This is a genomic window from Albibacterium sp., assembly GCF_035514885.1.
In the GTDB taxonomy this organism is placed as follows: Bacteria; Bacteroidota; Bacteroidia; order Sphingobacteriales; family Sphingobacteriaceae; genus Albibacterium.
This window is the reverse complement of sequence record NZ_DATJCH010000024.1, coordinates 57,484-115,154: the sequence shown is the minus strand read 5'-3', so window position 1 is coordinate 115,154 and position 57,671 is coordinate 57,484. Positions and strand designations below refer to the sequence as shown.

The following is a 57,671-nucleotide window of genomic DNA, read 5'->3' as shown; positions in this document are numbered from 1 at the left end:
GTCCGTTATGAGTGATTGCAGAAAAAACCGGAATAAAATCTGCATTTAAGAAAGCAATAAGGCTTTCCGAATTTACTGAGTTCTCTAGCAGGTCACCAACCCATCCATAATCAACAGTTTTAACAGGTCTTTTTATTGCTTTTATGCAGTTCCCGTCTGCACCTGATAGTCCTATGGCATTATTTCCATAGCTTTGCAGGGCTGCAACAACGTTTTTATTAATTAAGCCGGCATAAACCATGGTTACAATATCTAACGTTTCCTTGTCAGTAACCCTGCGGCCATCAATTAATGTTGCTTTAATTCCTAAATCAGAAGCGAGTTTAGTTGCGATTTTACCACCACCATGAATTAATATTTTTGAACCATTAATCGCTGAAAAATTGTTTAAAAAGTTATTTAACTGATCGGGATTATCAATTATATTTCCTCCAATTTTGATAACGGTTAATTTTCTCATTTCTGTTTTAGCCTCTAAGATAGTTCTTCTAAAATGGTTTTTAAAACAGTTTGTGCTGCCCATAAACGATTTCCTGCTTCAGTTTGAACGAGCGATTGCGGTCCGTCTAATATTTCAGAGGCAAGTTCAACATCTCTTCTAACCGGTAGACAATGCATAACCTTAGTATTCTCACTTAATCTTTCGGAATTAAGCATCCAGTCTTCATCTGTTGCAATTATCTTTCCGTACTCTTGAAAGCCCGACCAGTTCTTTACATAAACGAAATCTGCATCCTTAATAGCTTCTGATTGGTTATGTGTAATTGTTACTCCTTCGGTGAATTCTTCTGAAAGTTCATAACCTGCAGGATGAGTAATCGTAAAATCAATCATGCCTTCTCTTTGAGCCCTGCTCATCCATTCCGCAAATGAATTTGGAACTGCTTGAGGTAAGGCCTTTACATGAGGAGCCCAAGTAAGAACAACTTTAGGTTTCTCTACCTTTTTTTCTTCTTCAATAGTTAAGAGGTCAGCAAAGCTTTGTAAAGGGTGTCGGGTTGCACTTTCTAAACTTATTACGGGTACTTTGCAGTATTCAATAAATTTATTGAAAAGTTCTTCTGTATAATCCGCTTCGCGATCTTTAAGAGATGGAAAGGAACGCAAACCAACAACATCACAATACTGTCCAATAACTGCAGCGGCTTCTCTAATGTGTTCTACAGAGGTCCCATCCATGACTACACCGTCCTTTGTTTCAAGTGCCCAGCCTTCTTGACCCATATTCATAACCATTACCTGCATTCCTAAATTAAGTCCAGCTTTTTGTGTGCTTAATCGGGTGCGAAGGCTAGGGTTGAGGAAGATGAGCCCCAATGTTTTATGTTTTCCTAAATTTTCTTGACCGAATGGGTTTGCCTTTACGTTTTTTGCTTCAGAAATAAATTTCCGAAGATCAGGTACATCCTTTACAGAGAAGAATTTTTTCATTTTACTTGGTTTATTATATATAATATTAGGTTAAGCTTCTTTAAGTCGTTTGTTTAAAGATTCTAAGAAGAAATTAGCATCCTTTTTGGAAACGGTTAATGAAGGTAGCAAACGGATGACATTAGGATTTGCTACTCCTGTAAATATATGATCTTTGAAAAGTAAGTCTTTCCTTATTTGATTTAGTTCCAGTGGCAGTTCAATACCTATCATTAAACCACGTCCTCTAACTACAGATATTTTATCGAAAGATTTTAATTCTTCTAGCAAATATGAACCTACTTCGGCAGCATTTTGTAATAAGTTTTCTTCTTTAATTATTTCTAATACAGCTAACGCTGCTGCACAAGCTAAATGACTTCCTCCGAAGGTAGTGCCCAGCATCCCATGCCATGGTTTAAATTTGGAAGAGATAGCAACTCCTCCGACTGGAAAACCATTGCCCATTCCTTTTGCCATGGTATAAAGATCTGCCAACTGGTTGGAATAGTCTTGTGCATAGAACTCTCCGGTTCGTCCATAGCCGCATTGAACTTCATCAGCAATAAATACTGCATTATATTGAGTGCATAGCTCCCTGATTTTTGATAAGAACTCTGGAGTCGCCACTTTAATTCCACCGACACCTTGAATGCTTTCAACAATGACAGAAGAAACATCGTTTCCATAACTTTCAAAAGCAGTCTCCAGAGCTTTCAAGTCATTAAAGGGTAGGAAATCAACATCATGAGCGTTTGCTGGGGATACTATTTTTGGATTATCTGTACAAGCAACAGCTAAAGAAGTACGTCCATGAAAAGATCCTTTAAATGCTATTATCTTTTTCCTGTTGTTATAAAAGGATGCAATCTTTAATGCATTCTCATTCGCTTCGGCTCCAGAAGAACAAAGAAATAAATCATATTCCTCTTTTCCAGAAATCTGACCCAGTAAATTGGATAATTGAATTTGTAATGGATTCTCAATAGAGTTAGAATAAAAGGCTACTTTGTTTAGTTGATCGGTAAGCCTTTTTACATAATGAGGATGGGTATGACCAATCGAAATTACTGCGTGACCACCATATAGGTCTAAATATTCTGTCCCTTTATTATCCCAAACTTTTAAACCTGATGCTTTGGTAATTTCGATTGGGTTAAGAGGGTATACATCGAAAGGTTTCATATGTTATAAATTAAAAAACGCTTGATTTTAAGTTGAGTCCTGTATGCTCATCCAGGTCAAACATAATATTCATATTTTGTACTGCCTGGCCGCTTGCTCCTTTGAGCAGGTTATCGGTCATGCTGATAATTAGTAATTTATCTTGATATTTCACTAGATGTAGCAAGCATTTGTTTGTATTTACAACTAATTTTAAATCAATGTTATTTCTGCTAACATGTGTAAATGGATGTGATCTATAGAACTCCTCATATATAGTATAAGCTTCTTCAATACTTAGGTCGCTCTTTATATAGCTTGTAGCAAAAATGCCTCTGGAAAATGCACCCCGTTGAGGGATGAAATTTATGATCGGATTTTCCTGAGAAGAATTGGAAAGTGTTTCTCCAATTTCCAGTAAATGTTGATGCTCAAATATTTTATAGGCAGAAAGGTTATCATTCCTCCAACTATAATGAGAAGTTGGACTTGGATTTTGACCAGCGCCTGTAGAGCCCGTCGTAGCATTAACATGAACCTCAGAATTTATTAGCCCCTTATTTGCAAGAGGTAATAGCGCGAGTTCAATAGTGGTCGCAAAGCAGCCAGCGTTTGCAATGTTGTGAGCAATTTTTATTTTATCACGTTGTAGTTCAGGCAGACCATATATAAAATCTCTTCCTTGAAAATGAGAGTTTGCAGCTAGTCTGAAGTCCTGACTCAGGTCTATTATCCGAATATGTTGAGGAATATTAGTTTCAGATAAGAATTTGCGAGCATTTCCATGACCAACACATAAAAATAGAACGTCTATATCATTACTGAAATTATTGGAAAAGAGAAGATCTGTTTCTCCAATTAAGTCAGTATGTACAGAGGAAATAGGATTACCTCCATTGCTTTCACTGTGTGCAAAAACAATATTTGCATCAGGATGATAGATAAGCAATCTGATTAACTCTCCACCAGTATATCCGGCGGAACCAACAATACCTATTCTTATTTTTTGTTGTGAATTCATTTAATTTTCTCCTTTGTTGATTTTATGCCAAATCATAACTTGATTTCCAAAGATCTTTGAAAAGCCTTTTACATCATCTGCTGTCCACAATTTGTTCATTTCTCCATAACTACCAAATTTATTTGACATCAAATCACTTCCTGATTCAATACCGATAATCTGGAAGCGATGAGGATTAAGCTCTACAATTACTTTTCCATTAACAAATTCTTGTGAATTAGCTAGAAACGCTTCAATATCCCGCATTATCGGATCATGAAACTGGCCTTCGTGCATCCAATTGCCATAGAAGGCAGATAACTGATCTTTCCAACTTAATTGCCACTTTGTAAGTGTATGTTTTTCAAGAGTATGGTGTGCCTTTATGATAATTAAAGGTGCGGCGGCTTCAAATCCTACTCTTCCTTTAATTCCAATAATTGTATCTCCAACGTGGATATCTCTACCGATTCCATAAGGTTGAGCGATCTTTTGTAGTTTTTGTATAACTTCAGTAGGTTTTAACTGCTCACCATTTAAAGCCACTGGCTCACCTTGTTTAAATTCGATTGTTATCTGTCGTGCTTCAGTTGAGGTGATAGGAGTAGGCCATGCCTCTTCTGGTAAGGTCTGATTAGAAGTTAGTGTTTCTTTTCCTCCTACAGAAGTTCCCCAAATTCCTTTATTAATTGAGTATTTAGCTTTTTCTGCATTGAATTGAACTCCATGCTTTTGCAAGTAGGCAATCTCTTCCTCCCTGCTTAATTGCATATCCCGGATGGGAGTTATGATAGCAACTTCAGGAATTAATATATTAAAGATCATATCAAAGCGAACCTGATCGTTTCCTGCACCTGTACTTCCATGAGCCACAAAATCAGCATCTATTTCCTTTGCATATTTTGCAATAGCAGTAGCTTGTGAAACGCGTTCTGCACTTACTGAAAGAGGGTAGGTTGCATTTTTTAAAACGTTTCCGAAAATTAAGTATTTAATGCTACTCTCATAATAGTTTTCAACCTCATCTACCGTTTTATGTGAAGTTACACCCATGTCATAGGCTCTTTTTTCTACTTGGTTAAGTTCTTCTTCAGAAAAACCACCGGTATTAACTAAAACTGAATGTACTTCTAGCCCTAGATCCCGAGTTAAGTAAATTACACAATATGATGTATCTAATCCGCCACTATAAGCTAATACTACTTTTTTCTTCATTTCTTTATTGATCTTATTTTAATTAATGCAGAATCATTGTTAAAACTATTTTGGTTGAACGTCTAAACTTCAGACTAAGTCTTTTCAAAAGAGAGGATTTTTTGGTGATCTGCTTTAGACGTTCTTTTGCACGAGCTTTATCCTCGATCTTTTGTCTGATCTCTTTCTCTTTCTCAACGGGATCCCAAAGCATTGCTGTACAGAGACAGTTCTTTTTACCCTTACTTAATAAAGTCTCGTAATTTACACAGCTTTGGCAACCTTTCCAAAATTCTTCGTCCTGTGTCAACTCAGAGTAGGTCACTGGTTCATAGCCTAGTTCTGAATTTATTTTCATGACTGCACGGCCTGTGGTTAACCCAAATATTTTAGCTGTTGGATACTTTTCTCTTGAAAGCAAGAAAACTCTTTTCTTTATTGCTTTGGCTAAACCACAGTTACGATATTCAGGATTAACGATTAAGCCTGAATTTGCAACATACTCACCGTGGCTGAAGGTTTCTATATAGCAAAAGCCTGCCCATAAGCCTTCTTCTTTAGTTAAAGCAATTACAGCTTTCCCTTCTTGCATTTTCTTTGCAACATATTCGGGTTTTCTGCGAGCTATTCCTGTACCGCGAGCTTTGGCTGATTCAGCCATTTCTATGCAGATCTGCTCTGCATATTTGGTGTGTACTTCTGTTGCAGGAATTACAATGAAATCTGAAAGGGTCATTTATACAAATTCATTATTGTTAAAACAATCGTTTTAATATAGGATAAAAATTTATTGAATAATTTTTGAAGAGGGACTTTCTTCAAAAACAACTGGGATATGCCAATATTAAGCCCTTGGCTTTAGGGGTCGTCGGACTCTTAAAGTGGGTGTACTGGCAAAACGAAAAATACAAATATCCAGTGATACAGCATTTTTAGCTGTTGAAGGAATAAGGTTTGTATCGTTTAGAAATGATTTCATTGTTGTAAAAAAATCTAGAAGCAAATGTAAAAAATATAATCTATAAATAAATAAAGTTTTGTTATTTTTTTAATTTTAATTAAAGTAAATTGACATTGATAGAGTTTTTCAACAGATTAAATGACAATTTTCATTGAAAAGCCTATTGAAATTTATAAATATTATAAAAGGATTAAATCATATGGGCTTTAAATGAATTACCATTAGTTAAGTATATTTGAACTGTAAATTATTTCCATGAAAAATATAGTTTTATTAATAATATTACTGTCTTTTGGTAATCAGCTAAAAGCTCAGGAAAAACGTGATTTCGTAACCTTCATTAACCGACAACACGGTTGGGTTGATTCAGTTTATAAGAAATTAAATAAACGGGAGAGAATTGCACAATTATTTATGGTGCGTACTCATACTAATTTGGGACAAAATTACATTGATTCTGTTGCAAAAGTTATTAAGAGGGAAAAATTAGGTGGAATAGTTCTTTTTCAAGGAGGTCCTGTCAGACATGCAAATCTTATAAATAGATATCAAAGTTTATCAGAAGTTCCATTATTAGTAGCGATAGATGGAGAGTGGGGGTTAGGTATGCGTTTACCAGATTCTACAATCTCTTATCCTTACCAGATGGCATTAGGTGCTATTCAGGATAATTCATTAATTTATACTATGGGGCAAAATGTGGCTAAGGACTTAAAACGATTAGGTGTAAATATAAACTTTGCACCGGTTGTTGATATTAATAATAATCCACGTAATCCGGTTATAAATTATCGCTCATTTGGTGAGAATAGGGAAAACGTCACCCAAAAGGGGATTTCCTATATGAAGGGAATGATGGATGAGGGGGTTATTGTCAGTTTAAAGCATTTCCCGGGACATGGGGATACGGATGTTGACTCACATCATGATTTACCTAAATTGGATTTCAGTAAGTCAAGACTTGATTCTTTGGAAATTTATCCATTTAAAAAATTGATTGAAGAAGGTGCTTCAGGAGTAATGGTTGCTCATTTGAATATTCCAAGTTTAGATAATACACCTAATCTGCCTTCATCATTATCTAAGAATGTGGTAACCGATATTTTAAAAAAGGAATTGAATTTTAATGGATTGGTTTTTACCGATGCCATGGATATGGACGGTGTGGTAAAGTACTTTAGAAATGGAGAAGCGGATGTACGTGCTATAATAGCAGGTAATGATGTATTAGAACTTTCTAAGAATAGTAAACGTGCAAATAAGATGATACGTAAGGCGATACGTACGGATAGAATTGATGAGGATGAGCTGACTAAAAGAGTGAAGAAAGTTTTGGCGGCAAAATATTGGTTGGGTTTGAACAATCTAAAACCTGTTCAAACACAGTCTCTTTACGCTGATTTAAATCGTGATTCTTCAAAGCTTTTTAATCAGCTATTGGCAGATAATTCTATTACCCTGTTAAAGGGTAAGGAGGAGCTGGCAGGAAATTCATTTTCGAAGAAAACTGCAGTTATTAGTATTGGTACTGAAAAAATATCTTTCTTTCAGAGTATATTGGGTAAATCTTTTGACAATCAACTAAATTTCATTTTAAGTTCAAATGCTACAACTGATGAAATTGTAAAAGTGAATTCAGCTTTAAGAAACTATGAACAGGTGATTATTGCTTTGCATGATGAAAACATACGGCCTGGTAGTGTTTTACGGTATAACGAAAATGTAAAACTATTTATCAGTGAACTGGCAAGTAGAAACGCTCAATTTATCGTTTTTGCTAATCCTTATACCATAGCTTCTCTCCCTGGAATTGAAGCATCTCGGGTAATAGTTGTCGCTTATCAAAATGATGAGACTATGCAGACTTCGGGAGCAAGGGTCTTTTTGAAACAGATTGAGGCCAAAGGCAAGCTTCCCGTAACAGTTAATAGCTTCTTTAAATATGGAGACGGACTTTAATAAAAGTCTTGTCCTTGTAAAATATATTAAAGAAATAAAAAGAAAAAATAAAAATATTGTAGTATTAGAATATTTTTACGCACTTTTGTACTTTATTAATATTATATTTTAAAATCATGCAAGAAGGAGTAGTAAAATTTTTTAATGAAACTAAAGGTTTCGGATTCATAATTCCTAACTCAGGAGAAAGTGAAATCTTTGTTCATTCAACAGGTCTAATTGACAACATTCGCGAGAACGACAACGTAAGTTTCGACGTAGAACAAGGCAAAAAAGGACTTAATGCGGTAAATGTTAAAGTTATCTAAAACTAATTCATAAATCGTGAAGAGGCCATCTGTAAAGATGGCCTCTTTTTTTTTACAATAGAAATATTAGAATTATGATTTTTTGGCAAACAGTTTGTGTTTGTATTTGTATATTTAAAGAGAGACTTTAAATGGTTATATTTTAAAATATAGATTTATGAATGATAACACAAAGATAGTAGCAGCGTTATTGGCAGGATTAGCTGCAGGGGCTGCATTAGGATTATTATTTGCACCTGAAAAAGGAGTAGATACTCGTGAAAAGTTAAATGAGTCTTTAAAGGATTTAGGAGAAGCGATTAAAGAACGTTCAGCGGAGCAGAAAGAACAGTTTAATGATTTAAAAGAAAAGGTTGTTTCTACTATTAAAACAAAGATGAATCGTGGAAAAGCAGAATTTGAAGATGCTATAGACGAACACGCTTGAATATAAACGAACAAAAGAAGGTTAGTGTATTTAATATACATAGCCTTCTTAAAATATAAAAAATGGAAGATCAGAAATTTTCTTTTCAAGGAGTACTACAAAAGATAAAAGAATATATAGATAATACAAAGGACCTGACAATTTTGAGAATTGTTAGTCGTGTTTCTGATATTATATCGAGTGTTATAACAGATGGGCTATTTATTATATTTAGTTTTTTTGTGTTATTATTTTTAAGTATCAGTTTAGGATTTTATTTCGGTGATTTATTTGATAGTAATTCTTTGGGATTCTTAACTGTAGGTGGTGTATATATCCTCTTTCTTCTTATTTTGAAAATTCTTAAAAGAAGAATAGAGAACAATTTAATTAATCTTTCTATTAGAAAGTTTTTTAAAAAATGGAACGAATCAGATGATAGCAAATAATAATAGAAATATTACAAATGTTGATGAGCTTAGGGCAGAAATCTCTAGATTGACACTTTTACAGAAAGAACAGGAAAACTACTTGAGTGATCAATTTATATTATTACAAGATAAGATAGAGTCTCCTATAAGGGTTTTTAATAAACTAACATCGTGGTTTCCTAAAATAAGCAATGATCTGAATTCGTTCTCTGGAGCAACGGATACGAATTCTGATTGGCTAACGAATTCATTGAGAGTAGGCTTGCCCTTTCTTTTTAATAAAGTATTATTTCGTAAAGCAGGGTTTCTTAAAAAGGCTTTATTATTAATTGCTACACAAAAAATGGCTGGCCGTGTAAATCAAGAGAAAATTACAAAGATAATTGATAAGGTAACCGATATTATACGGCCCAAATCTCAAAAATCTAATAAAAAGAGGAAAGATTATGGTATTCCACCGGATAGTGAATCCTATTAGTTCTTTTTAAGAAAGTCTTTATATGCGATTTCAATACCTTCTTTCAGTTCTGTACTATAACGCCATCCCAGCCCATTAAGTTTAGAAACATCTAATAATTTTCTTGGAGTACCATCGGGTTTACTAGAGTCATATACTATATTTCCTTTGTATCCTATGATTGTTTTTATTAGCTCTGCTAAGTTTTCGATACTAATCTCTTTGTTTGTCCCTATGTTCACAAACTCTTTTTTATCATAAGTTTCCATTAAAAACACAGATGCGTCTGCCATATCGTCGGCAAAAAGAAACTCTCTAAGAGGTGTCCCGCTTCCCCAGATTGTTACTTCTGCCAAATTATTAACCTTAGCTTCATGAAACCTTCTAATCAAAGCAGGTAAAACATGTGAATTTTCCGGATGGTAATTATCATTAATTCCGTATAAATTCGTCGGCATTACTGAAATAAAATTACAGGTATACTGATCCCTATAAGCTTCACAAAGTTTTATCCCTGCAATTTTTGCAATAGCGTAGGGCTCATTGGTAGGTTCAAGTTTACCACTTAAAATATATTCTTCTTTAAGAGGTTGGGGTGCTAATTTGGGGTAAATGCAGCTTGAACCTAAAAACAGCAGTTTTTTTGTTCCATATATATAGGAGCTGTGGATAACATTATTTTGTATACTTAAATTATCATATAGGAACTCAGCTCTATATACATTATTGGCGTTAATACCTCCTACTTTTGCAGCGGCCAGAAACACATAGTCTGGTTTTTCTTTTTTGAAAAATTCGATGACTGCTTGCTGATTTCTTAAGTCGAGCTCGGATGAGGTCTTCAATATGAAATTAGAATATCCCTTGTTTTTTAATTTCCTAAGAATAGCCGATCCAACCATTCCTCGATGTCCCGCAATGTATATTTTAGCTTCTTTCTCCACGTTTTTATAATGATATCCAAAGATAAAACTATTTTTGCCCCTATTAAAGTATAAAGCCAAGCAATAACTATATATGGGCAAAGATAAATTAAGGAAGTTTGCAGAAATTGGGACTTTTGAGAATGTATATCAATTGGAGGAGGGTTTAGTTAATAAAGGTAATTGGTCTAAGAGTCATTTTAAGAATGATAATCCCATCGTGCTTGAATTAGCTTGTGGTAAAGGCGAATATTCAGTAAATATGGCAAAAGCTTTTCCTGATAAGAATTTTATAGGTATTGATTATAAGGGTAATAGGATTTGGATGGGAGCAAAGGCAGCAATCAAAGAATCCATTAATAATGTAGCCTTTCTAAGAATCCAGATTGAAGATATATTAACGTACTTTTCAGAGTCGGAAGTTTCGGAAATATGGATAACATTCCCTGATCCACAGCCTCAGACAAGTAGGGAAAAGAAAAGGTTAACATACGATAGATTTCTTGATAATTATCGGGTTATACTTCAGAATGGCGGATATATGCATTTGAAAACGGACAATGATGGGCTGTATAAATATACCTTTGAAAAGCTTGAAGAACTTGGAGAGCAAATCGTAGCAAATACAACCGATCTTTATCATTCGAAACTCTTGGATGAGACTTTATCCATTAAGACTTATTATGAAAAGAAATACCTAGATGTAGGTAAGAATATAAATTATTTGAAGTGGCTTTTAAAAAAAGACAAATGTTTGATTTAGCTTGTTAGGTCAGACCCCAATTTATATTTCATAAATTTATTTTAGTTTTGATTATTCTCTTGATTAAGTTAAATTATATACTTACCGTTTAATACATACATTATGATAAATAAACCCACTTTTGGAATAGTTTTACTTTCTGTAATGGTATTCTTTTCCGCTTGCAGAAGTACTCCAGACGCTGATACATCTATATCAGAAACTGGTCAACTTGAATCTTTTGCAGATTTACAAATTCTTAAATATGAAGTTCCCGGGTGGGATGATTTAGACCCTAAGCAGAAAGAGCTTGCCTATTATTTATATGAGGCAGCACTATCTGGTAGAGATATTATTTATGATCAACGCGGAAAGTATAATCTTCTTATCCGTAAAACTATTGAAGCTATCTGGGATAACCCGGCAACTGAAAAGTCAGGTAAAGAATGGGAAGCTTTTAGAACTTATGCGGGTCAGGTTTGGTTCAGCAATGGAATTTATCATCATTATTCTAATGATAAGTTTACTCCCGGATTTAATGAAGAATATTTTGTGTCATTATTAATGGCCGTAAATGAAGAAAATCTGCCTTTAGGAGAAGGAGAAGATATAGATCAATTTCTAACACGTATAAAACCGGTCATCTTCGATCCTAATTTTGCTCCTAAAATGGTTAACTTAAAAGAAGGTATCGATAATGTTGCTGGATCAGCGAATAACTTTTATGAAAATGTAAGCCAAAAAGAGGTAGAAGCATTTTATGCCACATTCCCTCAAAGTGACCATGAACCCGAATGGGGATTAAACAGTAAACTAACCAAGAAAGATGGAGCTCTAGTTGAGGAGGTTTGGAAATCTGGAGGCATGTACGGGACTGCTATCGACAAAGTTATTTATTGGTTAAAGAAAGCAGCTACCGTTGCTGAGAATGATAATCAGAAAAAATCACTTGATCTGTTAATTGAATATTACAAAACTGGAGATCTTAAGAAATGGGATGAATACAATATCTCATGGGTACAAGACACAGCTAGTGTAATTGATTTTGCTAACGGTTTTATAGAAGTTTATAATGATGCTTTAGGCATCAAAGGAAGTTTCGAAGGGGTATTATCTCTTCGCGATTTTGAGACAACCAAGCGAATTAAGGCTATTGCAGATGAAGCTCAATGGTTCGAGGATAATTCTCCTTTGGAAGCTGAGCATAAAAAGAAGGAAGTAAAAGGGATCAGTGCAAAAGCTATTACTGTTATTGTAGAATCTGGAGATGCTGCTCCAAGTACTCCAATTGGAATAAACCTTCCGAACTCCGATTGGATCAGGAAGGATTATGGCTCTAAGTCAGTTTCTCTAAGCAATATAGTTCACGCTTATAACGAAAGTAGTGCAAACAGCGGCTTTCTGGAAGAATTCGTTAAGGACCCGGCGGTAATTCATCGTATGAAAACTTATGGTAATCTGGCTAGTGATTTACATACCGATATGCACGAATGTATTGGTCATGCTTCCGGGCAGATTAATCCTGGCGTTGGAACACCAGATAAAACCTTAAAAACTTATGCTTCTACTCTAGAAGAAGCCCGCGCAGATCTTGTAGCACTTTATTATTTAATGGATAAAAAGCTTATTGATTTGGGAGTTATGGAAAGTTTAGAAGTTGGAAAAGCTGAATACGATAGCTATATGATGAATGGTTTAATGACCCAATTGACTCGTTTAAAAGCAGGTGATGATATTGAAGAGGCTCATATGAGAAACCGTGCGTTAAATGCTTATTGGGTATACGAGAAAGGAAAGAAAGATAACGTTGTTGAGTTTGTAAAGGAGAATGGAAAAACATATGTTCAGATTAATGACTATGAGAAATTACGTGAACTTTTTGGATCTCTATTAAATGAAATTCAACGTATTAAATCGGAGGGAGATTACGAGGCTGGTAAGAATCTGGTAGAGACATATGGTGTTAAAGTAGATTCAGCACTGCATAAAGAAGTTTTGAGTCGTTATGCAGATTTAAATCTTAAAGCTTATAAGGGGTTTGTTCAACCAAAGTTAGTTCCTGTTATTAAAGACGGAAAAATTACCGATGTTAAACTCGAATATGCAACATCGTTCTTTGAGCAAATGATTGAATACGGAAAGAATTATTCTTTTCTGCCTGTGATCAATTAATATTGGATTCTCAACAAAAAAAGGCCTGCTTTAATTAAGCAGGCCTTTTTTTGTTTGCTTTTAGAATCTGTATCCAATAGTAGTAACAAATTGTGTTGGTGGAATTGGATTAACACTATAGTTCTCGTGAACGTAATAATTTAGTTCATTCGTTATGTTAGATACTTTAGCCAATAAGGAGATTTTTTTAAAGTTGTAACCGGCTGAAAGGTCAATGGTAGTAAACCCACCTACAGGAATTAAACGAGAACCTGGTTGAGATTGCTCAACTGTATTATTCCAGCCAGCCATGCGTTTACCAGTATAGAATATTGAAGTTCCTAACTTTAGTCCTCGAACCTTTCCTTCACTAAAGGTATAGAATAAAGTACCATTAGCTGTGTGTGCAGTATTACCAACTAGGCGTTCTCCTTCAATGTTGCTTCCTTTTGTGCCAGGGGTTTTGGTATAGCGCATGAAGTTATAACTATAACCAGCAAGGAAATTTAATCCTTGAGCGATCGTTCCGGAAAGATCGATTTCAAGACCATCACTTGTAGTTTCCCCTGCAAATTCTTTGGCACCTATAACTACCGGGTTCAAAACAGCTTGTGCAAAATCATGGTTGATGATTTTATATAAAGAAACATTAGCGGTAATTCTTCCATTAAGAAGATCATTCTTAACACCTATTTCGTATTGATCGATTATGGAAGCCTTTAAGTTATCTCCATTGATATCTACACCTCTATTTGGTGAGAAGTTATTGGAGTAGCTTGCAAATAAAGAGGTTGTTTTTATAGGTTGATAAACGATACCTACTCTTGGAGAGAAAGCACGTTCATATTTTCCACGATCCGTTTCAGATGACTTAGTTTCTCCGCTTGCATGTGTGTAAATTTCCGGAACACCAACACCTTGATAAGAGTAACGTACTCCGGCTAGCACTTTGAATTTCTCAGTTAATGAAACTAAATCTTGTATATAAAAACCAATTCTGTCTGTTGGTGTCCTAGTATTTCCTGTAATATGAGTAACAGGCATATCTACGCGGGCAGTATATTTAGTTGGATCCAACAGGTTGATCCTATCGTATATATCGCTGGTTGATAAGTCGAATGCGTTAGTTTGGTTCATGTACCTGTCTCCATCTATACCAACTAGTAAAGTATGTTCGATCGTTCCTGTATTGAAATTACCATTCAAATTAACCTGAGCTGTATAATAATCTTCGGCAGTTTTAGATCGATTTATTTTACGATCCCAGTCACCATTTTCTAATGCTTGAATTCTTTCCGTCGAGAAATAATCTCTGTTGAATGACTGAAATGAACCTATAAAGTTCAGTTTCCATGTGCTATTAAATTGATGGTTCAATTCAGCTGATGCTGTTGCTTGTTTCCCTTCATTAAAAGCCCAAGGAGTATTAAAGTAACTTGAGCGGGAAATATTAGTTGGTATTTTCCCAGCTAATGACCCAATTCCAAAATCTGGGTCCATTTTATAATCTAAATAGTCTCCTTGAATTAAAAGGCTTGTTCTTTCACTAATGTTATATAAAAGAGAAGGATTTACATAATATCTGTTTGAGTTAACAGTGCTTCTAAAATTACCAGCAGTTTCGTAGGTTCCTATAACCCTAAAAGCAATGTCTTCAGTGATTGGTCCATAGATGTCAGCGGTTGGTTTGTAAAGATCATAGCTTCCTGTTCTGAAGGTAATTTCCCCACCATTCTCGAACTTAGGTTTTTTAGTGATCATGTTAATGATAGCACCTCCACTAACGTTTCCATAGAGTAAAGCTGCACTCCCTTTTAATACTTCAATGCTTTCAAGCGTGCTCGCTTCGGGAAGCGATCCTGAGTTTGATCTTGAGCCATTTTTGATATAGTTATTGGCTCCTAAACTATATCCACGGGCAAAAAAGTTTTCACCGGTTGTACCTCTGGTCGTTCCTAAGGCGATACCATTTACGTTTTTTAATACGTCGCTTAAACGATTAGCCTGCTGGTCTCTAATCACTTCACTGCTAATAATTGCAACACTTTGAGGTAAATCAAGTGGATTGATTGCAATCTTTCCTGAGCTAACAGGTTTTAGATTGGCCGATCTGTATGTAGAGATTACTACTTCATCTAATTGAGCCGAATTCTCAGAAAGTGTAAACTGAACAACTGGAGCCTTTCCTGCGATGACTGAGACTTTTTGAGTCTGGATCTGAAGACCAACATACGAAGTCTTAAGTGTATATTCGCCATCTTCTAAATTGTTGAAAGTGAAAGAACCATCTTCGTCAGATATTGTTTTTTTGCTATTCTCAACTATTTGAATACTTACAAAAGGTGCAGGTTTACCATCATTTGCAGAGATTTTACCATTAATAGTTCCAGTAACTGCTATTTGAGCAATCGCATTTGAACATGAAAATGCCAATGCAATGAGGATAAAATATTGATATATTTTTTTCATTGTTTTTATTTAGATTGATTCTAGATTCGGGCAAATGTAATATCTTTAATTTGAGATTTGGTAATTTTTTTAGATTAATTTTGATATTATAATGAGCATTATATAGAAAACCAATATTTACTTTAAATAGCTCCTTAATGAATATCGTATATTTGAATAAGAATTAATCCGCATGTCAGAACCTTCAACAAAGAAAATATTTACACTTTCTCAAGTAGCTGGAAGTATTAAAAAAACTTTGTTTGAGAGATATACGAGCAGCTTCTGGGTAAAAGCAGAAATGAATAAGTTAAACCATTATTCACATTCAGGACATTGTTATCCGGATCTAGTCGAAAAGAATGGAGGAAAAATTATTGCTGAAATGCGTTCCGTTCTGTGGAAAGGCGATTTTCAATTTATCAACCAACGTTTTATAGATGTTCTTCAAGAACCTTTAAAGGATGGAATAGATGTATTAATGTTGGTGAGTATAACATTTGATGCTGTTTATGGCGTAAGTTTAAGAATTTTGGATATTGATCCTTCCTTTTCTCTGGGAGAGCTTACAAAGGAAAAGCAAGAATCAATTAATCGCTTGGTAAAAGAGAAAATTTTTGACCTTAATAAGGAGCTAATTTTTCCACTACTACCAAAAAGGTTGGCGATTATTTCTGTAGAAACTAGCAAAGGTTTGGCCGATTTTCTCAAGATTATAGAGAACAATATTTGGAATTATAAATTCGAATATCAATTGTTTCCAGCACTTCTTCAAGGAGATAAAGCCCCTGCTTCTATTCTTTCTCAATTAAAGAGTATTCGTGAGAACTACTCTAATTTTGATGCTGTTGCCTTGATTCGTGGTGGAGGTGGTGATATTGGGCTAACCTGTTATAATAATTATTTATTGGCAAGCGAATTGGCACAATTTCCATTACCCATTTTAACAGGAATAGGCCACGCCACGAACGAAACTGTAAGTGAAATGGTTGCATTTAAAAATGCTATTACTCCAAGTGAGTTAGCCGATTTCCTTATACAATGTTTCCATCAATTTGCTGTTCCGGTTTTAGAAGCGGAAGATTTCTTAGGCAAAAAAGTTCCATCTCTCATTCAAGAAAAAAAGAGAGACGTATATCAGCTTAGTCGCCAATTCCAACTAGCATCACAAAATGCGTTACGAACACAGAATGCAGAAATAACTATGCTCAAAAATGCGATTAAGATATTAGCCAGGCAGCATTTAAGTATTGAAGAAAATGCATTGAAATCTATAGAACAGCAAATAAATCTTTTACATCCTAATAATGTATTGAGGCGTGGTTTTAGTATTAGCTATCAGAATGGTAAATTGGTTAAAGATATTGGTAGTATTAATGAGGATGAGGAGTTGATCACTTTATTTTACGATGGTGAAGTAAAAAGCATAATAAAAGCAATAAAGAAAAATAATGATGGATAAAATTACTTATAATGATGCTTTCGAAGAACTTAAAGCTTTAATTTCAGATCTTGAGCATGGAGAAATTACAGTTGACGAGTTAGGGGCTAAAGTTAAGCGCGCTGCTATCTTGATAGAACTTTGCAAAAAGAAATTAACAGCCTCAGAGGAGGAAGTTAATAAAGTTATTGCATCTATGGAAGATTAGAGAATTGGTTGCTTACTAATAAACAAATTTTAGACATACCGGTCGGTCTATTTTGAGACTGATATCTGTTGGAGTTAATAGACCTGTTTTTTGATTGCGACTAAACACAATAATATTGTTTGTGTCTTGATTTGCAACTAAAAGAAAATTACCTGTTGGGTCGATCACAAAGTTTCTAGGTATTCTGCCCATGGACGACTGTCTTCCAACAAAAGTTAAATTTCCTGTATTTTCATCAATATTATAGATAACTATTTCGTTAATATCAATCCTATTAGATCCATAAAGGAATTTGCCATCAGGAGAAATATGAATATCTGCAGCTCCAAATTTTCCTTTAAAATCGGGAGGTAAAATTGATACGGTTTGTTTTGGACTGAGCTTTCCAGCATGATAGTCAAAACTGGTAATTCCTCCATCCAGTTCCTGAATTACATAAGCATATTTTCCATTAGGATGAAATACGAAATGTCTTGGACCACTACCTGGAGCTAAATTGACAAACTCAGGTTCTGCAGGAGTTAAAGGTTTTGAGCTTGCTTTTGAATCGAAATGGTATACACCAATCTTGTCGATACCAAGGTTCGGTGCAAATAAATAATTGTTATCCGGTGACATTACCACGGAATGCATTCTAGAAGCTCCTTCCTTACCGTCGATTATATTTCCTTTATTATATATTTCCTGAACAGAAGAACCCAAAGAACCATCTTTCATTAAAGGAACAGCTGCTAAACTTCCGCTACCATAGTTAGCAGTAAAAACGTAACTACCTGTTTTATCAACTGAAACATAACAGGGTCCCTGGCCACCTGCTGATTCTTTATTTGTAAATGTTAGTTTGCCTGTTGACGAATCATATTTGTAGGCATACACCTGACTTTCCCCTCCGGATTCAGATATAGCGTATATGTTTTTATGATCTGGAGAAATTGCTATATACGATGGATTATCAATGCCTTTTACCTCGTTTTTATATTCTAGCGTACCCGTCTCACTATCAAAAGTGTAAACATAAATACCTTCACTTGTGGATGTTCCATTTGTATAGGTCCCGATTAATAAATCAAATTTATCTTGGGCTTTACTTTTGCAAAATATACATAAGCAACAAATTAATAAAGAGGTCTTAAGAAAGTTCATATGATATCACTCAACGTTATCCAAATATAACATTTAAAATTTCTATTCTATTTCGAATTAAATTATTTTTTACTCCAGCAAATAGTTTATTTATAATTAGTTTAAATAAATATTGCATTTATATGATACGTTCTTTACATTTGCGGCACTTATTTATAATCATTATAAACAACATACTTATGTTCATATTTAACTTTAAATGTAAGGTTCTACTCGGTATGATAATGCTCACTTTGTTTTCAAGTCTATTAAAGGCTCAAATGATAATGGAAAGTGACAATTTACAAAGACCTGGATCCATTTCGGGGATTATTATTTCAGAGCTAGAAGAACCATTGAGCCGCATCAGCATTAGATTAGAAGAAACCCAAGCGGGTACAGTTACTGATAACGAAGGAAAGTTTGATATAAGAAACCTCCCCGCAGGTAATTACACAATCACTGCTAGTGGTATAGGCTATACCGCATCTAAAAAGAATGTTAGAGTTCATACTGGAGAAATTACTACGATTAATCTTCAGTTAAACAAGGAAACACAGTCCTTAAGTGAGGTGGTAATCATGGGAAATGCCAATAGGTTTTCTAAGAAGGAAAGCGATTACGTTTCTAAAATGCCTCTTCTAAATCTTGAGAATCCGCAGGTCTACAGTACGATTTCTAAAGAACTTATAACTGAACAACTGATATTCACAGTAGATGATGCTATACGGAATACCCCCGGTGTTCAGAAAATGTGGGAAGCAACTGGAAGAAGTGGCGATGGAGGAAGCTATTATAATTCACGTGGTTTTATTACACAAAGCTCTCTTAGAAATGGTATTCTAGGTTTTGTGTCAAGTACCGTTGATGCGGTAAATTTAGAACGATTGGAAATTATCAAAGGCCCGTCTGCGACCTTATTTGGTAGTTCACTCACTTCTTATGGAGGGGCGATCAATCGGGTTACTAAAAAGCCTTTTCAAGAGTACCAATCAGAAATATCTATCGCTGGTAGCGACAATAATTTTCATAGAGTAAGTGCAGACATAAATGCACCTTTATCAAATGATAATAAATTATTATTTCGTTTGAACACGGCCTATAATTATGATGGTAGTTTTCAAAACGTTGGTTTTCAGAAAAGTTTTGCAGTTGCCCCAAGTCTATTGTATCAACCAAACGACCGCCTATCGATTAGCTTGGATGCCGAGTTGGCATACGCTAAAAGTACAGGTAAGCAAATGCTATTTTTCTATTTCCCAGCAAACGAGCTAGGTGTACATAATGCAAAAGACTTAAACTTGGAATATAAGGAATCGTACATAGGTAACGGACTTGAACAGAAATCTAGGAGCACTAATTTTTACGGTCAGATAAATTACAAGATTTCGGATAATTTCACAGCCTCAACAAACTTTACATCCGGTCGTAATTCTTCAGAAGGTTTTGGTTCATACTTTTATTTAATGCCTAATAATGTTGTTACTGGAAATGCGGCGGATGCCGGTACCAGAAGTAATTATATAACCAGAGCAGATCAATCTACAGATGACAGTAAAGCAAATGCATTTGAAATTCAACAAAATTTTAATGGTGATTTTATGATTGGCAAATTAAGAAATCGTATTGTCTTAGGCCTTGACTTTTATTCTACGAATTCCGATTTGAATTTCTTTGGAAGTGTATATGATACTGTACCATTGGATCCGAATTTCGATTATAGCTCATTTAATGGTAAGAATCTGAGTCAGAAATATGCTGCGGGTGAAATAGACTTTACGTGGCCCGATATTAAAAAAACAAAAACATATAGTGCGTTTGTTTCCGATGTATTAGATATTACGGAAAACCTGAGCATATTAGCAGCCTTAAGAGCCGACAAATTTGAAAATGAAGGTGGTGTTACAGGAACTGATGCCATTGATGGATATTCACAAAATGCTCTTTCGCCAAAATTTGGAATAGTTTTTCAACCGGTTAAAAACAGAGTATCTCTTTTTGCAAACTATCAAAATAGCTTCACCAATCTAGGAGCCTATCAATTTTATGATGTTAATGCTCCTAACAGCCTTTCTCAAAAAATTGCAGACCTAGAGCATGCTAACCAAATAGAAGGTGGAGTGAAAATTAATGTATGGCAAGGTAGGTTATTAACTACTGTCAGCTATTATAATATTTTAGTTGATAATATTTTACGTGCTGATCCAAACCCTGATGCAGCTCAACTATCTGCACAAATACAAGATGGAAGTCAGCGTAGCAAGGGAATCGAGGTTGATTTAATTGCTAATCCATATCAGGGGTTAAATGTTGTAGCTGGCTTCTCTTACAACGATTCTAAATTTGAAAAGTCAGATGCTGATGTGCTTGGACGTCGTCCAACTACAGCATCATCTCCTTACCAGGCTAATCTTTGGTTAAGCTATCGTTTCCCAGAAAATATTGCCAAAGGTTTGGGTATTGGTGTCGGCGGAAATTATGCTAGCGATAATAAAATTCTTAACAGTGTTTATTATGGTGAGTTCATATTACCAGCTTATACCATTTTCAATGCATCAGCTTTTTATGATTATAAAAAAGTAAGGGTAGGTGTTAAAGTAGACAATTTAACAAATCAAAAATACTGGATTGGATATACAACTGCTAATCCTCAGAAATTAAGAAGTATGGTAGCAAGTCTGTCTTTTAAATTTTAAATTGTACACTGATTCAAATTACATGAATAATAGGAACTGTGATTCATATAGAATTTATAGTTCCTGTTTTTTAAGGTTTTACAAACAATATTGATATGTGAGGCTTTAAAGCAATTGCTTTAAGAAGATCTCTGTTAAATAAGCTTTTAAAGAATCTTTTTCCGTTATTAGTAATAATTAATAGGTCAATCTGTTCCTCTTCCAGCATATTGTTAACAACAGAAAGAATAGAAGAGCCAATTCCAATTTTATGATCAATATTCTTTAATCCGGTTTTGACTTTCATTAATTCTTTCCAGCTACCTATAATAGTTTCTTCATCTTCGTTCTCATTTTCGCGAACATGTAATAATGTTAAATTAGAAATTACTGGTAATACAGCAATTGATTTTCTCATAACATCAATTTCAAAGTTTTTATAATTACTTAAGATACCGATTTTATTGATTGAATAAAAATTGTTACTTTTTGGAACAGCAAGAACAGGAATATTAAAATGATTAACTACGTTGAGCGTATTACTGCCCACTATTACGTATTTCAAACCAGAGGCACCTTTGGTGCCCATAACAATTAGCTTTGGTGGATATTTTCGTGCAATTTGCGAAATCACTTCATTCAAATTGCCCTTCTTGTAAATTGTGAGATAGTCAATTTCAGGAAACTCAGTAACTAATTGTTTTAATAGGCCGCTCATTTGTTCTTTAATAGCTTTTTCTCCTTCTTTAAAAGCATGTATAATAATTAACTTACAATTTGACTCTATTGCTAGATTGGCGGCATATTGAATGGCTACCCATGCATTTATAGAAAAATCTGTCGGTATAAAAATAACTTTACCCATATTTCACCTCTTTAAAGTATAAGATAGTGAATATTTATTATAATAGTTAGTTATTTATTTTCTTTGCAAAGGCATTTAAATTCTTATTAAAAACTTTCAGCTCAGCCTTCTGGTTTTTTATAAACACATTATCTTCAAACTTACCTAATACTTCGTCTAATTCCTCCTGTGTATCATACATCATTTTACGGAAAGGATTGGTATAATCTTTCTTGCGAGAAGCCTCGATAGAATCTACCATCCATAGCTTGGTATCTTTTATTTCTTTGATCCATTCAGTGAAAAGCTTCTTGTTAAGATCTGAAACAGATATTCCTTCTATTTCTAATAAAGAAGTAATGGCATGCAAAGTCTTTTTTCCTTCATATCTTTCGCCCTCTTCTACATAATATTCGTGGATACCATCCCACGATTGTATTTTATTCGATCGGATATCCTTTCTTAGTTCGAGTACATCCTCTTCAGGAATCAATTGTCCGCCAACATTCAGCCATTCTGTTCTTTCTAGCCTTTTACTAGACAGATCAATACTGAGCTTCTTGATAGAATACTCATTATGCTCGGTTGCATAAGCCATTAAATGTGTAATCCCATAGAAACGAATCATTGAATGGAAAAGGTCATAAGCACGCTGAATCTTGATGATTTTAACCTTTCGTTTCGCATTCTCTAAACCGGGCGCAGTTACTTCTAATTCATTAATGATAGCATCCTTTTCAGTCAACAACTTTTTACCAATAGCCGCATATTTCTCTTCGGTCAAAATATGACCCTTGTCGAATTTTTCATTATAAGCTTTCCCTACCAATGTTTCGAAAAGTGCGATTGACGAAAACATTTCATTGACTGTGTCTGGTGCCAAATATTCATATTCAATATGCTGTATCTTCTCATATCTTTTATCCCGGTCCTTGTATTTAAACGTATTTCTTTGAAGAGCATACATATTGTACATAAACCAATATCCAGGCATAACTACCAATGAATTATGCTCCTCATCAATACTTATCAGGGAAAATGGAATAGGGATATTCAACTCATAATCATAATCTCCTTTAGCTAAAATGGTGAAGTTAGCGAATTTTGAATTATGCTTCATACTTACACATAACCCAGGCCAGAAGCCTCTGCCTGCAATAACTTCTCCATCAGCCCCTCTTGAATTATGATTAGAACCAATAGTAGCACCGGCCGGGATATTGCTTTGCCCTAAAATCAATGCCGCACATAAAAATGAGTTGTTGTGATGCTGTTCATGAGCAGAAAAGATCAAAGAATTTAATACTTCACAGCAGGAGATGGTTGTATTGCTTCCTAAATAAGAGTTGATTAAACGAGCCCCATATTTTAATTGTGAATTAGATGCTATTACAAAACGAACAGCTTTTACACCGTAAAAAATGCGACATCCGAAATCAATAATACCGTTTACAAGCTCACAGCCTTCGCCGATTTGCGTTCTTCCTTCCGCACTTGATTTAATAGTTAAATTCTTTAATTTATTAGCACCCTTTATATAGGCATCAGAACCAATCCATACGTCATTTAAGATATTTGTACTCTTAATAATCGTTCTATCTCCCACTTTACCATAATAGCCGGGTTCAGTTTTATATTCTGTTTCAGTAAACTTTACGAAATTATCCAACAAAGCTTTATCATCTCTGTATTTACTCCACATCCACGCATCACCCGGAAGCATCCCGTTAAATGGAATTACTTTTCTACCACCGTTTTCATTACAGATTTCTAGCCATATTCTGGTTGATTCATTTTCACCGTCTTTAATAATCCCATTTCCAAACTTCGCATTGGCAGTGGTTTTCATTTCGTCGACTTGTACAATTACCACTTCATTGCCGATAATATAATGCGACATGTAGTTCACATGATCGATAGCAACATTATCACCGAAATCCGAACTTATTATCGTTGAATTATATAAACCAACTGGAACTTTAAAATCATTATACTCCAAAAAGTAAGGCTCTAACTTTCCAATCCGGATCAATCCGTAGAATTTACATGCTTTTACCAATTCTGGATTGAATGCATCTGATACCAAAATATTATTCCAGTTATCAGTAGTATTTCCATTCTTAACCAGTACTTCTATTTCAAATGCAGATAAATTCCGATATATAATACCACTTCTATTCTGAATATTCCTAAGATGATATTCGTCCTTCCCTTTGGGGATATGTTTTTTGGTTATAAAATCATATCCTAAATTCGACAGAGGTATTTTCTTTATTTGATTCATTTGATGTTTGAGATAAGGTCTATTTACAATAGACTTTTAATTCGAAATCTAAGATATTATTGATTGCGAATTTACAAAAACAGATCAAAGAAAAAAACCATACAGAATCATCCAAGAATAGAGCAAACTTTTAGGGAAGGAATTATAATTGATCTCAATTCATTTTTTTGTTGCATCTTAATTTCTCAATAGTTAGATTTACAATGCCATGTGATAAAAAAATTATGATAATCGTCACATCAATGCGAGAATACAGTTATTACATATAATGTAATAACGAAATATTCAATAAATAGTTTTCTCTAGGATAAATTTTTTACCTGATTACCTAAATAAATATCATTTAAACTTTAACCCAAGCACTATGAATTCAGAACACATTACTAAAACGTTTTTGTGGCCAATGCTCATACTTGCATTGGTTGCTTCACCAACCATTGGTTTTGCGGAAGAGCCAATCGGTTACACAACAGAGGTCAGCAATCTCAAACAAGATGAAATTACCGTTACTGGTCGAGTAAACTCAATGACTGGTAACGAAGGACTTCCCGGGGTCTCAATCATCATCAAAGGAACACAACAGGGCACTAGTACTGATGGTGATGGAAAATTTATTATTGAAGGTGTGCCTGCAAATGCAACACTGGTCTTTTCAATGATAGGTTATAAATCTCATGAAGAAGTAGTAAACAACAGGACCTCGGTTTCCATTGTCTTACAAGACGATTTGTCAAGCTTAGATGAGGTTGTCGTTGTAGGTTATGGTACACAGAAAAAGGAAACCATTACGGGGTCTGTAACGACAGTTAAAAGTGCAGATCTGGTTAAATCGCCAGCTCTTAACGTTTCTAATTCATTGGCTGGAAGATTACCCGGTGTAATTGCTACTCAAGGTAGTGCAGAACCAGGTTATGATGGCTCGACAGTTCGAATAAGAGGTACTAACACTTTGGGAGACAGTAGTCCGCTTATTGTAGTAGATGGAATTCCTGCCCGTCAAGGTGGTTTTGAACGCATAAATCCAGCAGATATTGATAATATTTCAGTACTGAAAGATGCAGCGGCAGCCATTTATGGAGCGAGAGCAGCCAATGGAGTCATCTTAATCACTACAAAACGTGGTAAGATTGGAAAACCATCTTTATCGTATACTTTTAATCAAGGTTTTTCGCAACCAACGTTTATTCCGAAGTTAGCGGATGCATCTCAATATGCAGAAATGCGTAACGAGCTGGAACTGTTTAAACTTCCTGTTTCTGAGTGGGAAGCTGCCAATACAGCTTTTAAGAATAATGGTTCTTACGATCGCAAAAATGGCTCCACATTAACCGCCCCATTTTCACCTGAAGACTTTCAGTTGTTTAAAGACGGCTCTGATCCTTGGTTTCATCCAAATACAGACTGGTATGATGCAGCCTTGAAAGACTACTCGCCACAAACTCAACACAATCTTCAATTAACAGGTGGATCAGAGAATTTTCAATACCTAACATCAATAGGTTACCAAAATCAGGATGCCTTTTATAAAAACTCTGCTACCAATTACAAACAATACGATCTTCGTATAAACTTAGATGCAAAAATTAACGATTATATAAGTACTAAAATAGGAGTTCTTGGAAGACAAGAAGATCGGAATTTTCCGACAAAAAGTGCCGGAACAATTTTTAGAATGCTAATGCGGGGAAACCCAACACAGCCTGCTTTCTGGCCTAACGGGTTGCCCGGTCCTGATATTGAATACGGAGAAAATCCAGTTGTTATAACAACGGATCAAACCGGATACAATAAAGATAAACGATACTACTTTCAAACAAACGGAGAAATTAATATTTCTATTCCGGGCGTAGAGGGATTGAAGTTTACTGGTACTGCTGCCGCAGATAAATACATTAGACAAACCAAACAATGGCAAATTCCATGGTATCTTTATACATGGCAGGGCGATTATGAAACTGATGGCACACCAAAATTAGTGGCCGGAAAAAGAGGACCTTATGCCGATCCTGCTTTAAGCCAGGGAAATGAAGATCAGCTGAATATTTTATTAGGAGCAGTAGTAAACTACGATAAAAGTTTTGGTGACCACCAATTTAATGTTTTAGCCGGTGTTAACCGTGAAACAATAAGAAATGACAATTTTAATGCCTTTAGAAAATACTTTATTTCTGGGGCTATTGATGAATTGTTTGCAGGTGGAGATAGTGAAAAGAATAATGGTGGTAGTGCTTGGGAGCGAGCCAGGTTAAATTACTTCGGGCGTATTAACTATAATTACAAAGAGAAATATATTGCAGAATTTTTATGGCGTTATGACGGTTCTTATATGTTTCCCGAAAACAGCCGTTACGGATTTTTCCCAGGTGCATTAGCTGCATGGCGTATTTCAGAAGAGGATTTCTGGAAGGAAAACGTTCCGGTTGTAAATTATTTAAAACTTAGGGCTTCTTACGGACAAATGGGTAATGATAATATCTATTATAATAACTCTCTACAAGAGTATCAATACTTTTCTACCTACGGTTTTGGAAGTTATATTGTAGATGGAAACGTTGTAAAATCACTCTATGAGAGCCGTGTGCCTAATACATTTATTACATGGGAGGTTGCAAATAATTATAATTTAGGTTTAGATGGACAGTTGTTCGATGGAAGAATCAACTTCGAGTTTGATGTCTTTATGAATAAACGGACCAATATTCTATGGCAAAGAAATGCATCAATTCCACAGAGTACAGGTATGACCCTTCCGGCAGAAAACATAGGTAAGGTTAATAATAAAGGATGGGAGTTCAATGTTGGCTATAATGGTGCTTCTGGCGACCTTAAATACAACGCCAGTATAAATGGTGGATATGCTAAAAACAAAATTATTTTCTGGGATGAATCACCAGGTGCACCTGAATGGCAACGTACTACTGGTAAAACAACCAATTCCGGAATGTACTATATCTACGATGGAATATTCAAAGATGAAAGTGACATCGCGGCCAATAATCTTGATTATAGTGATATAACTAACAACCTGCGTCCGGGAGATATGAAATATAAAGATTACGATGGTGACGGAGCAATAACACCAGACGATCGGGTGAGAAGAGACAGAAATACAACTCCTACTTTTCAGGGAGGTTTGAATATTGGCTTACAATATCGCAATTTTGATATGGCAATTCTTTTCCAGGGAGCTACCGGAGGAGAACTCATGGTGAGCTCGGCTGAGTCAGGTGCCATCGGAAATTATCTATTAGAGTTTTATGAAGATAGGTGGACTGTTGATAATCCAAGCAGCGAATTCCCACGTATAGCAGATAGAAGCGATCAGTATTATTCCAGTGGAAATACATATTGGCTTCAAAGCACTAATTATGTACGTCTAAAGAATCTTGAGATTGGATATACATTCCCAATCGAATTGATAAGAAAAGTAGGTGTGAGTAACTTGAGACTATATGCTAATGGTTTAAATCTCTTCACTATTAGTAATATAAAGGCTTATGACCCTGAATCAGTTAATCAAACCGGACAGTACTATCCACAAGCAAGGATTATCAACTTCGGAGCATCTATAAACTTTTAAAATTTTGATTATGAAAAACATACCAATAACCTTAAAATATATGGGCGTTTGCCTATCCTTGTTGTTCATTACATCATGCAAGGATGATTTTGTCAGTACCCGCCCTCTAGGAGAAGTATCAGAAGAAGTAACATGGAGTGATCCTGCATTAGCAGAAGCTTTCGTTTTGGATATTTACAATGGTCTTGGACAAGGAGGCTTAGATGAACAAATGCAAGCTTCTCTCACCGATGAAGCAATGTTTACACATCCGGGAAGAGGTATAAATACAATTACAGAATCTCGTTCTAATGCTGCTGACCAAGGTTGGATTAATGGAACCTATAGCTGGTCTGAGCTCTATAAAAGAATACGTGCAACGAACTTAGCAATTGTAAATCTTACAGAATCAAAGTTTGATGATACCAATAAGGCAAATAGTTTATTAGGCGAAGCTTATTTCTTGAGGGGCTATTATTATCAACAATTACTTCGTTTCTATGGAAGTATTCCATTAATCGATAAACCTTATGAACTGGGAGAAGAAGATTATACATTAGAAAGGAGCACCTATGAAGATTGTGTTAATTTCATTGTGAGCGATTGTGACAAAGCAGTGGAGTTATTGACCGGGGTTACCAATCCCGCAGGACGCGCAAATGCCATTGCTGCATTAGCTTTGAAAGCTCGGGTATTGACTTATGCAGCTAGTGACCTGCATGATGTTCCTACAGCTTCTTCAAAATCACCAACAATTGCTGCTTTTAGTAATAAAGAGTATTTAGGATATGTTTCAGGCGATCGTACAGAGCGTTGGCAAAAGGCAAAAGATGCTGCTTTCGCGGTTGTTAACCAAACAAATTATGGTTACAAAATGAATCTGTCTGCACCTGTGAGTCCGGCAGAAGGAACAGAAAATTATAAAACGCTTTCATTAGGCGGAGGAAGTAATGCTGTACCAGCCGATGGAGCTGTCGAGTTACTATTAGGACGCTTCTTCTCAGAACTAAAGGATGAGGGTGGAAATTATGTAGGACGGAATAATGGCCCGAATGGTTATCATAACTGGGCTGGTAATACCCCAATCCAGAATCTGGTAGATGATTATGAAATGGTAGATGGTTCTCAGTTTAGCTGGACTAACCCTGTCCACGCATCTGCTCCTTATCAAAATCGTGATCCACGTTTTTATGCTACTGTTTTATACGACGGAGCTGATTGGAAACCAAGAACAAATGATGTAAAAGGATTAGACCCCTTTAATCAGATTCAAACGGGGCAATATGAGGTAGTTAACTCTTCAGGCAGCATAACTGTTCAAGCTGGATTAGATACAAGAACCAGTAGTATAGAAGATTGGAATGGGACACAAACTGGATATTATTTCCGGAAATTTACGGACCCTGATCCAGCAATCATTGATCAGAATACCCGTCAAACGATTCCTTGGCCAGTACTAAAATATACAGAAGCAGTCTTGAATTATGTAGAGGCATGTATTGAACTCGGACAAGATGGTGAAGCCAGGAATTGGCTTAATAAAATTCGTTTCAGATCGGGCATGCCAGCTATCACAGAGTCTGGAGACGAGTTGAGACAAAGATATAGAAACGAACGTCGTATTGAGCTTGTTTATGAAGAGCATCGCTTTTTTGATGCCAGAAGATGGATGATTGCACCTAATACTATCGGTTCTAAAATCGGTCTTATCCGTATTGGAGCTACCTTAAAGGATGGAAAGAAAGTACAGGTATATCATTATGATCCTGAGAGTTATACGTATAAATACACACCTTCTGACCTTGATCCGGGAATTGAAAACCGTCAATGGCTTGATAAAATGTATTTTATGCCTATAAGCAGAGATGAGATAAATAGAAATACAAAATTAACTCAAAATCCGGGATACGAATAAGCATTTTAAGCTTAAAAAAGTAAATCCTAGGTAAAATTGAGTTGCAATCATATTTAGATAGGTTAATCATGTAAAAAAGGAGAGCCCGATAATGTATCGGGCTCTCCTTTTTTACATGATTTTTTTTCCAATTATGGGTTTTATAATGGACTTTATTTAAATTAGTAATATATAAATCTTAAATTATGAAAATAGGCCGCTGTACTATAGCCGTATTATCCATTGTCTTTTTATTATCAGCGTCCGCTTTTGCTCAAGTGGCAAATCCAGTAGCAGAACTCTTTCCGAAGGGAACAATTATTCATAATAATATAGCGTATAATAATGATACGCTGGAAAAGCATCTGCTAGACATATACATGCCGGCCAATACCACCGGTAAAGTTCCATTGATAATATGGATACATGGGGGTGCTTGGCAAACCAATAGTAAGTATTCGGATATGAGCTATATGGGAAATACGATAGCTGAGATAATTAACAGTGGTTATGCATTGGCTTCTATTGATTACCGTTATAGTACCCAAGCTGTCTTTCCTGCACAAATTCAGGATTGTAATAAAGCGATCGCCTTTTTAAATAGTCATGCCGATCAATACGGATTTGATAAGGATAAATTTGTATTGATGGGATTTTCTTCCGGAGGCCATCTAGCCTCTTTGTTGGGCTTATCGAATAATAATAAAGTAAAGGAATTCTATTTAGCGAATAAGATTACGCAATTTGGTATAAAAGCGGTAGTCGACTTTTATGGCCCTTCAGATCTGATTTCTTTTCCTGGAAGCGAAGATGCAGAGTCTTCTATAGCCGATCTTCTTGGAGCCGCACCGTTGTTCAGACCCGATTTAGCAAAAGCAGCAAGTCCGGTGACTTATGTTGATCAAAATGATCCTCCCTTTTTAATTATTCATGGTGAAAAAGATGACATGGTTCCACCTATTCAATCCAAGCTTCTAAGTTCGTGGCTAACATTAAATGGGGTGAAAAATGATGTGATTGTGGTTAAAGATGCTCCACATTATGGTAAAATGTTTGATGCGGAGATTGTAAGAGCCAAGGTAATGGCTTTCCTGAAAGATGAATTAGATTAAGAACTCGATTAATCTAAACTCTTATCTCTTTTACTTGTTAATCAAACAATACCATAAATTAACAAGGTATGAAACATTTCGATGCTATAATTATAGGAGCCGGACAAGCGGGTGTTCCATTAGCTAAAAAGCTAGCGGAAGAAGGAAAGAAAACTGCTCTTATTGAGAAAAACTTAATAGGTGGTACTTGTATTAATGTTGGTTGCACACCAACAAAGGCAATGATAGCTTCTGCCCGTGCTGCACATCACGCTAGAAATGCAAGTAAATTAGGAGTTGAGGTAAAAGGAGTTAAAGTTGATTTAAAGAAAATCAAAAAACGCAAAGATAAAATAGTCCAATCTTTCAGATCTGCGGCTCAAAAAGGGATTGAAGCAACAAAGAATCTTACACTTATTTTCGGAGAAGCAAAGTTTAGTAGCAAAAAAGAAATTTCTATAAAATTAGATTCAGGGGAAGAAGAACAGTTAAAAGCTGATTGGATATTTATCGATACAGGTGCTAAACCAAACATACCCGATATCAAGGGCTTGGAACATATTGATTATCTCACTTCTTCAACAATTCTTGACCTTGAGGCTGTACCCGAACATCTAGTTATTATTGGTGGGAATTATATTGGCCTTGAATTTGGGCAAATGTTCCGACGATTTGGCAGTAAAGTAACAATCCTCGAAAGATCATCTAGAATTATGAAAAAGGAGGATAAAGATATCGCTTTAGAATTAAGCAAAATATTAAAAGAAGAAGGTCTCGAAATCTTAACTGAAACGGAAACGGATGAGATCAGCAATCACAATAAACAGATTGTACTCCACATAAAATCTGGGGATAAAAGCAAGAAGTTGACATGCAGCCATCTTCTTATAGCTACAGGAAGGAATCCGCAAACTCAATTGTTAAACCTTGAACTTGCAGGAATCAAAACAGACAAGAAAGGGAATGTTTTAGTTAATAAGAGGCTTGAAACAAATGTTCCAGGAGTTTATGCATTGGGTGATGTTAAGGGCGGTCCTGCTTTTACTCACATTTCTTATAATGATTATACACTTGTTTATAGAAACTTAATGAAGGGTACAGATTATTCGACAGTCAACAGGCCCATTCCTTATTGTATGTTTACAGATCCACAACTTGGTCGAATTGGTATGTCAGAAGCAGAAGCTGAGGCGAAGGGCCTAAATTACAAAGTTGCTAAAATACCGATGTCACATGTAGCAAGGGGGATTGAAACAGGCGAAACTTCAGGTCTTATGAAGGCAATTGTCGATCTTGATTCGAAAAAAATACTCGGTGCTTCAATTCTAGCTTCGGAAGGGGGTGAAATCATGTCTGTACTTGAAATGGCAATGGAAGGAAACATCACGTATGACAGGCTCAAATTTTGTGTATTTGCACATCCCACCTATTCTGAATCTTTAAACAATCTTTTCATGGAGATTGAGGACCAGTAAATAACAAAGAACTACCTTGTTTGACATTTCAGTGATTATGATAGCATAAGTATCTGTTATTTCTACGCTATTTTGTACAAAATAGCGTAGATGAAACGGAGGAAAAGCGCTTGCACACTTCTAGAATGTAAAGCAAAGTACAAAGAGGTATATAACAAGGTAGGTCAAACAGCAAAAATTTATAAAATAATTATGTTTAATTATTTCTTTCTTTAAATAGTAATTCTTAGTTTAGTTTTACTAAACCGATTTACTAGACCGTGTCGCAAATATTTTCAATATTATTTAATTGCTAGCATCTATGAATTAGGCGGCTAAAAAGACTCTCGATGGCAGCAATTTTAGAGCAAGAAGTATTGTAGGAGGGTATATCATTACAATGTAGTTGATAAGTGGAATAAAGATAAATCTTTTAAAAAACTAAATTATGATACGAAGAACTTTTCTTAAGAACAGCGGCCTGCTTGGTGCGGGGATGCTTGCTTCCAACCTTTCTTTTGCTTCAGCGCCGGGTTTTCCGATAGTGCGTGTGGACGTTTCCAAAAGGCATTTTAGAAGTAGAGCTGTAGATGCAGTTATTCAAACATTCTACTCCGAAGTAAAGAATCCTGAACTTGCATGGCTTTTTGAAAATTGCTTTCCGAATACCTTGGATACAACTGTTTATTATTCAGAAAAAAATAATAAACCTGATACATACGTAATTACCGGAGATATCGACGCAATGTGGTTGCGTGACAGTTCTGCGCAGGTGTGGCCTTATTTACAGTTTGTGGATGAGGATATGCCTTTGAAGAATCTTATTAAAGGTGTAATTAATCATCAAACCAAATGTATTTTGAAAGATCCTTATGCGAATGCCTTTTATGATGATGAAACAAAAGTTGGTGAGTGGAAAACCGATAAAACAAAAATGCTGCCGGGTGTTCATGAGCGAAAATGGGAAATAGATTCGCTTTGTTATCCGATAAGGTTAGCGTACAATTATTACAAAAAAACAAACGACAAGGCCCCTTTTGATGAAAATTGGAAGAAAGCAATTCAAACGACGTTAAAAGTTTTCAGAGATCAACAAAGGAAAACAAACTTAGGGCCTTATAAATTTCAACGTGAAACTACCCAGCCTACCGATACTTTACCAATGGCAGGATTTGGATTTCCGGTTAATCCTGTAGGACTAATTTGTTCTGCTTTCAGACCTAGTGACGATGCGACCATCTTTCCTTTTTTGATTCCTTCTAATTTCTTTGCAGTTGTAAGTTTGAAACAAGCAGCCGAATTAATTAAAACTTTATATAATGACACGGCATTAGAAAGTGAACTTTTGGCTCTGGCAAAGGAGGTGGAAGTTGCAATACAGAAGCATGCTATTTTTAATCATCCTGAATACGGTAAAATTTATGCCTTCGAGATCGATGGTTTTGGAAGTTCATATTTAATGGATGATGCCAATGTGCCTAGTTTATTGAGCTTACCTTATCTTGATGCCATTTCTGTTGATGATGAAATCTATAAGAACACACGAAAATTCGTTTTATCACAGAATAACCCATATTTCTTTAAAGGTTCTGCTGGCGAGGGAGTTGGAGGCCCTCATATAGGTCAAGATATGATTTGGCCAATGAGTATTACGATGAGAGCCCTTACATCTAAAGATGATGAAGAAATTAGATGGTGTATTGAAACATTGAAAAATACACATGGGGGCACAGGTTTTATGCATGAAAGCTTTCATAAAGATGACCCTACAAACTTTACTCGAAAATGGTTTGCATGGTCAAATACCTTATTTGGAGAGTTGTTATGGAAAACATACCATGAAAAGCCAAAACTACTTTCTTAAAAAAGAATTAAAACAAACTTGAAAATAAAGAAATAACAGAATGGAGAAACCTATTGTATTAGGTGTAGATATTGGCGGTTCACATATAACAGCAGCTTTAGTGAATTTGAAAACAAGAGAGATACTTTCTTACTCATGTAAACGTATGTTTGTAAATTCTCAAGGGAGCGCAGAAGAAATCATTGCTCATTGGTGTGAAATAATTAATAACTCATTTAGTAGCATAGAAGGATCATACAAAAAGATTGGCATTGCAATGCCTGGTCCGTTTGATTATGAGAAAGGAATTTCTTTGATGCAGAATCAAGACAAATTTAATGCATTATATCAGTTGAATATTAAAGAAGAACTTGCTGTGCGTTTGGATATCCCTGCTGGAAATATCCGTTTTATAAATGATGCTGTCGGATTTTTGCAAGGAGAAGTGTTTAATGGTGCAGGGAGAAATTACAAAAGGGTTATAGGATTGACGTTGGGAACTGGTTTGGGATCAGCAATCTGTACCGATGGCATTACTGAGGATGCTGATTTATGGAAGTCAAGATTTAAAGAAGGGATTGCCGAAGATTATTTATCGAGCCGCTGGTTCTTAAAGCGCTATACTGAAATTACAGGAAAAACTGTAAAAGGGGTGAAAGAGTTGCTTCAGTTAACTAGTTCTGAATCCTATATAGAAGAGATGTTCTTAGAGTTTGCTAAAAACCTATTTATATTCCTCTCGCCATTGATAAAGAAATATGATACAGAAGTTGTAGTAATTGGTGGTAATATTTCGAATGCATTTAAGTTATTTTTACCAGAACTAACCAGTCTTTTAGAAGAAAATGAAATAAAAACTGTTATAAAAATTACATCTCTAAAAGAGGATGCTTCTTTAGTTGGTGCTGCGAGTTGCTGGGAGAGCTCTTCAATAAAAGTTATTTAAATTGTTAAAAGTGAAGCTAATCCTATATACCTAATAAAAATTAAGATATGATTAAGACAATAATTAGCGTATTACTTCTTTCTATTACGCTTAGTTCAACAGCACAAACTACGGATAATATTGTGGACCCAGTAGAGTGGGTTAACCCATTAATGGGTACACAGTCAAAGCCAAGTTTATCAAACGGAAATACGTATCCTGCGATTGGGGTTCCATGGGGGATGAATTTATGGACTCCTCAGACGGGTAAAATGGGAAATGGATGGGCATACCAGTACGATGCTGATAAAATCCGGGGATTCAAGCAAACTCATCAACCTTCTCCATGGATGAATGATTACGGACAATTTGCAATTATGGCAGTTACCGGTACCTTGAAATTTAAGGAAGACGATCGGGCCAGTTGGTTTAGTCACAAAGCTGAGGTTTCTAAGCCATATTACTATAGTGTTTATCTTGCAGATGCAGATGTAACTACTGAAATTACACCTACTGAACGTGCATCACAATTTAGGTTTACCTTTCCTGAATCAGATAGTTCTTTTGTCGTAATAGACGCTCTGGATAAAGGTTCGTATATAAAGATTATCCCTTCAGAGAATAAGGTTATCGGGTATAGTACAAAACATAGCAGCCAATTAATACCAAAGAATTTCAAGAATTACTTCGTTATTTATTTTGATAAAGCATTCTCACTTACGAATACTTTTGAGGGCGATAAACTAAGTTCAAGTTTAGAGATAACGAGTGATCATTCAGGGGCTGTCGTAGGTTTTAAAACGGTAAAGGGAGAAAAAGTGAATGCTAAAATAGCAACTTCTTTTATTAGCTTTGAACAGGCAGAACTAAATCTAAGGAGAGAGTTAGCGTCAGATAATTTTGAAACTACGAAAGCGAAGGCAAAAGCTTTATGGAATAAAGAGCTTGGTAAGATAGTAGTTGAGGGGGGGACTGAAGATCAGATTCGTACATTTTATTCCAGCTTGTATCGTACTTTGTTTTTTCCTAACAAATTGTACGAGATTAATGAAAAGGAGCAAATTGTACATTGGAGTCCTTATAACGGTGAAATTTTACCTGGTTATATGTTTGCAGGTACGGGTTTTTGGGATACTTTTAGAGCACTTTATCCGTTTTTAAACTTGGTTTACCCTTCCATTAATAAAGAAATGCAAGAAGGATTGGTGAATGATTATAAAGAAGGAGGTTGGCTTCCCGAGTGGAGTAGTCCGGGCTACGCTAATGTCATGATCGGGAATAATTCGGCCTCTGTAGTAGCAGATGCCTATATTAAAGGTTTGCGTGGGTATGATATAGAAACTTTGTGGGAGGCTTTGAAGCATGGAGCGAATAATGAAGGACCATTGACAGCTGTTGGTCGTGCTGGTGTAGAGTATTATAATTCTTTGGGATATGTACCCTATGATGTAAATATTAATGAAAATGCAGCGCGAACATTGGAATATGCTTACAACGATTTTACTATCTATCAGTTGGGAAAAGCACTCGGAAAGCCAGAAAGCGAGATTGCTATTTATGCTAAACGAAGTATGAATTATAAAAACCTTTTTGATAAGTCGACTAAGTTGATGCGTGGCAAGAATACAGACGGTTCTTTTCAATCTCCATTCAATCCTTTCAAATGGGGAGATGCATTTACAGAGGGCAATAGCTGGCACTATTCGTGGTCTGTATTCCATGATGTAGCTGGTTTAGTAGAACTAATGGGTGGCAGACAAGACTTTGTATCCATGTTAGATTCTGTATTTACTCTTCCTCCAGTTTTTGATGAATCTTATTATGGCAGTGTAATACATGAGATTCGTGAAATGCAGATTGCGAATATGGGCCAATACGCGCATGGTAATCAGCCAATACAACATATGATTTATTTGTATAATTATGCCGGAGAACCTTGGAAAGCACAATATTGGGCCAGGGAAACGATGGATAAGTTATATAGCGCCACGCCTGATGGTTATTGTGGTGATGAGGATAATGGACAAACTTCTGCCTGGTATGTGTTCTCTGCTATGGGTTTTTATCCGGTAACTCCTGGTGTCGATCAATATGTCTTAGGATCTCCTTTATTCAGAAAAGTAACGATTAGCCTTGAAAATGGTAAAAAGATAGTTGTTAATGCAGATAATAACGGCTCAGAAAACAGGTATGTACAGAGCTTAACATTAAATGGTAAAAATTACAGTAAAAACTGGATTAGTCATAGCGGTTTGCAAAGTGGCGCAGTTTTGAATTTTAAAATGTCTGATGAGCCCAATAAAGAACGAGGAACAGCGGCATCTGATTATCCTTATTCTTTTTCTACTAATAATTGAAATAAAACATTGCAATAAATAATCATCAAAATGGAAAATCAAAGAGATCAATTGGAAGCTTCTAAAGGCTACGCTATACCGTTTACCGCATTAACTTCTTTGTTCTTTATGTGGGGTTTCATTACCTGCATGAATGATATTTTAATTCCACATTTAAAAGAGCTTTTCCTTTTGAATTACTTGGAATCCATGTTGGTGCAGTTTTGCTTTTTTGGTGCTTATTTTATCGGCTCACTTATTTATTTCATTACATCATATTATAAGGGTGATCCAATTAATAGAATAGGGTATAAAAATGGGATGCTCTTGGGACTTCTGGTTTCTGCTATTGGTTGCTTCTTGTTTTATCCGGCAGCTGCTTATTCTACTTATAGTTTGTTTTTAGGAGCTTTATTTATCTTGGGACTAGGTTTTACTTTATTGCAAATTACAGCAAATCCTTATGTGTCTCTGCTTGGTTCGTCAAAAGGAGCATCGAGTCGTTTAAATCTTTCACAGGCTTTTAATTCATTGGGTACTACTATTGCACCAATAATAGGTGGATTTTTAATCTTTGAATTGTTTTCTGATAATGGAGTTCTTTCTCCAGATGCTACTAAAGTGCCTTATATCATTTTCGCAATAATCTTTCTGGTTGTTGGTTTAATTATTTACCAGATAAAGTTACCTAGCTTTAAATCAGAGGAAACCGAACATCGTGATTTAGGAGCACTTCGCTTTCCTCAACTGAAGCTGGGTATATTTGCAATATTCGTATACGTGGGTGCTGAGGTTGCAATTGGGAGTTTTATGATTAACTTTCTAGGGCTTGCAAATATAATGGATATACCAGAAGCTATCAGTAAAAACTATCTTGCTTTATACTGGGGAGGAGCAATGATTGGTCGTTTCTTAGGTTCTGTATCCTTGCATCCAACTTTGTCATCAATTAAGAAAGTCTCCTTGATGTTAGGTATATCTGTGCTGGTTTTCCTTCTTATTTTCAGCATTGTAGATTTGAGCTTTGGGCAAATAAGTGGGTTTATTATTTTTATTGTTCTAAACTTGCTTGCTTTCTTTATCGGTAAATCGGCTCCAGCTCGTACCTTATCGGTCTTTGCTCTTGTAAATGTAATACTTCTTCTAATTGCTATATTCTCAAGTGGAAGTTTAGCCATGTGGTCTTTATTGGGTATAGGTTTATTCAATTCCATTATGTGGTCAAATATTTTTACCCTTTCAATTGTGGGGTTAGGAAGATATACCAGTCAAGGTTCTTCTTTATTGGTAATGGCTATTTTGGGTGGGGCATTAGTTCCTTTAATTCAGGGTGCGATAGCTGATAGCATTGGTTTACAGCAGTCTTATTTTATTCCGGTAATCTGTTATTGCTATATCGTGTTTTATGGCTATTTCTGTTCCAAAATTGCGAAGTTGAAACCAACTGCATAAAAGTTGAGCTAACTTATGCCTGTAAAATTTAGTCTGAGTTTATCTTAAGATGAGGTTGGTAGGCAGGATTATTTGGCGATTATTATCAAGGTTGGATTTAGAATCGAGTTCGCTTAAAATCAGGTTTATTACATTTTCTGCTATGCTTTCCAAGGGCTGCTCTATAGCCGAAATCTTTGGAGTATGGAGCTTAAATAGATCCCTGTCATCATAAGCAATAACCAGGAAATCTTCATTTATTTTTTTATTTAGCTCATTAATTGCTGTCAGTCCGCTAAGTGCCAAGTAATTTGTTGCAAATAATATTGCATCAATACTTTCTGTGGTTAATAAGGATTTAATCTGATTTACGGTATCTTCCTTTGGTTGATTAAAGGGAATCTTTAGCGCTAATCTTTCATTAAATTTAAGTCCGTTATCATCAATAGCTTTTTTATAGCCTATATATCTTTCTTCAATTTGCTGTACTTGTAGGTCAATAGATACAAAAGCAATATTTTTCTTTCCCCTCGTAATGAAGCTCTCTACAGCCTTATAGGATGCTTCTAAATGATCCGCACCTACATATGGGATTTCTAAACCGGGAAGATTCCTGTCGAAGAAAATAATTGGTTTACGATCTTTTAATAATTGAGTTACATCTTCTTCAATACCAAGAGTAGGTGCTATTATGTAGGCATCTACATTTCTGCTTCTTAGCATATCAATAAGGTCTTTTGCTTTGTTGATGTCATTCTCTGTACTTGAATACATTATTTTATAGCCCTTTTTATAGGCTTTATCTTCAATGAGACGTGCAATGCTAGCAAAAAAAGGATTTGATATGTCTTCTACGATTAAGCCAATGATTTTGCTGTTTCCGGTTCTGAGACTTCTTGCTACTTGATTGGGTTTGTAGCCACTCTCCTTTATTGTTTTCTCAACTTTTTCTATAACAGCAGCACTTATAGCCATTTGTTGTGCCTTACCATTTAAGATAAAAGAAACAGTAGTAATTGAGACATTTGCTTGTTTAGCTATATCTTTTATAGATAAACGCTTTGCGTTTGACAAAGGCTTGTTTAATTTAGGCACTTAATAGTTAGTTAATCAGTAAGGGCAAATCTACAAAATAAATAAGAATCTCCTTATTTTAAGGAAGTGACAAAACACTTATTACCGGGAAATGGTCAGAGGGATATTTGCCAAAATAGCTATCGGTTAATATTCCCCATTTTGAGACCTTGATGCCTGGTGTAACAAAGATATGATCGATGACTGTTGAACTAGCTGGGGTTTTAAAATTATTAAAACTTCCGTTATTATGATAAGGTTCCTTTACTAAGGTATAGGTATCAACTATTTCTTTCGAATCTTGCAGTATTTTATAAGGCTCACTTTCATGATCGGCATTTAAATCTCCTACAAATATAACTGGTTTCCCTTTTGCTATTTCCTGGATCTTTTTCAGAACCAGCTTACTGCTTTCTTTACGAGCTATTTGTCCTTGGTGGTCATAATGAGCACTAAAGAAAAAGAATTCTTTACCTGAATCATTATCTTTTAAATTGACCCAAGATACAATTCGGTTACAACATGTTGCATCCCATCCTTTGGCAGGTATATCAGGGTTCTCGGCCAACCAGAAATCTCCTTGGTTTAAGCGAGTAAATTTGTCCTTTTTGTAATAAATGGCAGAATGCTCTCCTTGGGTTTTGCCATCGTCTCGTCCTTTTCCGTAACGAGAATAAGTTGGCAACAAACCGTCTAAGTCGGCTAGTTGTTCAGGAAGGCCTTCTTGTGTTCCAAAAACATCAAAATTATGAAACCGGACTAAGGCTGCTACATAGGGAGACCTATCTTGCCATAAATTACCTATGTCATTCGAACTTGCATACCTGATATTATAGGTAGCCACCTTTAATTCCTGGGCAAAAGCTGATGTGCTTATCAGTAATGATAGTAATAATGCTGTATATATTTTTTTCATTTTTTAGTTTCTTAGATATTAACATAATTCTACAAGTAACCATTCGGAGTAGATAAAGATACTTTTTTCTAAGAACTCTCCCTTGTGATGATGAAATAATATTGTTTTTTTAAGCCTTTTAAATTAATGTTTGTGATTTAAACTGAAATTGCTAATTTTAGCTTCATCAGATTTTAATGGACCAAACCATTAAATAAACCTAAAATAATTACTTTATGCCTGAGTTATTTCGATTCTTGTTAAATATGTGATTATTTCAAAGATTTTTAGAATGTTAAGAAGGCAATTGAAGTATTTCTTAATTATTATCTTTTCGTCGTTACTTTCGATCGATAGTATGGCTGAAGAGCGCTACCTGAATTTCATGAATTTAAGTAGTAGAGATGGACTTTCTTCTAACATTGTTAATATAATCTTGAAAGATCGTTACGGCTTTATGTGGTTTGGTACAGATGATGGTTTAAATAAATTTGACGGGAAAGAATTTAAAGTATATAAGCATAATTCTGAAGATCCATCTACTATTCCTACCAATGAAATTGTGGATCTGCATGAGGATAAAAAGGGAAATTTGTGGATAGCAACCGGTGAAGGATTGGTTTTGTATGATCGCAAAACAGATTCATTTAAGAAATTTGAAGAAAGTACCCGGATGGTTTTGACGGCTATTCATAGTGATCAATTAGGTAACATATGGCTTACGGGATTCAATGGAATATTAATTTTTAATCCAGAGACTGGTCAGTTCTCTGAGCTTCCATTAATTAGTGAAAGGGATAAACACCTTGCTTCGTTTCCTATGGTACGTTTATTTAGAGATTGCAAAGGACGTATGTGGTTGGCTTCAAGTAATGGTTTACTTCGATATATTCCTGATAAAAAGGCATTTAAACAATATACTCATTCAATTGCAGAGATTAATAGCTTGAGCAATAATGCTGTTAAAGCAATATATGAAGATAAAGAGGGGAGTCTGTGGGTTGGAACTGATGGAGGGGGAGTAAGCCGTTTGTTGGCTAATGAAAAAGGATTTAAAAACTATAGTTATTCTGCTACTGATCAAAATACATTGAGTAGTAATCTTGTCTACTCCTTATCAGGTGACGTAAACGGAAAAATATGGATAGGAACTGAAGAGGGGTTGAATATTCTGGATAGTAAAACTGGGAAGGTGTTACGTGTGGAAGGTAGTGGAAGAGGTAATTTTAGTATGGTGGGGAATTCTGTGAAAAGTATACTTGTTGATGACGAGGGAATCTCCTGGGTAGCTACTTTTAGAGGAGGAGTAAATAAATATGATAAAAACCTTCCCTTTTTTAATCTAAGACAGAGCAATCCTTATGATAAATTTGGGTTAAGTGCTCCAGTAGTAACATCTTTTGCTGAAGCTATTGATGGAAATATTTATGTAGGTACCGATGGAGGAGGGTTGAATGCTTTTGACATTCAGACAGGTGTTTTTCATAAAGTTCCACTTGTTGGAGGGTTCAATGAGTTAGCCATTCTCTCTATGGAAAAGGTAGGTTCAGAAATATGGATAGGAACATTCCTTAATGGGTTATTCATATTGGATACAAAGACAGGCATCAGCAGACACATAAAAAAAGGCAATGAACCTTATAATATTAGTAGTACTGATATCTTTAGTATTAAGAAAGATAGTCGAGGAAATGTTTGGATAGGTACTAATGGTCAGGGAGTAGCTCGTTATGACTCAGATAATAAAGTTTTTCACCATTTTGCTTTTAATAGACAAGAAGGTAGAAATATTAATCTGAACGGATATATCCGGGTTATAGAAGAAGATAGCGAAGGTAAAATTTGGATTGGGTCTAATGGTGAAGGAATCGCTGTATATGATCCGATTTCTGGTTATGTAAAGAATTTGAATAGAATGAATAGCAAACTACCTAATAGTTCTATTACAACGATTCACCCTGCTAAAGGTGGAGGAGTATGGATAGGAACTAGGGGTGGTGGACTAACATTCTACAATGCGGAGGATGGGGTAATGACTACTTATTCCGAAAAGGATGGGCTTGCCAACGGTGTGATTTATAAGATTCTAGAAGACAGTAAAGGTAAAATATGGATCAGCACTAATCACGGCATAAGCAGCTTAGACTTGCGCACGAAAAAATTTAAGAATTACTCTTATTATAATGGCATTCAGCGAGGCACATTTGTTTTGGGTGCAGGTTTAAAGCTTGCAGACGGAAGTCTGTTTTTTGGAGGTACGAATGGTTTCAATTATTTTAATCCTCTCCAATTAAATGTAGATAGAAAAATACCCAAATTATTACTAACAGATTTGAAGGTATCAAATCAGAGTGTAATACCTTCCGAAGATGCTCAGATTAATAAACACATTGCCATAGCAAAGGAAATTAATCTGAATTATAAACAGAATTTTTCATTGAGTTTCATTGCATTGAATTATACCTCTCCACAGGAAAATAGGTATTTTTATAAGCTCGAGAATTTTGATCAAGACTGGAACGATGTAGGTTCTTCTAATACAGCAGTATATACCAATCTCGATCCGGGAGAATATATTTTTAAAGTAAAGGCCTCCAGTGAATCAGGTGAATGGAATACACCGGAAGTTTCTATCAAAGTATATGTGCATCCTCCTTTTTGGCTAACGTACTATGCATACGCTTTCTACATTTTATTAGCAACTCTTATTTTATTGTATATCCGTTATAGAGGAATTCAGAAGCTAAAAGCCAAATTTTTGATCGAACAGGAGAAGATCAAGGTAAAACAATTAATAGAGCAGGAACGTAGGGAAGCAGAACGTGTACATGAGTTTGATCAGCTGAAAATAAAATTCCTGACTAATATTAGCCATGAGTTCCGTACACCTATCTCTCTGATTATGGGTCCAGTAGAGCAGCTTTTACAGCAGGAAATGGCTTCCAACTCTAATCAACTTAAAATGATTCGTCGCAATGCTAAAAGGCTTCTTAACCTAGTAAATCAGTTGCTCGATTTCAGAAATATAAGACAGCATGAACAAAAGTTAAATGCTACAGTAGGAGATTTTATTGCCTTTTCACATGATGTTGCAGAATCATTTAAAGACCTTGCAGATCGTAAGCATATAAATTTTGAGTTCAGAAGTTCGGTGAAATTTTATTTCGCCATTTTTGATCATGATAAATTAGAACGTGTTTTATTCAATCTTTTGTCCAATGCTTTCAAGTTTACTTTAAAAGGGGGCGAAGTGATTTTTAAAGTAGATCAACTAATTGGGTCAACTGGATTGAAAGTGACCCTTAGTGATACGGGTATTGGTATGGATGAATCAGTTAAAGAGAAAATCTTTGATCGTTTTTTCCAAAACGAAGCAGATCCTGCAATCCTTAATCAAGGAAGTGGCATTGGTTTATCCATCACTAAAGAGTTTGTGAGGATGCATGAAGGAACTATCGAGGTAGAAAGTATAGCAGGAAAAGGCTCTGTATTTACAATACATTTTCCTTTTCAAAAAGTTGAAGATACTCTTATATTGGAAGAGGATGCAATCGTATCAGAAAAGAAAATTGCAGAAGAGAATTCTTTTGAGAGCGAAGATAAAATAATTGCCGAGGCCAGAAAGCCGGTGATTCTATTGGTAGAAGATAACGAAGATTTTAGATTTTATCTTAAAGATAATTTACAGCATGATTATCAGGTTGTAGAAGCCGATAATGGAAGGGACGGCTGGCAAAAAATATTATCATCTCATCCTGATATTGTAGTGAGCGATATCAGTATGCCTTATATGAGTGGAATTGAGTTATGCAGAAAAATAAAAGCAGATAAACGAACCAATCATACACCGGTATTGCTATTGACGGCTTTAACGGGCGAGGAAGATCAGTTGTTGGGTTTAGAAACCGGAGCAAATGATTATATGATGAAACCTTTTAATTTTGATATACTTAATGTTAAGATACGTAATCTGCTAACGCTAAACGAAAGTCTTAAAAACACGTATAGCAAACGGATCAATGTTTTGACTCCGGAGATAGAGGTAGAATCTGATAATGAGAAATTGCTGAACAAGGTAATTCAATATATCGAATCGAATTTAACCAACCCTCAATTGTCTGTAGAAGATTTAAGTCGTCACATTGGAATGAGCAGAGGTTCGTTGTATACAAAGGTGCTTGAACTTACAGGCGAAAGCCCTGTAGAGTTTATCCGCTCGTTAAAATTAAACAAAGCAGTAGTTTTGTTGGACAAGAGCGATATGAATATTTCACAGATCAGCTATGCAGTAGGCTTTACTACTCCCAACTATTTTGCAAGAGCTTTTAAAGCTAAATTTAACATGTTGCCTTCTGAATATATGAACCTTAAGCGGTGTGAAAGGTCCTCTTTGATATATCAAAAGTAAATTAATCTTCCAAAAACATTTATAATTGGACAAGTTTTTATAGTTGCGTTATAGTGTAACTAGTTAGTTATCAATAGTTATTGATCTGATTGAACAAATTAAATATCATTTTGAACAATTGTGCTATCTTAAAATGAATCTCTCGATTACATTTGATTAACCAATTTACCTCGGTCGACCCATAATATATTTTGGTGCAATTATTTTGGGTTGATGGAGTTACGTTGTATTAGCCAATTATACAATGTTGCAAGAACTATTATACTAAACTAATCTAACACTAAATTATTATGAAAAAAAAGTACTCTTGCTCCTTACTCTTCCCCTGCTGTTTACACTTAATATTTCGAAGAACACCCTACAGCGGTATTGGCACCAACAGCATGCTTGATTGTTAACTTCATGATATCTGTTGGTTTATAAACCTACCAACATCGGTTTTACTAATTGCTGAATTTGTACATAATACACTATGTAAGTTGGTTACGTACAAGCTGAAGTTATGAACTTGATGATGTTTAAAAGCGGAAGATTCGCATGTAAACCATTTTTGATTTAATTTAAAATAGAAAAGAATGAAAGAAAGTATTCAAATATTTTTTTTGGCTATTGTCTTAAGTATTGGTTTTGTTGCCTGTAATAGTGGCACAGAAGAGATCGAGAAGATTCCAGCAATAGCAAATAAATATGATTCAACAAAGCCAACATCAGTGACTGGAATCATACCATCTTATGGAATCATTGACGAGGATTTTATCGTTGAAGGGAATTTTCCAGGTAAACTTGAGGATATGAAAGTTTACTTTGGGGATAAAAGGGCGGTACTTATATCAACTGATGGAAAGAGTATCACCGGACTTGTGCCGAAACAAAGTGATGGTTATAACCCAATATCGGTCGTAGTAGGTTCAGATAGTCTCACACTAGAGGGAGTTCAATTTAAATATAAACAAAGCCGATCAGTGAAGACCATTGCAGGAAGGCTAGGAGTTGATGCTTGGATGGCTGATGGAGATTATTCAAATGTTGATATAAATGCTGTGACATTTGGTGAAGTACATTATGTTGGAACTGTAAAAGGAAGGAACGAAGACATTGTAGTCATGGTTGAAACTGGATGGGGTAATCGAGTATTTATAATGTCGTTAGATGATAGTAAGTTGCAGAAAGTTTCAAGCCCTGCAAATCTTGGCGCTCCCGCAGTGCCTAGCACCCGAGACAAATTCTACGGTGTCAAAATGAGAGGTGACTGGGATGGGAATGATCATGCGGTTTACGTATTTAGCCCAGAAGAAAGTTGGGCTGGAAATCCTGTAGGTATCGTGATTACGAATGCAGATGTAGACAATACACACGGTGCTTCATCTACTTTTGGTGAAGATGATAATACACTTTATTGGTTAGATAACAAAGGTAGGATTGCAGAAATCGACCTAGCTGCAAAAAGTTATAAGATTTTTAGTGCGGCCGATCAAAAGCCAGGTTCTATAAATCCTGATAACTATGGTGGTGAAATTAAACCTAAGGATGGTTTAGCAATAAATTTGCCTAGAAATTTTGGTACTTGGCAGGATTCTTACATTACTTACAGTAAATACCACAATTGTTTCTTTGCTTCCTTCAGCCAAGAGCATGCTATCTACCAGTTGACTAAGAGTGCAGATGGTTCATGGATTAGTACACTGTATGCTGGACACAATGGTTCTGGGTTTACTGCTGGAAATCGCTTGAAAGATGCCCAATTTAATCAGCCACATGGGATGGTAGTTAACGATATGGGGGAGATTCTTGTGGTTAATAGAAATGGACAATACATTAGTAAGATTGTAGGTGATGCAGTTGAGCTTGTCGCTGGAAGACCGGGCAGTAATAACCCTCTAGTTAATGGTGATCCATTGGAATCGCGCTTTAACAGTCCAAGGAATTTAGCAATCGACTTTGAAGGTAACTACTATATTGCAGGAGGAAACGATCGCACGGTTAGGAAATTATCTATTGAATAATTCACAAGGAATTTAACCCTTTTATATATTGAAAAATGAATAGGATATTAACAATTATATTTGTTTGTTTAACATTGTTATGGCAAATCCCTCTGTTCGCACAGTCTAATTTAACTGCCAGTGGTTTGGTTATGTCAGAAAATGGAACAGTGTTATCAGATGTTTCCGTGTCGGTAAAAGAAAATCCGAACAATGGAGGCGCAACCGATCCAGATGGACGTTTTAAGATTACAAATTTAGAGAAAGGACAGACTCTTGTTTTTTCTTTGGTTGGATTTGAAAAACTTGAAGTTCCAATCGAAAAGACAGATGAGCGCATGCGTATTGTTCTAACGGAGACGTTTATTGAAATGGAGGAAGCTATTGTCGTAGGTCATAGTACTCAGCGTAAGATTTCAGTAACAGGAGCGATTACCAATGTTAAAGTAGATGAATTAAAGGTACCATCTACATCCATTGCAAATATGCTGGGTGGGCGTGTACCGGGTGTTGTTTCGGTACTTCGAAGTGGTGAGCCAGGACAAGATCTTTCTCAGTTTTGGATTCGTGGAATAAGTACGTTTGGTGCGGGATCATCAGCATTGGTATTAGTTGATGGTGTAGAAGGTAACATCAATACTCTTGATCCAGAAGATATCGCAAGTTTTACAATTTTGAGAGATGCTTCTGCTACAGCCGTATATGGTGTAAGAGGTGCAAATGGTGTTGTATTGGTAACGACGAAAAGGGGAACTGCAGGTAAGCTTGCTGTTAGTGTTAAGTCTAACGTAGGGATATCATATTCTCCTCGTATGCCAAATTATATAGATGCCAATAGATATGCAAGTCTGGCCAATGAAGCTGCATTGTCAAGAGGATTGGATCCTATCTATAACGACGTTGATATAGAACTTTTTAAAAGCGGTATTGATCCAGATCTTCATCCTAATGTTAACTGGCGGGATGTTTTATTAAGAGACTATACATGGAATCAACAATCGCATTTCAGCGCTTCAGGCGGTGGACAGGTTGCTAGATATTACATGAGTTTGGGATTGCTGAACAAAGACGCATTACTGAAGCAGGATGCTGGGATTAATAAATATGATACAAATATTGGCTATAAACAATATAATTTCAGAGCTAATATCGATATAAACCTATCGCCGACTTCGATACTGACTTTGGGAATGGAAAATGTAGTTGTTAATCAAAATTTCCCAGGATTTGGGAATGATAGTCAAGCGCTTTGGGATGCACAAGCTAACATCACACCTGTTACTGTGCCCGTCGTTTTCTCAAATGGCCTACTTCCAGCATATGGTAACAATAATGACCAGATTAATCCATATGTCTTGCTTAATCATACTGGATTCAGAAAGTATTCAAGAAACACAAACAACTTAAACTTGGGATTTCAGCAAGATCTGAAGATCATTACTGAAGGACTTAGCTTTAATGCATTGTTTAATATGAATACTAATAGTGAAGCATCATCAGCCAGAACTAAAACTCCGGCCCTTTACTACGCACGCCCAAGAAAGAGAAATGGAGAATTAAATTTAGAAAAGATTAGAGATGCCTCTGATCCTGTTTATTCAGTTGCTACTGATAATGATAGAAAATATTATTTTGAAGCGAGAACAAACTATCAGCGTACTTTTGGGGATCATTATGTTACCGGTCTTACACATTTCTATGTTGAAGATTATATTAGTTCACTTAATAAAACTGATTTAACTGCAATACCGAAACGATATATAGGTCTTTCAGGTCGCGCTACCTATTCATTTAGAAATACATATTTTCTAGAAGGAAATATTGGATACACAGGTTCAGAAGCCTTTGAGAGAGGGAAAAGATTTGGTGTTTTTCCTGCTGTTTCGGTTGGGTGGGTACCTACGAATTACCATGGTGTAAAGGAAATTGTTCCTTTCCTCGATATGTTAAAAATTAGAGGTTCATATGGAAGTGTTGGAAACGATCGTATGAATACTAGATTTCCATACCTGACATTAATGGGACCTAGTGGAAGTGGTTTGTGGAACTCAGGAAGTGGATATACAGAAACACAAGTAGGTTCCTCAAATCTGCGATGGGAAACGGCAACGAAATCAAATTTTGGGCTTGATGTAAATTTTCTGAACAATAAGTTTGAAATGACAGTTGACTTCTTTAAAGACGTAAGATCTGGTATTTATCAACAAAGAGCGAGTATTCCTGATGAAATGGGATTAGTAACCTTACCGTTCGCCAATGTTGGAAAAATGAAGAGTTGGGGTATTGATGGTTTTGTTTCATATCGTCAAACGCTTAGTTCAGATGCTTCTATGATGTTGCGTGCTAATTTCACCCAATCTAAGAATGAAATATTAGAGTTTGAAGAATCGATCGTTCGGTTTCCATACATGTCAAGTACAGGATATCAGTGGGGTATAAACCGAGGATTAATTGCATTAGGGTTATTTGAGGACGAAGAGGAGATTCAAAACAGTCCAAGACAGACATGGGAAGGCGAAGTATTACCAGGAGATATCAAATATAAAGATATAAATGGTGATGGTGTTATCGACGACTTTGATGTTGTTCCTTTAGAATATTCTAATGTACCGCAAATACAATATGGCTTGGCCGCAGAATTTAATTGGAAGAAATGGAGCATTAGTGGACTTTTTGAAGGAGTATCACGTGTTAAGTACTTTAGTGGAGGTAATGGTTTCTTCCCTTTTTCTGGGAAAGAAATTGGAAATGTGTTGGATATTGTGGCAGATCAGTCAAATAGATGGACTTCTTCTTTGATTTCTGGGGATCCATCAACTGAAAATCCCAATGCACAGTTTCCTCGTCTCTCTTACGGAGGAAATAGTAATAATAATCGGGCATCTACCCACTGGTTAAATGATGGTAGTTATTTACGATTGGCTAATGTCCAACTTTCGTACCGAGCAGAAGGAGCATTTTTGCAACGTCTTGGTATCAGTAGTGGAACATTTAGTATAGTTGGTGATAACTTACATGTCTGGGATAAGGTTAAGATTTTTGACCCAGCTCAAGCTTCCTCAAGTGGAGCTGCATACCCAAGACAGAGTGTTTATACCATGCAGGTGATTCTTAAATTCTAATTTTAATAGCTATGAAACCAATTGTGAAAATATTTAACCGAATACTATTACTATTATGCAGCGGAACACTGTTGTTGTCGTCCTGCGAAAAGTATATAGATATTGACGAGTACGTTTATGACAAGATGACGATCGATTCAATTTTTGTCAGTAAATCTAGAGTTCTGGAATACATTAACGGGACCGCAGCCTACTTGAAAGACGAGTCAAATTTCGTGGGCGACTGGGATATTCATGCGAATTTTCCTAGTGGTATGGGATCGGATGAGGCGATTCAGCCTTGGATTGATGACAACCACCCTGGCAGCAGTCTGGTAGTGGATGCTGTGACTCCCCGAAATACAAGAAACGTGAATCCATGGCCAGATTATTACAAAGGGATCCGAAAAGCAAATATAATTATAGCGCGTATCGGTGAAACTAAAGAATTAACGGATGCGGAGCGACGTGATTATACTGGCTTGGCACATTTCCTCCGAGCATATTTTTATTATAGTTTGGTAAGATTGTATGGTCCTGTTCCAATACTTCCAGATCAACCATTTGATACCGATGAGGCTGTTGAAAATGTGTCTTACGAGCGATCCACTTTTGAGGAATGTGTAAATTATATTACTGATAATTTAGAGAAAGCGGCTGAATTGCTTCCTAACGAGCGAGCAATTTCGTTTATGTACATGCCTACAAAAGGCTCAGCATTGGCTGTTAAAGCAAGATTGCAATTATATAATGCAAGTCCACTTTACAATGGAAATACCTATTTTTCTGATTGGGTGCGTTCTGATGGTACTCACTTTATTAATCAAAGTGCCGACCCAGCTAAATGGGGTATGGCTGCCGCTACCTTTAAGAGAATTATTGATCTAGGGAAATACGAGCTGAATACTCAAGATAAAATTGTTACCACAAATGGAACGGGTACCATGGAACTTCCAGATACTAATGATCCTAATTTGAAAACGATGCCATTCCCAAATGGAGCTGCAGATATTGATCCTTATAAATCATACCGATCAATGTTTGATGGCAGTGTACGTCCCGAGAATAACAAAGAGCTGATTTATTTTAGTGATCGAATGGATGTAGACGATAGATTTGCTTTTCCAGCAGGAGGGCTCGGTGGCAATAGTACACTCAGCGTGACTCAAGATATGGTGGATGCGTTCAGAATGGCTGATGGTCGTCAATACAGTGAAGCTTCTTCAGAAGAAAAGTCTTCAGATCCTGTAGGGGTTGGTAGGGTGTTTTCAAGTGATTATATACTGAGTCCGGAAAGAGCAGTAATGCACGATAATCGCGAACCAAGGTTTTATGCTATTATTGGTTTTAACCATACCATCTGGCCAAGTACATCATTCAGAGGAACAGAACCTTACAAGAATTTCAATGCAACCTATTACAAAGATGGGAATGCACGTGGAGATAATTTTAGCTATAATAGAACAGGGTACACCGTTAGAAAATATATTAATCAAGAAGACATTAATCACTGGAATAGTACTAAGCGTCCTAAGGTCTATCCTATTTTCCGATATGCCGAAGTGCTTTTGGGCTATGTTGAGGCTATGAACGAAATGACAGAGCCATATACGGATGAGTCAGGTGTGGCAGTTGTTAGGGATCCGGCAGAAATGGTGAAATATTTCAACCAAATTCGGTATCGGTCTGGGTTACCGGGGATTACTTTGTCAGATGCATCGGACCGTGAGCGGATGCGTGAAATCATAAAACAGGAATGGCAAGTAGAGTTCTTTTTTGAAGATCATCGTTATTTTGACCTACGTAGATGGCTGGATGCACCGATGGCGTATAGAAAACCTGTGACTGGTCTGGATGTTAGTGCTAGCCGAAGCGAGAGGGATAAATTTTATACAGTTAGAGTATGGAATACCGAAGCCGCAATGAAACGAGTTTGGAGTAACAAAATGTACTTTTTCCCGATAAGCCAAAGCGTACTTGATAAAAACGCCAAATTGGTACAGAATCCTGGTTGGTAATTATTTGATTGAACTAAACTCTTTAAAAAATGAAAAAAATAATATTGAGCCCAATAATTCTGCTGGTATTGTTAATTGCCGGTTGTGATACGGAGTCTCCACTTGATATGGATCTATTTCCTCCTAAAGTATATATAGTAGATGCTGTGAATACGATAGTAGATAGGGATTTGGATATCGGTAACGAAACCGATACAATCTCAATTTCAGTAGCTGTTGGTGGCTCGCGGCCATTAAGTCAAAATGTAGATGTGCAGGTGGCAGAGGATCCTCTTGCCATCGGAATATACAATACTCGCGAACTCTCAGCAGAAGTAACGCATTATCAAAAACTGGCTAGCAGTATTTATTCATATCCTTCTGAGCAAGTAACTATACACGCTGGTGAAGTATATAACACGTTTCCTATTCTTATTCAGCCGGCAACCTTGCATGTCGATTCATTGTATATGATTCCCTTGAAACTGACTGGTACAAGTGCTTTTGAATTGAACAAGGAAGACACAGTTGCTTTAGTCAGAATAAATATGGTGAATAAATATTCTGGTCTTTATTATATGGATGCCGTGATCAGGAACACTACAAATCCAAACGATACTTTGGTTTATCAAATGGTGAGGAATTTGCAAGCAACAGATAATGGAAATACTGTTAGAATGTATCATTATAATAATGAGTTCAGTCAGGGAGATTTTATTGATTACCGTCCTTCGCATGCATTTAAGATTACAGCTAACGCAGATAATTCTCTATCATTTAGTACTTGGGATCAGTTTAAGATCATCGATGGAGGAGGGGTTTATTTGCCCGAATTGAAACTATATGATTTTTGGTATACATTTGACGATAATGGTGTCATTAAAAAAACCGAAGGGTATTTATATAAAGAACGCAAAACTTCAGAAGAACAACGAATAATTGATGACTGGTTAGAAGATAAGCGCAAGGGAAGATAAAGAGGATTTAACTTACGTTGCGAAAGATGCAACAATTTTTACCTGGAGGCTTTTTGAGAAGACCTATGAATAATAGGGATCTTAAAAAGCCTCCAGTTTGTTTTATCTTTGGTCGAGAGAAGGATTACATGGCATACAGCCGAGGGATCCTTAAGACTGTGATTTATATAAAAGAAGAAGCCTGTAAGTGTAACACTTACAGGCTTCTTTAATCTGGCGGTCCGGACGGGACTCGAACCCGCGACCCCATGCGTGACAGGCATGTATTCTAACCAGCTGAACTACCGAACCGTTGTTCCCTTTTGGGAATGCAAATATACTGCGATTTATATATTTCACAACATTTTTGTGAAAAAATATTTACATATCGCTCTCTTTCATCTTTTCTGCATTTTCTGCAAATTGCAATGCATCGATAATCTCTTGAATATCACCATCCATAACTGATGGAAGGTTGTACAGGGTTAAACCGATACGATGTTCGGTTATTCTTCCTTGTGGATAATTATAGGTACGAATTTTTGCTGAACGGTCACCGGTTGATACCATTGTTTTACGTTTTGCAGCGATATCGCCGTTTTTCTTAAATAATTCAAGCTCGTATAGCTTAGAACGAAGCATATCCATTGCGAGCTCGCGATTGGCTAATTGAGAACGTTCTACCTGACATACAACAACAATTCCGGTTGGTTTATGAGTTAGCTGAACTTTGGTTTCTACTTTGTTAACGTTTTGTCCGCCGGCCCCTCCTGAACGTGAAGTGTGAAAATCAACATCTGCCGGATTAAGGTATACGTCTATTTCTTCTGCTTCTGGCAAAACTGCAACGGATGCTGCTGAAGTATGAACACGGCCTTGGGTTTCGGTATCGGGTACGCGTTGTACACGATGAACGCCTGACTCGTATTTTAATGTGCCATACACATCTTCACCAGTTACTTTCAATATAACTTCTTTGTATCCTCCTGCTGTTCCTTCAGTAACATCCATGGTTTCAACTTTCCAGCCTTTATCTTCGAAATAGCGCGTATACATTCGATATAAGTCTCCTGCAAATAATGCTGCTTCATCACCTCCTGTACCTCCTCGGATCTCGATTATAGCATTTTTAGCATCTTCCGGATCTTTTGGAATAAGCATTAAGCGGACAGTTTCCTCTAATGTTTCCTTTTCTTCCAATAAAAGATCTAATTCTTCTTTGGCCATCTCACGCAATTCCTGATCTTTTTCATTCGCTAAAATATCACGGTTGCTTTCAATATTGCTTACCACATTCTTGTAAATATGGTATTTGTCAACAATTTTACCTAAGTCTTTATATTCTTTATTAAGCTTGGCAAAGCGCTTCATGTCGTTAACGGTCTCCGGATTGCTCAATTCGCGTTCTACGTCTTGCCAATGTTCTTTAATAGCCTGTAATTTTTGTAACATATTTTTATTTGGGCTGATTTAATCTGTTTGTGATTCTTCGCAGATTTCTGCAAAACTAAGATTTTTTCTTCATTTTCTTTTATGTGGGATTTTCTTTTACCTTTGTCGCATCTAAGGGGGTGTTCTGAATATAACGAAATTCAGGGCTGAGATTATACCCATCGGTCGAATTTACTTTTCTGAGTTAAATTCTTCTGTGGACCTGATCCGGATAATGCCGGCGTAGGGAAGGTAAATAAAATAAGGGCGGAGACAACCCTCGTCTCTGTTATGTTTTATTAAAAAAATCAAAAGAACAATGAAAAAAGCAATTGCACTATTGGCGATTGTATGGCTGCCTGTATGGTTGCTAGCACAAAACACAATCCGCATCGAGGTTAAAGATGCAAAAACGATGGAGCTATTAACAGGAGCTTCGATCCGAATTAAAGGAACGCCTTTGAGGGGGCAAACAAATTCGAAGGGTCAGATTCAATTAAGTAATTTAAAGGCGGGAAGTAATCTGCTTGTGGTGAGTTATTTGGGTTACAAGACAATTGAGAAAGCTATTAACATTCCACAAGATCAGGATCTTTTGATTCTAATGGAACCATCAAGCTTTTTGGCCGATGAAGTAGTTGTACAGGCCACTAGGGCTTCTACTAATGCAGCAACAACATTTAAGAACCTTTCGAGTGATGAAATCGCTAAGAATAATCTGGGACAGGATATAACTTATTTGTTAAATCAAACCCCATCGGTGGTGGTTTCTTCGGACGCCGGTGCTGGAGTTGGTTATACCAATATGACCATTCGGGGAAGTGATAGTCAGCGAATTAATGTAACCATTAATGGAATTCCATACAATGATTCTGAGAGCCAAGGTTCTTTTTGGGTAAATATGCCTGATTTTGCTTCATCGGTAGATAATATTCAGATACAGCGAGGTGTTGGTACATCAACTAACGGGGCAGGTGCTTTTGGAGCGAGTGTTAATATTCAGACAAACCAACGGATTGATACGGCTTACGGTGAGTTGGATAACAGCTTTGGGTCGTATAATACGTGGAAGAATACAGTTAAATTAGGTACTGGGCTTGTTAATAATAAATTTAGCTTGGATGCTCGTCTTTCTCAAGTTAAATCGGACGGATACATGGATAATGCTTTCTCTGATTTAAAATCGTTTTATGTTTCAGGAGCCTGGTATGGAGAAAAAAGCTTTTTAAGAGCGAATGTATTCTCCGGAAAGGAAAAAACTTATCAGGCTTGGAATGGTGTACCAGAGGAATTATTAAAGACCAATCGTACTTATAATGAATTTGATTATGAAGATCAAACGGATAATTATACACAAACTCATTATCAGTTATTATATTCAAATCAGCTAAGTTCAAAACTATTGTTAAATGGAGCTTTACACTATACTAGAGGCTTAGGTTATTATGAAGAATATGAAGATGATGCTGCATTTGCAGATTATGTATTGGACCCGGTAGTAGTTGGTGAAGAAACTATTGAAACTACTGATTTGGTAAGAAGAAGGTGGTTGGATAATAATTTTTACGGATTTACTTATTCTTTGAATTACAGACCTACAAATTTATTGAATTTGACATTGGGAGGCGCTTATAATGAATATAAAGGAGATCACTATGGAGAAGTGATCTGGGCAACTTATTCTTCAAACCTGAACTTAGGCGATAAATACTATTTGAATGATGCCACAAAGAAAGATTTTAATATATATGCTAAGGGAGATTACAAATGGGGTAATCTTAATTTCTTTGGTGATATACAATATAGGAAGGTTAATTATAATTTGAGTGGAGATAATCGCGATTTGAGTGTCTTAGAACAAGAGGCTAAATATAATTTCTTTAATCCGAAGGTTGGTTTAAGCTATAGTTTCGATAATAATAGTAATGTCTATGCATCGGTTGCAATGGCGAATAAAGAACCTGTTAGACGAGATTTTACTGACTCATCGCCCTTAAGCAGACCTTTGCCAGAACGGTTAACAGATATTGAAATGGGGTATCGCATTTCCTCTAGTAATTTTAATGTAGGTATCAACGGATATGCCATGCTTTATAAAGATCAATTGGTAGTTACAGGGCAGATCAATGATATTGGGTCGGCAGTCCGTGAAAATGTAGATAAAAGTTATCGCATAGGCGCAGAAGTAGATGCCAGTTGGCAGCCTTTTGCTAATTTTACTTGGAGAGCAACTGCTGCATTTAGTCAGAATAAAATCAAAGACTACACATTCTATACCGATATCTATGATGCTAATTGGGATGTAACAGATCAGAAGGCAGAAACTTTAAGCAGAACAGATATTGCGCTTTCCCCAAATACGATTCTTTCTAATGAGTTTGCATATATTCTTTTTAAGAGAGCTGAACTTGCTTTGATAAGCAAGTATGTTTCTCGTCAATATTTGGATAATACAGCAAATAAAGATAAAAGTATTGATGCTTTCTTTACATCTGATTTACGTTTGAGTTATCAGACACCTATTAAGGGATTAAAAAATTTAGGAGTCACATTAAAAGTGAATAATCTTTTCAACGAACTATATGAATCGAATGGCTATACATTTGGTTATTTTAATCCAGATGGTCAGCTCGAAACATACAATTATTATTTCCCTCAAGCAACTCGTAATTTCCTATTAGGGCTGAATCTGAAGTTTTAGTAATAATTTATTTTTTTATAAAACCCTGGAATCAATTTCCAGGGTTTTTTGCATTTCCATACTAATGACGTATTTTTACGCAAAAATATACACCTAGGTATAAGAGTTTGCAATAAAGCACCTTGAAGTTGATTTAAGGATGTATATGGAATTTCAAGATAATGGATATAAAGACCAAAATACAGGAATATACAGAAGAGATTAATGCTTTTAACGCTTCTACAACAGAAGAAACTGAAGCTTTTCGTTTGCGCTTTTTAGTAAATAAAGGGATTGTACGCTCTTTGTTTGAAGAGTTTAAAACAGTTTCTACAGAGGAGAAGCGAGAATTAGGTCAGGTACTTAATGTATTTAAGCAATTGGCTGAATCTAAACATAAAAGTTTGTTGGAGCAGATAGCGGATAAGACAGAGAAGGCGGGAGCTTCAACTCAGGATTTATCCCTTCCTGGAAAAGGATTTGAGT

General features: G+C 35.9%; 39 protein-coding genes and 1 tRNA gene (2 of these 40 only partly in view). 25 read left to right on the top strand and 15 right to left on the bottom strand.

The window, feature by feature from the left end:
• The 6 genes in view from argB to VL047_RS11570 are tightly spaced (at most 30 nt apart) and all read right to left on the bottom strand, a layout consistent with a single transcriptional unit that may run on beyond the window.
• On the bottom strand, window positions 1-460 hold the 5' portion of the coding sequence (argB, locus tag VL047_RS11595) for an acetylglutamate kinase (protein ID WP_325360733.1). 329 nt of this gene lie to the left of the window's left edge; only the first 460 of its 789 coding nucleotides appear in the window; it begins with the start codon at window positions 458-460; the stop codon falls past the left edge of the window.
• Window positions 461-474: 14 nt separating this feature from the next.
• Complete coding sequence (locus tag VL047_RS11590) at window positions 475-1,431, bottom strand: acetylornithine carbamoyltransferase (RefSeq protein ID WP_325360732.1); 957 nt, start codon at window positions 1,429-1,431, stop codon at window positions 475-477.
• Between the two features lie 30 nt (window positions 1,432-1,461).
• The gene (locus VL047_RS11585) at window positions 1,462-2,595 is read right to left on the bottom strand and encodes an aspartate aminotransferase family protein (RefSeq protein WP_325360730.1); all 1,134 of its coding nucleotides are present in this window, start codon (window positions 2,593-2,595) and stop codon (window positions 1,462-1,464) included.
• Window positions 2,596-2,605: 10 nt separating this feature from the next.
• Entirely contained in the window at window positions 2,606-3,595 is a 990-nt protein-coding gene (gene argC, locus VL047_RS11580) for an N-acetyl-gamma-glutamyl-phosphate reductase (protein WP_325360729.1), read from the bottom strand.
• A complete protein-coding gene (gene argG, locus VL047_RS11575; RefSeq protein WP_325360727.1) occupies window positions 3,596-4,789 on the bottom strand; it encodes an argininosuccinate synthase in 1,194 nt (397 codons plus the stop codon).
• 22 nt (window positions 4,790-4,811) lie between these two features.
• Window positions 4,812-5,504, bottom strand: coding sequence for a GNAT family N-acetyltransferase (locus tag VL047_RS11570; RefSeq protein WP_325360725.1), 693 nt, complete (start codon window positions 5,502-5,504; stop codon window positions 4,812-4,814).
• 480 nt (window positions 5,505-5,984) lie between these two features.
• On the opposite strand from VL047_RS11570, the gene VL047_RS11565 reads away from it, so the two are divergent.
• The 5 genes from VL047_RS11565 to VL047_RS11545 all read left to right on the top strand — a co-directional run bounded on the left by VL047_RS11565 (window position 5,985) and on the right by VL047_RS11545 (window position 9,311).
• Entirely contained in the window at window positions 5,985-7,688 is a 1,704-nt protein-coding gene (locus VL047_RS11565; protein WP_325360723.1) for a glycoside hydrolase family 3 protein, read from the top strand.
• Window positions 7,689-7,804: 116 nt separating this feature from the next.
• Complete coding sequence (locus tag VL047_RS11560) at window positions 7,805-7,996, top strand: cold-shock protein (RefSeq protein ID WP_132223239.1); 192 nt, start codon at window positions 7,805-7,807, stop codon at window positions 7,994-7,996.
• Between the two features lie 157 nt (window positions 7,997-8,153).
• Window positions 8,154-8,423, top strand: coding sequence for a YtxH domain-containing protein (locus tag VL047_RS11555; protein ID WP_325360718.1), 270 nt, complete (start codon window positions 8,154-8,156; stop codon window positions 8,421-8,423).
• Between the two features lie 62 nt (window positions 8,424-8,485).
• A complete protein-coding gene (locus VL047_RS11550; RefSeq protein ID WP_325360716.1) occupies window positions 8,486-8,851 on the top strand; it encodes a hypothetical protein in 366 nt (121 codons plus the stop codon).
• Window positions 8,838-9,311 carry a hypothetical protein gene (locus VL047_RS11545; protein ID WP_325360714.1) on the top strand — a complete coding sequence of 158 codons (474 nt, stop codon included), beginning with the start codon at window positions 8,838-8,840 and terminating at the stop codon, window positions 9,309-9,311. The genes VL047_RS11550 and VL047_RS11545 overlap by 14 nt, the downstream gene beginning before the upstream one ends.
• Here the strand turns inward: VL047_RS11545 and VL047_RS11540 are convergent.
• Window positions 9,308-10,234, bottom strand: coding sequence for a GDP-L-fucose synthase (locus VL047_RS11540; protein ID WP_325360712.1), 927 nt, complete (start codon window positions 10,232-10,234; stop codon window positions 9,308-9,310). The two genes, VL047_RS11545 and VL047_RS11540, sit on opposite strands and share 4 nt — an antisense overlap.
• Window positions 10,235-10,307: 73 nt before the next feature.
• On the opposite strand from VL047_RS11540, the gene trmB reads away from it, so the two are divergent.
• Window positions 10,308-10,976, top strand: coding sequence for a tRNA (guanosine(46)-N7)-methyltransferase TrmB (gene trmB, locus VL047_RS11535; protein ID WP_325360710.1), 669 nt, complete (start codon window positions 10,308-10,310; stop codon window positions 10,974-10,976).
• Between the two features lie 102 nt (window positions 10,977-11,078).
• The gene (locus VL047_RS11530) at window positions 11,079-13,127 is read left to right on the top strand and encodes a dipeptidyl-peptidase 3 family protein (protein ID WP_325360708.1); all 2,049 of its coding nucleotides are present in this window, start codon (window positions 11,079-11,081) and stop codon (window positions 13,125-13,127) included.
• Between the two features lie 60 nt (window positions 13,128-13,187).
• Here VL047_RS11530 and VL047_RS11525 read toward each other — a convergent pair whose 3' ends face one another.
• A complete protein-coding gene (locus VL047_RS11525) occupies window positions 13,188-15,575 on the bottom strand; it encodes a TonB-dependent receptor (RefSeq protein ID WP_325360706.1) in 2,388 nt (795 codons plus the stop codon).
• A gap of 172 nt (window positions 15,576-15,747) precedes the next feature.
• Between VL047_RS11525 and xseA the strand changes: the two genes are divergently transcribed.
• Both xseA and xseB read left to right on the top strand, forming a co-directional pair.
• The gene (gene xseA / locus VL047_RS11520; RefSeq protein ID WP_325360704.1) at window positions 15,748-17,016 is read left to right on the top strand and encodes an exodeoxyribonuclease VII large subunit; all 1,269 of its coding nucleotides are present in this window, start codon (window positions 15,748-15,750) and stop codon (window positions 17,014-17,016) included.
• Window positions 17,006-17,203 carry an exodeoxyribonuclease VII small subunit gene (xseB, locus tag VL047_RS11515; RefSeq protein WP_325360702.1) on the top strand — a complete coding sequence of 66 codons (198 nt, stop codon included), beginning with the start codon at window positions 17,006-17,008 and terminating at the stop codon, window positions 17,201-17,203. Before xseA ends, xseB begins: the two co-directional genes overlap by 11 nt.
• 15 nt (window positions 17,204-17,218) lie before the next feature.
• Here the strand turns inward: xseB and VL047_RS11510 are convergent, their stop codons facing one another.
• Entirely contained in the window at window positions 17,219-18,346 is a 1,128-nt protein-coding gene (locus VL047_RS11510) for a lactonase family protein (RefSeq protein ID WP_325360700.1), read from the bottom strand.
• A gap of 266 nt (window positions 18,347-18,612) precedes the next feature.
• Between VL047_RS11510 and VL047_RS11505 the strand changes: the two genes are divergently transcribed.
• Entirely contained in the window at window positions 18,613-21,021 is a 2,409-nt protein-coding gene (locus VL047_RS11505) for a TonB-dependent receptor (RefSeq protein WP_325360699.1), read from the top strand.
• 70 nt (window positions 21,022-21,091) lie between these two features.
• On the opposite strand, the gene VL047_RS11500 is transcribed toward VL047_RS11505, so the two are convergent.
• Window positions 21,092-21,865 carry a universal stress protein gene (locus tag VL047_RS11500; RefSeq protein ID WP_325360697.1) on the bottom strand — a complete coding sequence of 258 codons (774 nt, stop codon included), beginning with the start codon at window positions 21,863-21,865 and terminating at the stop codon, window positions 21,092-21,094.
• Between the two features lie 46 nt (window positions 21,866-21,911).
• Complete coding sequence (locus tag VL047_RS11495) at window positions 21,912-24,128, bottom strand: DUF4954 family protein (RefSeq protein WP_325360695.1); 2,217 nt, start codon at window positions 24,126-24,128, stop codon at window positions 21,912-21,914.
• 364 nt (window positions 24,129-24,492) lie between these two features.
• On the opposite strand from VL047_RS11495, the gene VL047_RS11490 reads away from it, so the two are divergent.
• The 8 genes from VL047_RS11490 to VL047_RS11455 all read left to right on the top strand — a co-directional run bounded on the left by VL047_RS11490 (window position 24,493) and on the right by VL047_RS11455 (window position 38,682).
• The gene (locus tag VL047_RS11490; RefSeq protein WP_325360694.1) at window positions 24,493-27,708 is read left to right on the top strand and encodes a TonB-dependent receptor; all 3,216 of its coding nucleotides are present in this window, start codon (window positions 24,493-24,495) and stop codon (window positions 27,706-27,708) included.
• Between the two features lie 10 nt (window positions 27,709-27,718).
• Window positions 27,719-29,602, top strand: a complete 1,884-nt coding sequence (locus VL047_RS11485) for a RagB/SusD family nutrient uptake outer membrane protein (RefSeq protein WP_325360692.1) — start codon at window positions 27,719-27,721, stop codon at window positions 29,600-29,602.
• A 185-nt stretch (window positions 29,603-29,787) separates the two neighbouring features.
• The gene (locus VL047_RS11480; RefSeq protein ID WP_325360691.1) at window positions 29,788-30,693 is read left to right on the top strand and encodes an alpha/beta hydrolase; all 906 of its coding nucleotides are present in this window, start codon (window positions 29,788-29,790) and stop codon (window positions 30,691-30,693) included.
• A gap of 68 nt (window positions 30,694-30,761) precedes the next feature.
• Complete coding sequence (locus tag VL047_RS11475; RefSeq protein ID WP_325360689.1) at window positions 30,762-32,147, top strand: mercuric reductase; 1,386 nt, start codon at window positions 30,762-30,764, stop codon at window positions 32,145-32,147.
• Between the two features lie 427 nt (window positions 32,148-32,574).
• Complete coding sequence (locus tag VL047_RS11470) at window positions 32,575-33,990, top strand: glycoside hydrolase family 125 protein (RefSeq protein ID WP_325360687.1); 1,416 nt, start codon at window positions 32,575-32,577, stop codon at window positions 33,988-33,990.
• 40 nt (window positions 33,991-34,030) lie between these two features.
• Window positions 34,031-34,915, top strand: coding sequence for an ROK family protein (locus VL047_RS11465; RefSeq protein ID WP_325360686.1), 885 nt, complete (start codon window positions 34,031-34,033; stop codon window positions 34,913-34,915).
• Window positions 34,916-34,962: 47 nt separating this feature from the next.
• Window positions 34,963-37,251 carry a GH92 family glycosyl hydrolase gene (locus VL047_RS11460; RefSeq protein WP_325360684.1) on the top strand — a complete coding sequence of 763 codons (2,289 nt, stop codon included), beginning with the start codon at window positions 34,963-34,965 and terminating at the stop codon, window positions 37,249-37,251.
• Between the two features lie 30 nt (window positions 37,252-37,281).
• On the top strand, window positions 37,282-38,682 hold the full coding sequence (locus VL047_RS11455) for a sugar MFS transporter (RefSeq protein ID WP_325360683.1): 1,401 nt from the start codon (window positions 37,282-37,284) through the stop codon (window positions 38,680-38,682).
• A gap of 39 nt (window positions 38,683-38,721) precedes the next feature.
• Here the strand turns inward: VL047_RS11455 and VL047_RS11450 are convergent, their stop codons facing one another.
• Both VL047_RS11450 and VL047_RS11445 read right to left on the bottom strand, forming a co-directional pair.
• Window positions 38,722-39,756 carry a LacI family DNA-binding transcriptional regulator gene (locus tag VL047_RS11450; protein ID WP_325360681.1) on the bottom strand — a complete coding sequence of 345 codons (1,035 nt, stop codon included), beginning with the start codon at window positions 39,754-39,756 and terminating at the stop codon, window positions 38,722-38,724.
• A 58-nt stretch (window positions 39,757-39,814) separates the two neighbouring features.
• Window positions 39,815-40,651 (bottom strand): endonuclease/exonuclease/phosphatase family protein, encoded by an 837-nt coding sequence (locus tag VL047_RS11445; protein ID WP_325360680.1) that lies wholly within the window; start codon window positions 40,649-40,651, stop codon window positions 39,815-39,817.
• A gap of 271 nt (window positions 40,652-40,922) precedes the next feature.
• On the opposite strand from VL047_RS11445, the gene VL047_RS11440 reads away from it, so the two are divergent.
• From VL047_RS11440 to VL047_RS11420, 5 genes are all read left to right on the top strand, one after another.
• Window positions 40,923-45,038 carry a hybrid sensor histidine kinase/response regulator transcription factor gene (locus tag VL047_RS11440; protein ID WP_325360679.1) on the top strand — a complete coding sequence of 1,372 codons (4,116 nt, stop codon included), beginning with the start codon at window positions 40,923-40,925 and terminating at the stop codon, window positions 45,036-45,038.
• Between the two features lie 575 nt (window positions 45,039-45,613).
• Window positions 45,614-47,041 (top strand): IPT/TIG domain-containing protein, encoded by a 1,428-nt coding sequence (locus VL047_RS11435; protein WP_325360677.1) that lies wholly within the window; start codon window positions 45,614-45,616, stop codon window positions 47,039-47,041.
• 35 nt (window positions 47,042-47,076) lie between these two features.
• On the top strand, window positions 47,077-50,142 hold the full coding sequence (locus VL047_RS11430; RefSeq protein WP_325360676.1) for a TonB-dependent receptor: 3,066 nt from the start codon (window positions 47,077-47,079) through the stop codon (window positions 50,140-50,142).
• 11 nt (window positions 50,143-50,153) lie between these two features.
• Window positions 50,154-52,139: a RagB/SusD family nutrient uptake outer membrane protein gene (locus VL047_RS11425; RefSeq protein WP_325360674.1), complete on the top strand. Its 1,986-nt coding sequence runs from the start codon at window positions 50,154-50,156 to the stop codon at window positions 52,137-52,139.
• A gap of 29 nt (window positions 52,140-52,168) precedes the next feature.
• Window positions 52,169-53,095: a BT_3044 domain-containing protein gene (locus VL047_RS11420; protein WP_325360673.1), complete on the top strand. Its 927-nt coding sequence runs from the start codon at window positions 52,169-52,171 to the stop codon at window positions 53,093-53,095.
• 214 nt (window positions 53,096-53,309) lie between these two features.
• Here the strand turns inward: VL047_RS11420 and VL047_RS11415 are convergent.
• Window positions 53,310-53,386: transfer RNA gene (locus VL047_RS11415), tRNA-Asp, on the bottom strand.
• A gap of 69 nt (window positions 53,387-53,455) precedes the next feature.
• Complete coding sequence (gene prfA, locus VL047_RS11410; RefSeq protein ID WP_325360671.1) at window positions 53,456-54,526, bottom strand: peptide chain release factor 1; 1,071 nt, start codon at window positions 54,524-54,526, stop codon at window positions 53,456-53,458.
• Between the two features lie 298 nt (window positions 54,527-54,824).
• Here prfA and VL047_RS11405 point away from each other — a divergent pair, with 298 nt between their 5' ends.
• Complete coding sequence (locus tag VL047_RS11405; RefSeq protein ID WP_325360669.1) at window positions 54,825-57,206, top strand: TonB-dependent receptor; 2,382 nt, start codon at window positions 54,825-54,827, stop codon at window positions 57,204-57,206.
• Window positions 57,207-57,367: 161 nt separating this feature from the next.
• A protein-coding gene (gene pheS, locus VL047_RS11400; RefSeq protein ID WP_325360668.1) for a phenylalanine--tRNA ligase subunit alpha crosses the window boundary here: on the top strand, window positions 57,368-57,671 show its 5' portion. 737 nt of this gene lie beyond the right edge of the window; only the first 304 of its 1,041 coding nucleotides appear in the window; the start codon lies at window positions 57,368-57,370; its stop codon lies beyond the right edge, outside the window.

Excerpts from the sequence above, each read along its gene's own strand:
- VL047_RS11530 (WP_325360708.1), top strand. The coding sequence starts at position 11,079 with ATGATAAATAAACCCACTTTTGGAATAGTTTTACTTTCTGTAATGGTA.
- VL047_RS11565 (WP_325360723.1), top strand. The coding sequence starts at position 5,985 with ATGAAAAATATAGTTTTATTAATAATATTACTGTCTTTTGGTAATCAG.
- VL047_RS11555 (WP_325360718.1), top strand. The coding sequence starts at position 8,154 with ATGAATGATAACACAAAGATAGTAGCAGCGTTATTGGCAGGATTAGCT.
- VL047_RS11465 (WP_325360686.1), top strand. The coding sequence starts at position 34,031 with ATGGAGAAACCTATTGTATTAGGTGTAGATATTGGCGGTTCACATATA.
- VL047_RS11500 (WP_325360697.1), bottom strand. The coding sequence starts at position 21,865 with ATGGGTAAAGTTATTTTTATACCGACAGATTTTTCTATAAATGCATGG.
- VL047_RS11570 (WP_325360725.1), bottom strand. The coding sequence starts at position 5,504 with ATGACCCTTTCAGATTTCATTGTAATTCCTGCAACAGAAGTACACACC.
- VL047_RS11445 (WP_325360680.1), bottom strand. The coding sequence starts at position 40,651 with ATGAAAAAAATATATACAGCATTATTACTATCATTACTGATAAGCACA.
- xseB (WP_325360702.1), top strand. The coding sequence starts at position 17,006 with ATGATGGATAAAATTACTTATAATGATGCTTTCGAAGAACTTAAAGCT.
- VL047_RS11480 (WP_325360691.1), top strand. The coding sequence starts at position 29,788 with ATGAAAATAGGCCGCTGTACTATAGCCGTATTATCCATTGTCTTTTTA.
- VL047_RS11460 (WP_325360684.1), top strand. The coding sequence starts at position 34,963 with ATGATTAAGACAATAATTAGCGTATTACTTCTTTCTATTACGCTTAGT.
- VL047_RS11435 (WP_325360677.1), top strand. The coding sequence starts at position 45,614 with ATGAAAGAAAGTATTCAAATATTTTTTTTGGCTATTGTCTTAAGTATT.
- VL047_RS11585 (WP_325360730.1), bottom strand. The coding sequence starts at position 2,595 with ATGAAACCTTTCGATGTATACCCTCTTAACCCAATCGAAATTACCAAA.
- VL047_RS11525 (WP_325360706.1), bottom strand. The coding sequence starts at position 15,575 with ATGAAAAAAATATATCAATATTTTATCCTCATTGCATTGGCATTTTCA.
- VL047_RS11430 (WP_325360676.1), top strand. The coding sequence starts at position 47,077 with ATGAATAGGATATTAACAATTATATTTGTTTGTTTAACATTGTTATGG.
- prfA (WP_325360671.1), bottom strand. The coding sequence starts at position 54,526 with ATGTTACAAAAATTACAGGCTATTAAAGAACATTGGCAAGACGTAGAA.
- VL047_RS11545 (WP_325360714.1), top strand. The coding sequence starts at position 8,838 with ATGATAGCAAATAATAATAGAAATATTACAAATGTTGATGAGCTTAGG.
- argG (WP_325360727.1), bottom strand. The coding sequence starts at position 4,789 with ATGAAGAAAAAAGTAGTATTAGCTTATAGTGGCGGATTAGATACATCA.
- VL047_RS11505 (WP_325360699.1), top strand. The coding sequence starts at position 18,613 with ATGGAAAGTGACAATTTACAAAGACCTGGATCCATTTCGGGGATTATT.
- VL047_RS11490 (WP_325360694.1), top strand. The coding sequence starts at position 24,493 with ATGAATTCAGAACACATTACTAAAACGTTTTTGTGGCCAATGCTCATA.
- VL047_RS11510 (WP_325360700.1), bottom strand. The coding sequence starts at position 18,346 with ATGAACTTTCTTAAGACCTCTTTATTAATTTGTTGCTTATGTATATTT.
- VL047_RS11440 (WP_325360679.1), top strand. The coding sequence starts at position 40,923 with ATGTTAAGAAGGCAATTGAAGTATTTCTTAATTATTATCTTTTCGTCG.
- VL047_RS11560 (WP_132223239.1), top strand. The coding sequence starts at position 7,805 with ATGCAAGAAGGAGTAGTAAAATTTTTTAATGAAACTAAAGGTTTCGGA.
- argC (WP_325360729.1), bottom strand. The coding sequence starts at position 3,595 with ATGAATTCACAACAAAAAATAAGAATAGGTATTGTTGGTTCCGCCGGA.
- VL047_RS11425 (WP_325360674.1), top strand. The coding sequence starts at position 50,154 with ATGAAACCAATTGTGAAAATATTTAACCGAATACTATTACTATTATGC.
- VL047_RS11420 (WP_325360673.1), top strand. The coding sequence starts at position 52,169 with ATGAAAAAAATAATATTGAGCCCAATAATTCTGCTGGTATTGTTAATT.
- trmB (WP_325360710.1), top strand. The coding sequence starts at position 10,308 with ATGGGCAAAGATAAATTAAGGAAGTTTGCAGAAATTGGGACTTTTGAG.
- VL047_RS11590 (WP_325360732.1), bottom strand. The coding sequence starts at position 1,431 with ATGAAAAAATTCTTCTCTGTAAAGGATGTACCTGATCTTCGGAAATTT.
- VL047_RS11405 (WP_325360669.1), top strand. The coding sequence starts at position 54,825 with ATGAAAAAAGCAATTGCACTATTGGCGATTGTATGGCTGCCTGTATGG.
- VL047_RS11475 (WP_325360689.1), top strand. The coding sequence starts at position 30,762 with ATGAAACATTTCGATGCTATAATTATAGGAGCCGGACAAGCGGGTGTT.
- VL047_RS11495 (WP_325360695.1), bottom strand. The coding sequence starts at position 24,128 with ATGAATCAAATAAAGAAAATACCTCTGTCGAATTTAGGATATGATTTT.
- VL047_RS11455 (WP_325360683.1), top strand. The coding sequence starts at position 37,282 with ATGGAAAATCAAAGAGATCAATTGGAAGCTTCTAAAGGCTACGCTATA.
- VL047_RS11470 (WP_325360687.1), top strand. The coding sequence starts at position 32,575 with ATGATACGAAGAACTTTTCTTAAGAACAGCGGCCTGCTTGGTGCGGGG.
- xseA (WP_325360704.1), top strand. The coding sequence starts at position 15,748 with ATGTCAGAACCTTCAACAAAGAAAATATTTACACTTTCTCAAGTAGCT.
- VL047_RS11485 (WP_325360692.1), top strand. The coding sequence starts at position 27,719 with ATGAAAAACATACCAATAACCTTAAAATATATGGGCGTTTGCCTATCC.
- VL047_RS11550 (WP_325360716.1), top strand. The coding sequence starts at position 8,486 with ATGGAAGATCAGAAATTTTCTTTTCAAGGAGTACTACAAAAGATAAAA.